The sequence below is a fragment of the Mycetocola sp. Y444 genome (assembly GCF_059445295.1).
The window spans coordinates 847,597-893,804 of the sequence record NZ_JCAIUB010000003.1; the positions used below are offsets into that span (position 1 = coordinate 847,597).

At 64.8% G+C, this 46,208-nt stretch carries 45 protein-coding genes and 4 tRNA genes (1 of these 49 running past the window's edge); 29 read left to right on the forward strand and 20 right to left on the reverse strand.

Features of this window, described 5'->3' with window-relative positions; all coding sequences use genetic code 11:
• Together AC1C2M_RS15485 and AC1C2M_RS15490 are read left to right on the forward strand one after the other, a co-directional pair.
• On the forward strand, positions 1 to 70 hold the final stretch of the coding sequence (locus AC1C2M_RS15485) for a glycosyltransferase (RefSeq protein WP_495437502.1). 1,100 nt of this gene lie to the left of the window's left edge; 70 of the gene's 1,170 nt are visible here — the last part of the coding sequence; the start codon falls outside the window, past its left edge; it ends in the stop codon at positions 68 to 70.
• Entirely contained in the window at positions 67 to 978 is a 912-nt protein-coding gene (locus AC1C2M_RS15490) for a DUF6492 family protein (protein ID WP_495437504.1), read from the forward strand. Before AC1C2M_RS15485 ends, AC1C2M_RS15490 begins: the two co-directional genes overlap by 4 nt.
• A 13-nt stretch (positions 979 to 991) precedes the next feature.
• On the opposite strand, the gene AC1C2M_RS15495 is transcribed toward AC1C2M_RS15490, so the two are convergent.
• The 11 genes from AC1C2M_RS15495 to AC1C2M_RS15545 all read right to left on the reverse strand — a co-directional run bounded on the left by AC1C2M_RS15495 (position 992) and on the right by AC1C2M_RS15545 (position 13,078).
• The gene (locus tag AC1C2M_RS15495; protein WP_495437505.1) at positions 992 to 1,687 is read right to left on the reverse strand and encodes a hypothetical protein; all 696 of its coding nucleotides are present in this window, start codon (positions 1,685 to 1,687) and stop codon (positions 992 to 994) included.
• 113 nt (positions 1,688 to 1,800) lie between these two features.
• On the reverse strand, positions 1,801 to 3,198 hold the full coding sequence (locus AC1C2M_RS15500; protein WP_495437507.1) for an O-antigen ligase family protein: 1,398 nt from the start codon (positions 3,196 to 3,198) through the stop codon (positions 1,801 to 1,803).
• Positions 3,195 to 4,997, reverse strand: a complete 1,803-nt coding sequence (locus AC1C2M_RS15505) for a DUF4082 domain-containing protein (RefSeq protein ID WP_495437508.1) — start codon at positions 4,995 to 4,997, stop codon at positions 3,195 to 3,197. Before AC1C2M_RS15505 ends, AC1C2M_RS15500 begins: the two co-directional genes overlap by 4 nt.
• Before the next feature lie 174 nt (positions 4,998 to 5,171).
• On the reverse strand, positions 5,172 to 6,011 hold the full coding sequence (locus tag AC1C2M_RS15510) for a glycosyltransferase (protein ID WP_495437509.1): 840 nt from the start codon (positions 6,009 to 6,011) through the stop codon (positions 5,172 to 5,174).
• The gene (locus AC1C2M_RS15515; RefSeq protein WP_495437511.1) at positions 6,011 to 6,985 is read right to left on the reverse strand and encodes a glycosyltransferase family 2 protein; all 975 of its coding nucleotides are present in this window, start codon (positions 6,983 to 6,985) and stop codon (positions 6,011 to 6,013) included. The genes AC1C2M_RS15510 and AC1C2M_RS15515 overlap by 1 nt, the downstream gene beginning before the upstream one ends.
• Positions 6,982 to 7,830 carry a WecB/TagA/CpsF family glycosyltransferase gene (locus AC1C2M_RS15520; protein WP_483405945.1) on the reverse strand — a complete coding sequence of 283 codons (849 nt, stop codon included), beginning with the start codon at positions 7,828 to 7,830 and terminating at the stop codon, positions 6,982 to 6,984. The genes AC1C2M_RS15515 and AC1C2M_RS15520 overlap by 4 nt, the downstream gene beginning before the upstream one ends.
• Positions 7,827 to 8,846, reverse strand: a complete 1,020-nt coding sequence (locus AC1C2M_RS15525) for a TolB-like translocation protein (RefSeq protein WP_495437513.1) — start codon at positions 8,844 to 8,846, stop codon at positions 7,827 to 7,829. Before AC1C2M_RS15525 ends, AC1C2M_RS15520 begins: the two co-directional genes overlap by 4 nt.
• Positions 8,843 to 10,120 (reverse strand): MFS transporter, encoded by a 1,278-nt coding sequence (locus tag AC1C2M_RS15530; RefSeq protein WP_495437515.1) that lies wholly within the window; start codon positions 10,118 to 10,120, stop codon positions 8,843 to 8,845. Before AC1C2M_RS15530 ends, AC1C2M_RS15525 begins: the two co-directional genes overlap by 4 nt.
• Positions 10,121 to 10,135: 15 nt before the next feature.
• Positions 10,136 to 10,858 carry a hypothetical protein gene (locus AC1C2M_RS15535; RefSeq protein WP_495437517.1) on the reverse strand — a complete coding sequence of 241 codons (723 nt, stop codon included), beginning with the start codon at positions 10,856 to 10,858 and terminating at the stop codon, positions 10,136 to 10,138.
• Positions 10,855 to 11,559 (reverse strand): acyltransferase, encoded by a 705-nt coding sequence (locus AC1C2M_RS15540; protein ID WP_495437519.1) that lies wholly within the window; start codon positions 11,557 to 11,559, stop codon positions 10,855 to 10,857. The genes AC1C2M_RS15535 and AC1C2M_RS15540 overlap by 4 nt, the downstream gene beginning before the upstream one ends.
• A 1-nt stretch (position 11,560) precedes the next feature.
• The gene (locus tag AC1C2M_RS15545; protein WP_495437521.1) at positions 11,561 to 13,078 is read right to left on the reverse strand and encodes a sugar transferase; all 1,518 of its coding nucleotides are present in this window, start codon (positions 13,076 to 13,078) and stop codon (positions 11,561 to 11,563) included.
• Positions 13,079 to 13,517: 439 nt separating this feature from the next.
• On the opposite strand from AC1C2M_RS15545, the gene AC1C2M_RS15550 reads away from it, so the two are divergent.
• Complete coding sequence (locus AC1C2M_RS15550) at positions 13,518 to 13,949, forward strand: hypothetical protein (RefSeq protein WP_495437523.1); 432 nt, start codon at positions 13,518 to 13,520, stop codon at positions 13,947 to 13,949.
• A gap of 2 nt (positions 13,950 to 13,951) precedes the next feature.
• Positions 13,952 to 14,311, forward strand: a complete 360-nt coding sequence (locus tag AC1C2M_RS15555; RefSeq protein WP_495437525.1) for a PadR family transcriptional regulator — start codon at positions 13,952 to 13,954, stop codon at positions 14,309 to 14,311.
• 209 nt (positions 14,312 to 14,520) lie between these two features.
• Here AC1C2M_RS15555 and AC1C2M_RS15560 read toward each other — a convergent pair.
• The 4 genes from AC1C2M_RS15560 to AC1C2M_RS15575 form a co-directional block, all read right to left on the reverse strand.
• Positions 14,521 to 14,593, reverse strand: a tRNA-Phe gene (locus AC1C2M_RS15560).
• 63 nt (positions 14,594 to 14,656) lie between these two features.
• Positions 14,657 to 14,730: transfer RNA gene (locus AC1C2M_RS15565), tRNA-Asp, on the reverse strand.
• Positions 14,731 to 14,766: 36 nt separating this feature from the next.
• Positions 14,767 to 14,839 (reverse strand) — tRNA-Glu (locus tag AC1C2M_RS15570).
• 170 nt (positions 14,840 to 15,009) lie between these two features.
• A complete protein-coding gene (locus tag AC1C2M_RS15575; protein ID WP_108391867.1) occupies positions 15,010 to 15,504 on the reverse strand; it encodes an inorganic diphosphatase in 495 nt (164 codons plus the stop codon).
• A 44-nt stretch (positions 15,505 to 15,548) separates the two neighbouring features.
• Between AC1C2M_RS15575 and tilS the strand changes: the two genes are divergently transcribed.
• From tilS to cls, 17 genes are all read left to right on the forward strand, one after another.
• Positions 15,549 to 16,565, forward strand: coding sequence for a tRNA lysidine(34) synthetase TilS (gene tilS / locus AC1C2M_RS15580; protein WP_495437527.1), 1,017 nt, complete (start codon positions 15,549 to 15,551; stop codon positions 16,563 to 16,565).
• A 4-nt stretch (positions 16,566 to 16,569) separates the two neighbouring features.
• A complete protein-coding gene (gene hpt, locus AC1C2M_RS15585; RefSeq protein ID WP_483405935.1) occupies positions 16,570 to 17,121 on the forward strand; it encodes a hypoxanthine phosphoribosyltransferase in 552 nt (183 codons plus the stop codon).
• Between the two features lie 141 nt (positions 17,122 to 17,262).
• Positions 17,263 to 19,263, forward strand: a complete 2,001-nt coding sequence (gene ftsH, locus AC1C2M_RS15590) for an ATP-dependent zinc metalloprotease FtsH (RefSeq protein ID WP_483405934.1) — start codon at positions 17,263 to 17,265, stop codon at positions 19,261 to 19,263.
• 5 nt (positions 19,264 to 19,268) lie between these two features.
• The gene (folE, locus tag AC1C2M_RS15595) at positions 19,269 to 19,859 is read left to right on the forward strand and encodes a GTP cyclohydrolase I FolE (protein WP_483405933.1); all 591 of its coding nucleotides are present in this window, start codon (positions 19,269 to 19,271) and stop codon (positions 19,857 to 19,859) included.
• Positions 19,852 to 20,682, forward strand: coding sequence for a dihydropteroate synthase (gene folP / locus AC1C2M_RS15600; RefSeq protein ID WP_483405932.1), 831 nt, complete (start codon positions 19,852 to 19,854; stop codon positions 20,680 to 20,682). Before folE ends, folP begins: the two co-directional genes overlap by 8 nt.
• A 124-nt stretch (positions 20,683 to 20,806) precedes the next feature.
• On the forward strand, positions 20,807 to 21,427 hold the full coding sequence (locus tag AC1C2M_RS15605; RefSeq protein ID WP_495437530.1) for a biotin transporter BioY: 621 nt from the start codon (positions 20,807 to 20,809) through the stop codon (positions 21,425 to 21,427).
• A gap of 96 nt (positions 21,428 to 21,523) precedes the next feature.
• Entirely contained in the window at positions 21,524 to 21,925 is a 402-nt protein-coding gene (gene folB / locus AC1C2M_RS15610) for a dihydroneopterin aldolase (protein ID WP_495437531.1), read from the forward strand.
• On the forward strand, positions 21,922 to 22,470 hold the full coding sequence (gene folK / locus AC1C2M_RS15615) for a 2-amino-4-hydroxy-6-hydroxymethyldihydropteridine diphosphokinase (protein ID WP_495437533.1): 549 nt from the start codon (positions 21,922 to 21,924) through the stop codon (positions 22,468 to 22,470). The genes folB and folK overlap by 4 nt, the downstream gene beginning before the upstream one ends.
• Positions 22,467 to 22,940 carry a DUF3180 domain-containing protein gene (locus AC1C2M_RS15620; RefSeq protein ID WP_495437534.1) on the forward strand — a complete coding sequence of 158 codons (474 nt, stop codon included), beginning with the start codon at positions 22,467 to 22,469 and terminating at the stop codon, positions 22,938 to 22,940. The genes folK and AC1C2M_RS15620 overlap by 4 nt, the downstream gene beginning before the upstream one ends.
• Positions 22,903 to 23,565, forward strand: coding sequence for a PH domain-containing protein (locus AC1C2M_RS15625; RefSeq protein WP_495433718.1), 663 nt, complete (start codon positions 22,903 to 22,905; stop codon positions 23,563 to 23,565). The genes AC1C2M_RS15620 and AC1C2M_RS15625 overlap by 38 nt, the downstream gene beginning before the upstream one ends.
• On the forward strand, positions 23,562 to 25,352 hold the full coding sequence (locus tag AC1C2M_RS15630; RefSeq protein WP_495437535.1) for a PH domain-containing protein: 1,791 nt from the start codon (positions 23,562 to 23,564) through the stop codon (positions 25,350 to 25,352). Before AC1C2M_RS15625 ends, AC1C2M_RS15630 begins: the two co-directional genes overlap by 4 nt.
• The gene (locus AC1C2M_RS15635) at positions 25,349 to 26,077 is read left to right on the forward strand and encodes a Rossmann-like and DUF2520 domain-containing protein (protein ID WP_483405926.1); all 729 of its coding nucleotides are present in this window, start codon (positions 25,349 to 25,351) and stop codon (positions 26,075 to 26,077) included. Before AC1C2M_RS15630 ends, AC1C2M_RS15635 begins: the two co-directional genes overlap by 4 nt.
• A 24-nt stretch (positions 26,078 to 26,101) precedes the next feature.
• Complete coding sequence (gene panC, locus AC1C2M_RS15640; RefSeq protein WP_495437538.1) at positions 26,102 to 26,962, forward strand: pantoate--beta-alanine ligase; 861 nt, start codon at positions 26,102 to 26,104, stop codon at positions 26,960 to 26,962.
• A 57-nt stretch (positions 26,963 to 27,019) separates the two neighbouring features.
• On the forward strand, positions 27,020 to 28,540 hold the full coding sequence (gene lysS / locus AC1C2M_RS15645) for a lysine--tRNA ligase (RefSeq protein WP_108962377.1): 1,521 nt from the start codon (positions 27,020 to 27,022) through the stop codon (positions 28,538 to 28,540).
• Positions 28,540 to 28,680, forward strand: coding sequence for a hypothetical protein (locus AC1C2M_RS15650; RefSeq protein WP_158270264.1), 141 nt, complete (start codon positions 28,540 to 28,542; stop codon positions 28,678 to 28,680). The genes lysS and AC1C2M_RS15650 overlap by 1 nt, the downstream gene beginning before the upstream one ends.
• A gap of 48 nt (positions 28,681 to 28,728) precedes the next feature.
• Positions 28,729 to 28,959 (forward strand): hypothetical protein, encoded by a 231-nt coding sequence (locus tag AC1C2M_RS15655; protein WP_495437540.1) that lies wholly within the window; start codon positions 28,729 to 28,731, stop codon positions 28,957 to 28,959.
• 107 nt (positions 28,960 to 29,066) lie between these two features.
• A complete protein-coding gene (gene cls, locus AC1C2M_RS15660) occupies positions 29,067 to 30,497 on the forward strand; it encodes a cardiolipin synthase (RefSeq protein WP_483406700.1) in 1,431 nt (476 codons plus the stop codon).
• A gap of 3 nt (positions 30,498 to 30,500) precedes the next feature.
• Here cls and AC1C2M_RS15665 read toward each other — a convergent pair whose 3' ends face one another.
• From AC1C2M_RS15665 to AC1C2M_RS15675, 3 genes are all read right to left on the reverse strand, one after another.
• Positions 30,501 to 30,725: a helix-turn-helix domain-containing protein gene (locus tag AC1C2M_RS15665; protein WP_108391849.1), complete on the reverse strand. Its 225-nt coding sequence runs from the start codon at positions 30,723 to 30,725 to the stop codon at positions 30,501 to 30,503.
• Positions 30,725 to 31,339, reverse strand: a complete 615-nt coding sequence (locus AC1C2M_RS15670) for a hypothetical protein (protein ID WP_495437541.1) — start codon at positions 31,337 to 31,339, stop codon at positions 30,725 to 30,727. The genes AC1C2M_RS15665 and AC1C2M_RS15670 overlap by 1 nt, the downstream gene beginning before the upstream one ends.
• Positions 31,340 to 31,493: 154 nt before the next feature.
• A complete protein-coding gene (locus AC1C2M_RS15675; RefSeq protein WP_495437543.1) occupies positions 31,494 to 32,456 on the reverse strand; it encodes a putative endonuclease domain-containing protein in 963 nt (320 codons plus the stop codon).
• 556 nt (positions 32,457 to 33,012) lie between these two features.
• On the opposite strand from AC1C2M_RS15675, the gene AC1C2M_RS15680 reads away from it, so the two are divergent.
• Entirely contained in the window at positions 33,013 to 35,541 is a 2,529-nt protein-coding gene (locus tag AC1C2M_RS15680) for an ATP-dependent Clp protease ATP-binding subunit (RefSeq protein WP_108391845.1), read from the forward strand.
• Positions 35,542 to 35,644: 103 nt separating this feature from the next.
• Here the strand turns inward: AC1C2M_RS15680 and AC1C2M_RS15685 are convergent, their stop codons facing one another.
• Entirely contained in the window at positions 35,645 to 36,571 is a 927-nt protein-coding gene (locus AC1C2M_RS15685) for a Ppx/GppA phosphatase family protein (protein ID WP_483405918.1), read from the reverse strand.
• A 34-nt stretch (positions 36,572 to 36,605) separates the two neighbouring features.
• On the opposite strand from AC1C2M_RS15685, the gene AC1C2M_RS15690 reads away from it, so the two are divergent.
• The 4 genes from AC1C2M_RS15690 to AC1C2M_RS15705 all read left to right on the forward strand — a co-directional run bounded on the left by AC1C2M_RS15690 (position 36,606) and on the right by AC1C2M_RS15705 (position 42,931).
• Positions 36,606 to 37,124, forward strand: coding sequence for an amino-acid N-acetyltransferase (locus AC1C2M_RS15690; RefSeq protein WP_495433728.1), 519 nt, complete (start codon positions 36,606 to 36,608; stop codon positions 37,122 to 37,124).
• Positions 37,125 to 37,336: 212 nt separating this feature from the next.
• Positions 37,337 to 41,806: an ExeM/NucH family extracellular endonuclease gene (locus AC1C2M_RS15695; protein WP_495437545.1), complete on the forward strand. Its 4,470-nt coding sequence runs from the start codon at positions 37,337 to 37,339 to the stop codon at positions 41,804 to 41,806.
• 97 nt (positions 41,807 to 41,903) lie between these two features.
• Entirely contained in the window at positions 41,904 to 42,521 is a 618-nt protein-coding gene (locus AC1C2M_RS15700) for a hypothetical protein (protein ID WP_495433730.1), read from the forward strand.
• Between the two features lie 23 nt (positions 42,522 to 42,544).
• A complete protein-coding gene (locus AC1C2M_RS15705) occupies positions 42,545 to 42,931 on the forward strand; it encodes an SseB family protein (RefSeq protein WP_108391840.1) in 387 nt (128 codons plus the stop codon).
• Between the two features lie 42 nt (positions 42,932 to 42,973).
• On the opposite strand, the gene radA is transcribed toward AC1C2M_RS15705, so the two are convergent.
• Positions 42,974 to 44,326, reverse strand: a complete 1,353-nt coding sequence (radA, locus tag AC1C2M_RS15710) for a DNA repair protein RadA (protein WP_483405914.1) — start codon at positions 44,324 to 44,326, stop codon at positions 42,974 to 42,976.
• Between the two features lie 129 nt (positions 44,327 to 44,455).
• Between radA and AC1C2M_RS15715 the strand changes: the two genes are divergently transcribed.
• From AC1C2M_RS15715 to AC1C2M_RS15725, 3 genes are all read left to right on the forward strand, one after another.
• A tRNA-Ser gene (locus AC1C2M_RS15715) sits at positions 44,456 to 44,546 on the forward strand.
• A 122-nt stretch (positions 44,547 to 44,668) separates the two neighbouring features.
• Positions 44,669 to 45,082 carry a hypothetical protein gene (locus AC1C2M_RS15720; RefSeq protein ID WP_495437546.1) on the forward strand — a complete coding sequence of 138 codons (414 nt, stop codon included), beginning with the start codon at positions 44,669 to 44,671 and terminating at the stop codon, positions 45,080 to 45,082.
• 116 nt (positions 45,083 to 45,198) lie between these two features.
• On the forward strand, positions 45,199 to 46,101 hold the full coding sequence (locus tag AC1C2M_RS15725; protein WP_495437548.1) for a hypothetical protein: 903 nt from the start codon (positions 45,199 to 45,201) through the stop codon (positions 46,099 to 46,101).
• Positions 46,102 to 46,208 lie beyond the last annotated feature (107 nt).

The window sequence follows — 46,208 nt, forward strand, 5'->3', positions numbered from 1 at the left end:
GGACCAACAGGTTTCCCCGTCTCCAAGCGGGGACGGCGGGAACCGTGCCCGAGAGAGGAACCTGTCGTGACCGGGCCGCTTCCCGCTGGTGAGAGCCAGGGCCTGTCACTCAGTGTTGTCACACCGAGCTACCGCCCGGACAAGGAGCTCTGTGTTGATCTCGTCGCCAGTGTGTTACGGAATACCGGCGACACGGTCGTTCATCACGTGATTGTTCCGCAGAAGGACCTCGGGACGTTTCGGGGCCTCGCGAGCCGCCGGACCGTCATCGAGCCAGCAGATGCGTATCTGCCGAGAAACTTCCTCAAGGTGCCTCGGGCGAATATCTGGATCAATTTCCGCCGACCCTATCCGCCTGTGAGAGGGTGGATCACCCAGCAGATTCTCAAACTGGCGGTCGCAGCCTCGATGACGACCGACGTCGTTCTGCTGATCGACTCCGACCTGGTGCTCATCCGTCCGATCACCGGTGAGACCTTTGGCGCCGACGGTACTGTTGCCTTGTTTCGCGTGCCACAGGGTATCGACGGGACCCTGCCACGCCATCGTCTGTGGCATGACGCCGCTCGTCGGCTGCTCGGGCTCTCAGCGACTCCACCTGGCCCGCTCCCCGATTACATCTGCTGTCCTTGTGCATGGAGTCCCACGATCGTGCGGTCCATGCTCCGGCGGATCGAGGCTACTACGGGCCGTCAGTGGCAAACGGCCGTTGCGCGGGAACTCCACTTCTCCGAAATGATCCTCTACGGGGTGTACGTGGATGAGATTTTCGATCGCGACCGCCTGCGTCCGTCGACGGGCGACATGAGGTGTGTCAACCATTACGAAGAGACACCGCTGACCCAGGAAGAGTTGGGTGATTTGCTTGCACGTACCCGACCGTCGGATATAGCGGTCATGATTTCGGCAAAGTCGGGTACCGCGTTGGAGGTTCGGCGCGCTGCGTTGAGAGACTTTGAGGCGCCGGCGGCCGGTTGACAACCAGAAGGGGTCAGTGGTTTTTCGTGGAAGCGACAGGGTGGGAAACACCCGGGCGGGCGCGGTCTGGCTCTGAGGGTTGACGGACGCTCGTCACTTTCCTCGCCCTGTAGGGAATTTGGTTCGGGGAAACAGTGCCGCCCGCACTGCCGCCTGGCCCGCCTGTGCCTGGGCCAGGGGCCGGTGAGCCCGGCGCGGGCCGGCTGCCGCTCATTTCGAGCGAACGGGCGAGAGAAATGGCTCCGAACAGGAGCACGCCGCCGCCGAGTGCTACCAGGATGACCGACCGGAGGCGGCTGGAGAACTGCTCCTCCGCCCGGTCTGGCGACGATATTGCCAGAGCCGTGAAGAGGTAGGTGTCATCCGCCCCATTGACGGTCTGTATCGCGCGTAACTCGCTGACCAGCACGTCGCCCAACGCCCGCGTGGTCGCGACGGCGTCTTCGGGCGCCGTTGAAACCCCCACGATATCGATGACGAACCCGTTTCCATTTGCGCTGCGGGCCACCGTGTAGTCAGGGCTGAGGCCCGCGTCCTCCAGAGACTCCATCATCGACCTGTCGCCTAACCGAGTGATCAGGACGTCCGAGATGAGCGCAGGGTCGGACGAGCGCAGGTATGGATTGTCGGAGTTCAGCTCGGCGAGCTCAGGGTGCTCGAGGAGTTCCGTTTCCGTTGGTACCCGGGGATTGACCATTGCGAAGCTCATGTTGGCTTCGTAGGACCGGGGGCCGAACTGGAATACGTAGCCTGCTGCAAGGAGGGTGAGGAGCAATACCGGGAGGACATACGCTTTGTGTCGCCACACCGTCTTCAAGACACTCATCGGGTCCACAGGGTGCCTCCATCATGTTCTCCGGATCGCGTGGACGTTCCAGCGACGGTCGGCCTCGCCGTTACCAAATCTGAGGAATACTCCTTTTTTACCATGATCCAAATGGCACCGCCTAGACCCACAAACACGGGGTAGAGGAGCGCGAAGACGGGAAATGACAGGGAATCGAAGGTCGCGGAGCACGCGGCGGCGACCATCCCGCCGGCGGCAACGGCCCCGGCGAGGGTGCGAAGCTCGGAACTCTGCGCCCGTCTGGCCGCGGCCAGGGTGGCGAAGGCTGGGATGGTCAGATAGGCGATCAGGCATGCCAGTCCGACAAGCCCCATCGATACCAGGGTGGTCAGATACTGGTTGTCGAGAATCTGCAGAGCGTTTGTCGGCAGGTAAGTCCCAGGGCCGGTGCCGACGAGTGGATGGGCCTCCACCATCTCCGCTACTCGGGGGTAGTTGTTGGTCCTGGTGCTGATTGAGGGGTCGCTTGCGTCTGCGGTGAGGGCGCCGGTGAGCGTGCTGACGAGCCCAGGTACTCCGAGAAAAAGGCCGACGATGGCCGCCGGCGAGAGCACCAGTGCCCACTGCCGTGCGGCCCGGGGCAGGAAGGGGAGAAAGGTCAGGATGCCCACAACCACTCCGAGGACACCTGAGCGGGAGATTGTCGTCGCAACGGCGAAAACAAGCAGGAGGGTTCCTGCCCAATGGACGATCTTCTTGCCCTTCGGATCGTGTAGCCCCCTCCAAATGGAGATCGGGAGAAGCATCGAGCAGACGACGCCCAGTTCGATCGGCGTAAAGGTCGTGCCCGCGACCCTGATCAGGGCACCACGCACTTGGAAGGTCGTGTCACCGCCGTTGTACACGAACCCTGGCATAGCTTGCTGAATCCACTCCACAGGATTGATGTGCAGATAAAACTGGGTCACCGCCACGAGGCAGCAGAACGTTCCGCCGGCGAGAAGAGCTCTGACCACAACGAGTGCGTCGTCGATCGTGCGAACGGTTTCTGTGATGACCAGGATCAGGCCGGCGCTCGCGAAGAGCAACAGGAGCCACCGGTCGGCCGACGCCCGACCGGCGATGGTGCTCTCGCCCGCCCAGCCCGCATAAAGCGCGACATACGACGCGCAGGTGCCCAGGATCAGCAGTGCGAGCCCGATGCGCCCGGGGTGGCGAAAGACGACTGGGTCATGAAGGCCGAACAGCCATGACGCCAACCACAGCGCGAACAGGGTCAGGGCGAGAAGCAGCGGAACTGTACCCGCCGCACCCAACGGCTCGAGGATCATGCTCGCGGGGAAGAAGAAGATGCTGAATGCCGCGAAGCGAAGCAGGAGCGGCGGCGACGTAAGCCGACGCGCTTCTCCTGCGCTCAGTTGAGGCAGACTCACTCGAGGCACCGTGGATCTGCCGGGGCACTGTAAATGTGGACCGCGTTTCCGTCTTCAAAGCCGTCGCTGAATGCGCCGTCGATTGCGGACACAACGCGGTCTTCGCCAATCACCGTTAGGAGGCCAGTACCCACGCAGGCATTCGTGATGGTCACCGTTTGTGCCTCCTGCTGCGTCGATCCGGCGAAGACATACACGCGACCGTCGTGCACCTTGGTCATGTGGTCTACGCCCCCGGCGGAGGTGGTGACGCCGTCAAGGAAGGGTGCATTCAGCACCGGTGCCAGGCTCGCGATCTGGGCGTTTACCGCGGTGACCGTCGGCCGTACCGCTGAGCCACAATCGTCTCGGAGTACATGTTGTGACAGGCAGCTTCCCCCGAAATTGTGATTGAAGTAAACAACGCCACGAGCGCCATGGATGATGCTGCTCCAGACGGCCGCGCGGATTTGGGGCCCGGTGATCGTTGGCGCGTAACTTTCACTAAACGGGTGGCCGACTTCAACAAAAGCCCACACGGGCTTGCTCCCCGTCGGCTCGACCAGCGAACGCACGCGGTCGACAGTCCACCCGTAATTGCTCGCCAGGCGGCATTCGGCCTGGGTCAATGACCGGCCGCCGACCATTTGGCCGCCCTCGGACGGGCCGCAGATATTCGGGTCAGTGAACCAGTAGTTGTCGACCGAAACCACATCCTGATAGTCGTTCACAAATCGAGCTGCTTCGTCGTCTGTCTGCCAAAAAGTCACACCCTTTCCGTAGTTCGTGTAGGCCAGGATGCCCGGACCGATCTGCCTGCGGAGAGTGTCCATGATGGTGTAACCGCACTGTGCGCCAGCCGGAGAGCAGATCGGCCCCTGCCCCGGGTCGTTTCCGGTCCACGCGGCGCTTCCCGGACCGCCCCACATATCCGCTTCATCGGTCGTGAGCCGCCCGGCCGTGCCTGGCATGTCATTGCCCGTAATGGCGTATGGGCCGGTCGGGCCCAGCAAGGACGTGTCTGAATTTGACGTCAGCTCGACATACAGGTTGAGCCCTGCGTCTCGATCACGTTGGACATCGCGACGAGTCAGGATGCTCTCGTACCACACGCCGACCGGGAAGAAGCTCGCGTCGGTCGGCAGGGAGTTGGAGAACTGGTCGAAGTAGTCCGGGCCGCCGTCGACCTGGCGCAGTGTGCCAACGGACGTTGTCGGGTCGCCCGGCTCTGCCGGTGGCGTCACGATCGGTGGCGTCGCTGGTTCGCTCGGTTGGGGCTGTGAAGCGAGCGACGGTGTGAAGCTGACGTCGACGAAGTAGTTGGAGTTTTCCCAGCTGTCCGTGGGAAATGCTGACTCGCCGTACCTGTAGACGCCGGCACCGGCGGGAAGCGCGAGATCTCCCCGGGTCGTCGGAGAGTCGAAATCGCCGATCGTGACCGAATAGTGTCCGCCGGGCGCGTGGTACGAGACCACGTATGGTTCATTGGCTCGGATCTTCACCGGTGACGCCAGGGTCGCGGTTTGCCACCCCGATGTCGACTCGCTCGCAAATGTCGTTTGCGCCAGCAGCACGCCTTCCCCTGTCCACAGCGAGCCGGTGTGCACGCCCGTGTTCAGCGGTGATTTGTAGAATCGGATGCTGTCCACCGAGCCGTCTGTTGTGCTGCTGAATTTCATTCCAAGCTCGACGGGGGCGGTATCGGGGTCAGTCATGGTGCGTGGGGACACGGCCGGATCCAGGGCCGTCTGGCTCGCCGCGTATGCCGCCTGGAAGGAGCCCAGAGCCAGAAGCACGGCGACCACCGATGAGATTGTCACTCGGAATCGGCTGGTGGCGCGGCGCTTTTCGGACTGGCGGGCGCGATGAAGTAAAGACATGATCCGACCTTCTGAATTGGTGCGTGCGAAAGAGATATTCGGGTTCCCTCCACTCGATAGTCCCCCATGCGGGGGGCTTTGTCGACATATTCTCAGGTTGAGAAAGCGTGTACCTCATGGCGACTGTCGACTCGTGCTGTCCCGTTCCCAGGCGCCGGGCGCGCCGCCGCGACCTGACCATGGCGGCGGAAAACGCGAAACCACGGCGAGAAAGGTATAGGCAAGCGCGTCGAGGGCGCTCGCGATCCCGCGGATGCTGAGGACGAGCTCCTTGAGGCTCGTTGACGGAGACGTGCCGCTGAACTCCGAGACCCCCCGCTGGTTGCGGCGCAGGATCGAGAGCAGTGCCGCTGTCGTCCGCGGGGTTCGAACGCGCACGGGGACGGTCGTCACTATGTGTTTCTCTTCCGGCGCGAACAGGCGATCGACGTAGAGGTCGTCCGCGGTCACAGCGGGAAATGACTCGAAACGTTCATGCCCGGACTCGCTGAGCGCGTAGACCCCGGCGCCCCACAACGCGAACCGCGTCGACGGCATCCGTCTGCGCGCTCGATAGTAGGCGCGGACGAGCGCGGATGCTCCGCTGGTGTCGTAACGGTAGATCGGTCGGGCAGCGGGTACCGAACCGGTGAGCGTGCGGAATACCCGCGCGACGGCATCCGGCTCGATTTCGATGTCGGCGTCAAGGTACAGCCGTGGCCATCGGGTGACCCAGGCGTCGCCGGCGTTGAGCGCCGCCGTCTTCGATGGTTCGGAAATTTCGAGAACGTGTACCCCCGTGTGCTTGCGAGCGCGCTCGGCCGTATCGTCGGTGCACCCGTTGCAGATCACACAGATTTCGACGTTGTCGAACTCGGCAATGGGCGCGAGGTGCCGAAGTGTGCGGTCGATCACCGAGGCCTCGTTGTGAGCGGGGATAAGGATCGCGCCAGACGGGAATTCGGTGAGAACCATTACTCGGATGCTCCTGTCGCGCGGGGGAGGGACTGCCACGATTTCCTGCGAATCACAAAGCGCAGCGATCGACGGTGGTCCGGCTGTGAGAAGCGCAGCAGTTCGTGCAGGACGACTGCGAGGCGGTACGCGCCCGCATATCCGGGTCCGTGCCCTTTCTCGACGTACCGGACGCGGTTGACGGTCATGAGTGCCACGAGGTCTGCCGAGGTCCCTGACCCTCCCTGGCTGTGCCGGACGACGGCGTCCGGTTCGAACCAGACCACTTCACCCGCGTCGCGGACTCGCCGGAAGTAGTCGACCTCCTCCGAGTAAAGGAAGAACCGTTCATCCCAGCCACCGACGAGGTTGGCGACGTCGCCCCGGATGAGAAGCGCTGCGCCGGTTGCCCACTCCACCGTGTGAGCCCGGCGATACGGCGCAGGGCCATAGACCATCTCCGAGAGCCAGCCGGGTCGAGTGGCCCACCGGCTGCCGAAGAGGGCGTCACCGATCGCCCGGGACAGTGTCGGTTCCCGGCGCAATGATTCGTAGGTCACGCGGGAGTCCTCGAGAATGCGCGGCACGACGACACCGGCGGCCGAGTACTCGACGCGGGCGAGCAGTGTCCGGATGGCACCGGGCTCAACCTCGAGGTCGGGGTTGAGCACCAGAATCGCTTCCGCGTCTCCCACGTGCTCGCGGGCGGCGTTGATGCCCGCCGCGTATCCGACGTTGCCCGCCGTTCGAAACGCGATCACGTCCGGATGACGCGCCACAATCTCGAGCGTGCCGTCGACGGAATGATTGTCGGCAACGATGACCCTGAGACGCGAGTGCTCTGCTTCGTGGCGCAGGCTCGAAATCAGGCGGTCGATGTCAGCGGCGCTGTTGTAGGTCACTATGACGACGGCGACGTCGGCCCGCGTGCCGGGGCCCGCGAACGTTGCGTCTGCCGTCGAACCGAGCGGAGTCACGCCGTTAGTGAGCGTCATGTCTCACCGCCCGGCGGCGGCACGGCGGTATCCGCTCTCACCGGAAGACCCGGTGCGGCCCCGGATGCCATGATCCTGAGCAGCGCGGTCGGCCCCTCGACGAGATAACGTCGCCCGAGACGGCGTGGTTCGAGTACGAGGCGCCATGCCCATTCGAGTCCCGCCGATGACACCCACTTCGGCGCTCGCCGTACCCGTCCGGCGAGGAAGTCCACAACGGCGCCAAAGGCGAGGAGCACCGTTGCATGCGTCGCGGGGCCGTACTCCGCGATCCACAATTCCTGTCGCGGTTTGCCGAGCCCGACAATGAGAATGTCGGTCTTTGCATCGCTGATTTCCTGACTGATGCGGCCACAGGCATCCGGATCTGACAGCTCTTCACGCGCTGGCGACCAGAATCCGGAGATTTGCAGTGACGGTCGGGTCAATCGGAGGTAGCTGCTCAGCAGCTCCTGCGTTTCGGGCGAGCCGCCGAGAAAGCCCACGGACGCACCGGTTTGCTCGGCGCGGTCAAGGAGCGGAGTTATGAGATCGCTCCCAGCGAGCCGTGGGCAATCCTCGCCGACGAGCTGGCGGGCCCGCACGGCGACCGGTGCGCCGTCGATGAGATTGAGCCATTCCACCGGGGGGTGGGTGGGCGGTCGTGTGGGCGCGATCAGCCTGGTTCCCCATTTGGACCCGGTGCCGAAGTGGTGGATGTGGTCGAGATTGATGGATGCCACGGCGAGCGGCGTCGTTTCGTGGGCCAGTGGACGGGACGCGATGAGGTCGACAGCTTCGTCGAACCCCCTCACATCGACAGGAACTCCACCGAGGGTGATCCGGCGTTCAGGAACGAGCGTCATTTCGTCACCACCGATGGTGACCAGGCGTGCTCGATGAACAGCGACGGCGCCGTCGCTCCCTCGCTGTCGATTGCCCATACGTCGCTGTCGCCGATCGCGTCCTCGCGAGCCAGGCCGTACAGGAGCGTCGAGTCGTCGAGCCACTCCACCTGGTCGTCGACATTTTTTGATTCTGGAAGCACAACTTCCTCCTCGGTTGTCAGGGTCAGTACTGCGATTCCCCAGTGCGGGGCTTCCGGAGTTCCGGAATTCTTCTTGTAAGCGACGCGACTCCCGTCGGGCGAGAGTGACGGGCACTCGGCATTGCTCGCGACCGCCGTGAGTGTGCGCTCGAGCAGGTCTCCGTGCACCAGCCAGGTCTGGCCGCCCGACGCCGCCGTCGCGTAGAAGGTCGTGTCGTCTGCGGCGAAGGTGACGCCCCAGATGTTCCGGTCTGCCGCCGTGAGGCGCTCACCGTCGATGAACAGGGCGAAGTCTTCGAGGTTGCCGTAGCTCTCGCCGCCGACTCGCGAGACGACCGTCTCCGTGGAGAAGCCCACGGTCGCGTAGGAATGTCCCGTCACAAAAGAGGTCGTGGAGACGAGGGAGCCGTCACGAGACAGTCGTGTGCGACTCGGGATGCCGGGAAGCGGCCACGATGCCACCTCCGTGCCGGCGAGGTCGAAGACGGTGGCTGAGAAGGTCGTTGGGATGCCCCGCTCAATGCGCAGGCAGGACAGCACACCGGCAGCGGCATAGACCCGGTCGCAGGCGGTGTCGCTGAGCGCCCGGTCCGCGGACGGAGTCTGAAGCGGGACTGTGGCCACCTTCCCGTAGCCATGGCCCTCTGCGGTGTTCCTGAACACGATCCGTGGCAGAGAGGCATCCGTTCTGAGCGACGTCGTACGTACTTCACTTGGCCCCGCTGCCCGCGCCTGGTACCTGGAGTACGCCGAAGTACCGTAGGCAATCGCTGCGCCGAGGACGAGGGCGGAAATGAGCAGGAGCGAGAGCCATTTGGTCCGTGAGATGGTCATGCCGGCCTCACCGTCCTGAGCGCATCGCGGAGGAGGACGATGGTCACCGGGATGACGACGGCGAGGGCGGTGGCGGCGACGAGCATGGCACCGTCCCGTCCGAGCGAATACCAGAGCAATCCGAAGCCGACGGAAGCGAGGAGCCGGGACAGCGCGACTGCGGTCTGCGCCGCGGCGATGCCGCTGGCGAGGGTGTCGACCGGTGTGGTCTGGGAGGCCAGCGCCGCGAGGATGCCGTCGCTCGCCGCGTAGAACGCCCCGAGCAGGACCAGGCAGGTGATGGTGAGCTGCCAGCCGGTGGCAGGAACCGCGGCGCACACGTAAGCAGCGAGCAAGGCGACGTGGCCGAGGATAAAGACGCGGGCCCGGCCGAATCGGTCAGCGAATCGGCCCAGTGGGATGGCGAGGGCAAGGAACGCGACGTTCGTGCCGACGTAGAGCAGCGGAAAGTACTCGGTGGCGAACCCGCTCTTGCTCTGCAGGACCAGATAGATGAACCCGTCGCCGACGGTGACGAGACCGAGCAGGCCAGCCGTGAGCAGCAGGCGACGAAGCCGTGAGTCGTTGAGGTCACGCCAGCGGAACCGCGCCGCGGGTACAGCCCCGGTCGTGGCGCGCTCCGCCCGCGGGTGCTTGTTCGGCACGAGGATGCCGAGGATGACGACGCCGATAATCGCGAAGGCGAGGGAAACAACGAAAATTGTGCTGTAGCCATCCGGAATGAAAAACAGGATCGCGAAGGCCAGAAGCGGGCCGAGAGCAGCGCCGACCGTGTCGAGCGCGCGATGTACGCCGAACGACCGAGCGAGGGTGCCGGAGTCTGAGGATGCCGTGATGAGGGCATCGCGCGGGGCGGTTCGTACTCCCTTGCCCAGCCGGTCGAGAGCGATAACAGCGCTGAGTGCCGCGAAGCCGCTCGCGAACAGCAGGCCCACCCGGGCGACGGCTGAGATGCCGTAGCCGAAGAAGGCAACCCATTTGGGCTGGTCGCCCCTGTCCGCTGCATACCCGCCGGCGATCCTGACCACGGCGCTGATGCCCTGGTAGAGGCCGTCGATGACGCCGTATGCGACCGTCGACAGTCCGATGACGCCCGTGATGTACAGGGGAAGTATCGCTGACACCGATTCGGTCGAGATGTCGGTGAACATGCTCACTATGCCGAGGGCGATCACCACGGACGAGACCCGCGTTGAAGCGGACTGGGTGGGTCGCCGTGCGGGAGACGACTCGGCCTGTTCTGCCGGTCCGGCGTCGGAGAGTGAAATGTACATTGTTGTGCTCTGTCCCTAGGCCGCAGTGAATGCGCCGAAGACGCTGTACGCGGTGTCGCCGGATGCGGAAGGGGTGACGGTGAGAAGGATCGTGTCCGTGCCCCGGGAGAACAGCAGAGCGCTCGAGCCGTCCGTTGCGGGAGCTATGGAGTCAACAAGATGGTGCGCAGCGAAACCGACGCGGTAGAACTCGAGGACGTCGGCCATGGTCGACGGCGTTGTGCCGACGAGTGTCACCTGGAGCCGGTTTTCGGCGGACGCGACGGAGCTCGACCGCACGGCGGTGTCTTCCTCGACTGGAATGATCGCCGAGGGGAACCCGGCAACGAGGGAGCCGGTGGCGCTCGCCGTTGCGGGCAGCGGAGCCGTGACGAGTCCCGGCAGCGAGGGAGAGACAGGGAGGCCGAGCGGGCTCGTTTGCTCCGGAGCGGGCAGGACTTCGGATGATGTCCGCTCGTTTACCGGTCCGGTTTCGCCGTTCCCACCCGGCTGAGCGGCACCGTTCCCGCCGTTCCCTCCGGACGGGGCGGACGGGTTATCGGTGGCAGCGGAGGGCGGGACGACACCGGTGCCTCCTGCTACGGCATCCGCCCCAGCTGTCGACAATGGCGACGAGGTTCCTGGAACGTTGGCGGCGGGTGCCGTGTCGAGAATGGCGGAGAAGACAACGATCGAAGCGGCGAGGGCCAGCACTGTAACGATCGCGGTCAGTGCGAGACGAGACGCCCGGTCGGTCATCCGCCGGCCTTCGCCCGGGAAGGGACGTCAGCCGATCGGAGACGACCCGCTCCGCCTGTCTGCGGGAGGACCGCCGTGAGCACGCCATTGTGCTCGCGGTATTCATCTCCCGTCGATGGGCACTGGAACAGGCCGTCTCCGATGGATTCGAGGGGCACCCCGGCGCGGCCAACCCAGCCGATCCGGCGAGCGGGCACTCCAACCACCAGGGCGTGGTCCGGAACGTCCTGGGTCACCACCGCTCCGGCGGCGACGAGCGCCCATGCCCCGATGGTCACGGGGGCGATGCAGACGGCACGCGCCCCAATGGACGCGCCGGTGCGCACCGTGACGCCGACGGCATCCCAGTCCTCTGCATCCTTGCGTTTGCCGTCGACGGTGATGGCGCGGGGGAAGACGTCGTTGGTGAAGACGGCTGCCGGACCGACGAAGACGCCGTCTTCGAGAACAGCGGGCTCATAGACGAGGGCATAGTTCTGGATCTTGCAGTTGTCGCCGAGAACCACGCCTGGACCGATGTAGGAGCCGCGGCCGAGGATGCAGCCCGCGCCGATCCTGGCGCGCTCACGTACCTGGGCAAGGTGCCAGACGAGCGTGCCGTCTCCGATGCGTGCCAGGCCGTCGACGTCGGCGGTATCCGCGATGTGGGGTGGCTTCCCCGGGCGATCCGACGCCTCGTGAGTGGCGAATGGAACGGTCATGTCAGTACGCCCCAATCGGCTTCAGCAGTACTTTGAGGGTGCGCCAGACGATCATGAGGTCGCCGGTGAGTGACCAGTTCTCCACGTAGTAGAGATCGAGGCGGACGCTCTCGTCCCAGCTGAGGTCGCTTCGTCCGTTCACCTGCCACATGCCGGTGAGTCCCGGCTTGATGTAAAGGCGCCGGTGCACATGGCTCTCATAGGCCTCGACCTCCCGGGGGAGCGGCGGACGCGGTCCGACGAGGCTCATGTGGCCGAGGAGGACATTCCAGAGTTGTGGCAGCTCGTCGAGCGAGAACTTCCGGAGCACTCGGCCGATTGTGGTGACGCGCGGGTCGTCCTTGAGCTTGAACAGCACACCATTTCCCTCGTTCTGGTCGACGAGCTGTGCGAGGTCGCTCTCAGCGGTGGTCACCATCGAGCGGAACTTCACCATCCGGAAGGTGCGCTGGCCGCGGCCAACCCGTTCCTGGGTGAAGAAGACAGGTCCGCCGTCGTCGAGTTTGATGAGCAGGGCGATGGCAACGAAGACCGGGGTGAGGGCGACGATTCCCGCCGCAGTGGCCGCGACGTCGAATGCCCGCTTGAGGACGTGCTTTCCGCCCTCGAATTGTGGGATTTCGACGTGGATGAGGGGCAGCCCCTCAACCGGGCGGAAGTGAATCCGCGGCCCGGCGACGTCCGTCAATTGCGACGCCAGGACGAGGTCGGTGGCCGTGCCCTCAAGTTGCCAGCCGAGGCTCCGGATGAAGTTCGCTCCGCCTTTGGGCTGACCGGCGATGATGACGGTGTCCGCACCGACATTGCGGGCGACCTGCGCAACATCCGTTGTACCGAGCACGGGAACAGGCTTCTGACCCGTCGTCACGGTGTGAGCATCCGTGTTTGAAACGACAGCGCCGACGACGTTGTACCCGGCACCCGATTTCTGCTGGATCTGGCGGATGACGTAGCCGACATCGTCGAGCTCCCCGACGACGAGGGCACGGCACAGGTAGTGGTCGAGCGTGCGCTGCGAAACCAGCCAGCGCCGCCACAGCCAGTGGGCGCCGAGGAGGCTGACCGTGCCGAGGGGGAGGGCGAGCATGAAATATCCGCGGGCGATGTCGACCTTGAAGACCAGGAAGACGATGGCAAGGAGGCCGAACGCGGTGGCGCTGGCGTTGACGATGCGCTTGTATTCGGTTGCCCCGACACCGATGACCCGCGAGTCATGCACACCGAACGCGACGAGCGCCACAAGCCAGGCGACAACGATCGTGGCGGAGATCAGGATGTACTGGGCGTCCTCGATTCGCGCGCTCGCCGGGATGGCCTCGATTCCGAAACGGAGCAGGAAGGCTACCGTGACGGCGAAGACGATGGTGGCAAAGTCCGTGATGCGTAACCGGACGCGATAATTGCGGGCCCACACTCGCTCGGACTCCTGGCGGAGGGTGTGGTCGCGCGCGTCCGGAGCGGGTCGGGTCGAGATTCGGCTGAACCCGGGGAAGAAGATTCGTGATTTGATTTCGGTCATGGTGTGCCACGTCTGGTCGCTGAAAAGGGATGCCGTCTGAGGGGGCGCTGAGGTGGCTGGGTCAGAGGAGCGGGCCACGTGAAGTGGTGTCACTCCCGATGTTCGGGCGCGCCGGATAACGCTGACGACGCCGGGGCGTCGCGAAGTCCAGCGAGGAAGCCCGCCTTCCCGAAAAGCGAGATTGCCTCATGTTTGGTGCACTATTGACAGTAGCGGCCGCGAGCCGCGCCGGGTCCCCCCAGATAGAGGGGTGAGGAATCCTCAGATACGGATGCCGTGCTGGCCACGCTGCCTGCCGACGACGTCGAGAGCATCATTTCCGGTCGAGAGCATCCCGCGAAACTGGTGCTCTGGGCCGGAAGTGATGCGCTCGCCGGGCGCAGTGAATACTTTTTGGCGAACACTACCGCTGGTAGTGTTCCATTGGTACAGTGCCTTCATGACCACACAAACGATCGCTCCGGCCGCCGTCAACGCCCGTTCTGTACTTCTGCCATACCTGCTCGTCCTGGTTGTCGCAGTGGTGCTCATCCAGGTACTCATCGCCCTGACCGGGGGAGAGATCGGCACCCTCGCCGGGGTCCTCACCGCTGTCGTCGCCCTCGGTATCGGCACGTGGATGTGGCGCAACTACCGCACCCTCGCGAAGATTCGCTTTGGCATCGCAATCGCTCACACCATCGCTTTTCTCGCTGTGACGACGTCGTTCAGCGTTCACGCGGTGATTCGGGCGATCTTCGTCGATTCCCCGGCCACTGAGCTTCTGGCGACCCCCTGGTTTGGCGCGACGCTTGTGATGAGCGCTGCCTGGGGAATCGGGCTGTTTCTTCATCTCACCGGCGCTGTGCTCGGCCGCGGCTGGGAAGACTGAGCGTGACGCACCCCACCGAAGAGCAGGAATGGACGGATGGCCGGGTCGAATCGTGGGTGGAGACCTACAAGAAGTCGATGCTGACGCCGGTGATTCTTCGCGTGGTGGATGACCTTCAGCCGGTGACGATTGCCGCGATAGCGGACCAGGTTGCGTCGCGTACCGGCTGGTCGATTACCGAACGCAGCCTGTACCGGACCCTGAAGCGGCTTCAGGACTCCGGCCTGCTGCACAGTTCGGAGGTTGCGGCACCTCGAACCGGCGCCAAACTCAAGGAACTGTCGCTGACTGCGCTGGGGGCGCAGTTCCTGGCCGGCGTCGAGGCGAACCTCGTCGACATCTCAGGTCGCGGAGAGGCGTAGATCCGCGGACGAGGCCAGCGCAACCTCGCTCTTCAGCGAAAGCATCAGTTGCGGTCGAAAGCATCCGGCGCAACCGGTGTGTTCGACCGGAAGTGATGCGTTCGGCGCGGAGGGCTGCGCCGGGCCGGGGCCGGGGCTGGGGCCGGGGCTGGGGCCTGCACGGTTAAATGAAGAAATCCCCGCAAGTAGAAGCCTTACGAGGATTTCAGTGGCTCCGACGGGCGTCGATCCCGTGACCTCACGATTTTCAGTCGTGCGCTCTACCAACTGAGCTACAGAGCCCAACGGCGTTTCTGCCGCTGGAAGGTGAAAAACCCTTCCTTTCGGAAGGGCTCTTCACTTCAGCGACCCTGACGGGACTTGAACCCGCGACCTCCGCCGTGACAGGGCGGCACGCTAACCAACTGCGCTACAGGGCCTTACTTTTTTACTTGTATTCAGTGTAGTAGTTATTGTGACCCCAACGGGATTCGAACCCGTGCTACCGCCGTGAAAGGGCGGCGTCCTAGGCCACTAAACGATGGGGCCGCGAGCCTTTGAGGGGCTCTGTAACTACCGAGAAGTAAGCATACGGTGCTCACACACGTTTTTGCAAAACGAGCGAGTGCCGTCGGCAAAAACCGCGGAATTCCGGGCCTTCGAACGACAAAACCCCGCATCCGGATCTGGATGCGGGGTTGTGTCGTTCAAACGGATGCCTAGTGGCCGCCTTCTTCGCGGAGCTTCACGAAGCCAGCCTCGACGATCGCTTCAGCTTCTGCAGCGTCGCCCCAGCCCTCGATCTTGACCCACTTGTTGGGCTCGAGGTCCTTGTAGCGAGCGAAGAAGTGCTCGAGTTCCTTGCGGGTCTGCTCCGGAACATCGGTGATGTCCTGGATGTGGGCCCAGCGCGGGTCCTTGTACTGGACGCAGACGACCTTGGCGTCCGAGCCCGCCTCGTCGCTCATGTTGAGCACGCCGACGGGGCGGACCTTGATGCCGACGCCCGGGAAGACCGGGTACTCGAGCAGCACGAGTGCGTCAACGGGGTCACCGTCGAGGCCGAGCGTGTTCTCGAAGTAGCCGTAGTCGACCGGGTAGGTGAATGCGGTGAACAGAACGCGGTCCAGGTAGACGCGACCAGTTTCGTGGTCGACCTCGTACTTGTTGCGGCTGCCCTTGGGGATTTCTACGACGACGTCGTAATCGGCCATAAGTGTGTTCTCCCTTGTGTCAAAGTCTGGAATAACGTTACTTGATGCCCACAAACAGCAATATCCGCCGCGAACCGCTCGATAAAGCGGTTGCCGAGGTGCGCCTCGCCGTGCGCCAGTCGCTCGCCGGAAACGTCCGTGAGGGTGAGGGGGTGCTCGTCGCCCTGAGCGGCGGGCCTGACTCGCTCGCCCTTGCCGCAGCGACGGCTTTCGAAGCGCCAAAACAGGGCATTCGCGCGGGCGCCGTGATCATCGACCACGGTTTGCAGGATGGATCGGCGGATGTTGCGGCGCGCGCGGCGGACCAGGCGCGGGCGCTCGGCCTTGAGCCGGTGATGGTGATCCGGGTGGGCGTCGACGGTCACGGCGGACCAGAGGCAGCGGCCCGCACCGCCCGCTACGCGGCCTTCGAATCCGCTCTCACCGACACCGGAGCATCCGCTCTTCTTCTCGGTCACACCCTCGACGACCAGGCCGAAACCGTTCTGCTCGGGCTGGCGCGCGGCTCCGGCGCGGGAAGTCTCATGGGGATGGCGCCCGTCAGTGGGCACTACCTCCGCCCGCTTCTCGGCGTTCGGCGCGTGGCAACGCACGACGCGTGTGCCGCCGAAGGACTCGAACCGTGGACGGATCCGCACAACAGCGACCCGTCGTACACGCGAGTGCGGGTCCGCCAGGCCGTGCTGCCCGTGCTCGAGAAGGAGCTTGGCCCCGGCATCGCTGAAGCGCTTGCTCGCACAGCCGAGCAGCTTCGGGAGGACACGGAGGCGTTCGACGCGATGATCGACGAGTTCATCGAGGAGATCTGCGAACCCGCTGAGGCCGGCATCGCGGTTTCCGTCTCCGCGCTGGCGGCGAACCCTCCCGCACTCCGGCACCGGATCATCCGGATGGTCGCTTCGAGCGAGTTCGGGCAGTCCCTGTCGCGAAGCCACACGCTCGCGATCGCGGCACTCGTCACCGACTGGAAAGGCCAGGGTCCGATCGATGTTCCCGGCTTCACAGTGACGAGGAACGGTGGCCGGCTCGAATTTTCGGCGCGACAGCCAGCGGTAGGATAAATCCATGGAATCGAGCGATATTGCAGGCGACCTCACGACCATCCTCGTCACCGAACAAGAGATTCACGACAAGCTGGATGAGCTTGCGGCTCAGATCGACTCCGATTACGAAGGCAAGGATCTTCTCCTCGTCGGCGTGCTGAAAGGTGCCGTCATGGTGATGGCAGACCTCTCCCGCGCCATGAAGAAGCACGTGTCGATCGACTGGATGGCCGTTTCGTCGTACGGCGCTGGCACGAAGTCCAGTGGTGTCGTGCAGATCCGTAAGGACCTCGATGCAGACCTCACCGGCCGCCATGTACTGATCGTTGAAGACATCATCGACTCGGGACTGACCCTGTCGTGGCTGCTCGAGAACTTCGCCTCACGCGGCGCCGCCTCGATCGAGGTCTGCGCACTGCTCCGCAAGCCGAAGGCTGCGAAGGTGGAGATCGACTGCAAGTACGTCGGATTCGACATCCCCAACGACTTCGTCGTCGGCTACGGCCTCGACTTCGATGAGCGCTACCGCAACCTGCGCGACGTGGCGATTCTCGCGCCCCACGTCTACTCCTGACCCGCATGTTTCCCCCGGCGTTTCCCCTTGCGGCGAACACAGAGGCGTAGCCCAGCTTTCTGGCGCTAGCCTTGAGGCCACGAGGCGCGTGTTGTCTCGCCGTACCTTCAGAAAGGTGTTGGGCATCCGCTCATCCGCACTATGAATTTCAAGCGCATCTTCAAAGGCCCGCTGCCGTACATCCTGATCGCGGTCATTGTCTTCTTCGTCGGTTCCAGCCTGCTCAACATGAATGGCTACAAAGAGGTGACCACCGAGCACGGGCTTGAACTGCTCGCCGACGGAAAAGTCGCCGAGGCGACGCTGACCGAGGGTGACAACCGCGCGGACCTGACCCTCGAGAAGGCCGACGGCGACAACGGCACAATGGTCCAGTTCTACTACATCAACGCGCGAGCGGCGGATGTCGTCGCTGCCGTTGATGAGGCGGCGCCCTCTGATGGTTACAACGACGAGGTACCGCAGCCCAGCTTCTGGCTGTCGGCGCTCGGACTGCTCCTCCCGCTCCTGTTGATCGGTGTGTTCTTCTGGATCATGCTCTCGAGCATGCAGGGCGGCGGATCGAAGGTCATGCAGTTCGGCAAGTCGAAGGCGAAGCTCGTCTCGAAAGAGTCGCCGAAGGTCACCTTCGACGATGTCGCAGGCAGCGACGAGGCGATCGAAGAGCTCGAGGAGATCAAGGACTTCCTCAAGGAGCCCGCGCGCTTCCAGGCGGTTGGTGCCCGGATCCCCAAGGGTGTGCTGCTCTACGGCCCTCCCGGTACCGGTAAGACCCTGCTGGCCCGCGCCGTCGCTGGCGAGGCCGGTGTTCCGTTCTACTCGATCTCCGGCTCTGACTTCGTCGAGATGTTCGTGGGTGTCGGTGCAAGCCGTGTCCGCGACCTGTTCCAGCAGGCCAAGGAAAACGCGCCAGCGATCATCTTCGTCGACGAGATCGACGCCGTCGGTCGCCACCGTGGCGCCGGAATGGGTGGCGGGCACGACGAGCGCGAACAGACGCTCAACCAGTTGCTCGTCGAGATGGACGGCTTCGACCCCAAAGCGAACGTCATCATGATCGCCGCGACGAACCGACCCGACATCCTCGACCCCGCGCTGCTTCGACCTGGCCGGTTCGACCGCCAGATCGGCGTCGACGCTCCTGACCTCAAGGGCCGCATGAAGATCCTCGAGGTGCACGCCAAGGGCAAGCCGATGTCGGAGAACGTCGACCTCGAGGTCCTCGCCCGCAAGACTCCGGGGTTCACCGGAGCCGACCTCGCGAACGTCCTCAACGAGGCCGCGCTGCTGACCGCTCGCTCGAACGCCCAGATCATCGACAACCGCGCCCTCGACGAGGCCGTCGATCGGGTCATGGCCGGGCCTCAGCGCCGCAGCCGTGTGATGCGCGACCAGGAGAAGCTCATCACCGCGTACCACGAGGGTGGACACGCCCTCGCTGCGGCATCGATGCGCAACACCGACCCCGTGACGAAGGTCACCATCCTTCCCCGCGGCCGCGCCCTCGGTTACACGATGGTCCTCCCGCTCGAAGACAAGTACTCGGTGACCCGAAACGAACTGCTCGACCAGCTCACCTACGCCATGGGCGGCCGTGTCGCCGAGGAGATGGTGTTCCACGACCCGACAACCGGTGCGTCGAACGACATCGAGAAGGCCACGGGAATTGCCCGCAAGATGGTCACCGAATACGGCATGAGCGCCAACGTCGGAGCCATCAAGCTCGGACAGTCGAGCGGTGAGGTCTTCCTCGGTCGCGACATGGGCCACCAGCGCGACTACTCGGAGCAGATCGCTGAAGAGGTCGACTCTGAGGTCCGCGCGCTCATCGAGCAGGCCCACGACGAAGCGTGGCAGGTACTGAACGACAACCGCGACATCCTCGACCGGCTGGCCGCTGAACTCCTCGAGAAGGAGACGCTGGACCACAACCAGCTCGCCGAGATCTTCAAGGACATCAAGAAGCTCCCGCCGCGCCCGCAGTGGCTGTCATCGTCCAAGCGCCCGATCTCTGAGCGTCCTCCGATCGCTGTGCCGATCACGAAGGCTCCCATCGATCCCGGCGCGACAGACGGCGGCGTCCAGAGCGACTCGAGCAACACGCCTCTCCCGCAGTCCGACCCGCGCCCAGCAACGGCGTAGCTCAGATGGCGGGGGTCGATAAGCCGCGCATCGAGGCGGCTGTCATCGAGTTGCTCGCGGCTATCGGCGAAGACGCGGAGCGGCCAGGGCTCGAGCGGACGCCGGCGCGCGTCGCCGACGCCTACTCCGAGTTCTTCGCAGGGGTCGGTGCGGATCCGCTCGACCACCTGCGCGAGTCGGTCCCGGTCGGCGATGACGGCACCGGCGAGGTTGTGCTCCTGCGCGACATCGCCTTCCGCTCGATCTGCGAGCACCACCTGCTCCCGTTCCTCGGCAAGGCGCACGTCGCATACCTGCCCGGGGATCGCGTTGTGGGTCTTGGTCGGCTGCCGCTCGTGGTCGACACCCTCGCGTCGAGGCCCCAGTTGCAGGAGCGCCTGACCGAGCAGATCGCGGATGCTCTCGAGCGCGGTCTTGAGGCACGTGGCGTTCTCGTCGTGCTCGACGCGGTCCACGGTTGCGTTGCTGCGCGCGGGGTGCGGCAGGCGAATTCGTCCACGGTGACCGTCGCAAGCCGCGGTGCACTTGCCGAGCCGGCACGCCGTGCTGAACTGTTTGCCCTGATCGGCCGCGGTACGACGGACCCGCATGCCTGATCGGGCCGAGACGTCCAAGCGGATGCTGGTCATGGGGATCGTCAACGTCACCCCTGATTCGTTCAGCGACGGCGGTCAGTTCCTCGACCACGAGCGTGCGGTCACCCACGCCAGGCGGCTCGTCGCCGACGGTGCCGACATCGTCGACGTCGGCGGGGAGTCCACCCGCCCCGGCGCGGAGCGGATCGGTGTGACCGAAGAGTTGCGCCGCATCCTTCCGGTGGTCCGCTCTCTCGCGGCCGACGGCATCCGGGTCTCTGTCGACACCATGAACGCCGAAACGGCCAGTGCCGCGGTCCAAGCGGGGGCCGAGTTCATCAACGACGTCTCCGGTGGCCTCGCTGATCCCCACATGGTGGCTGTCGCAGCCGACACCGGTGCGCCGTACATTCTCAGCCACTGGCGCGGGCACAGTGCCGACATGAACTCCCGCGCTCACTACGACGACGTGGTCGCTGACGTTCGCGCTGAGCTCGAGACCAGGATCGCTGCCCTTGAGGCCGGGGGAGTAGCGCGGGAGAGCATCATTCTCGACCCTGGTCTCGGTTTCGCGAAGACGGCCGACCAGAACTGGGAGATCCTGTTGCGAATCTCCGAGCTGCAGTCGCTTGGGCTGCCGGTGCTCGTCGGTGCGTCCCGAAAGCGGTTCCTGGGCGATTTGCTTCCGGAAGGCGCGCCGATGGGCGACCGCGACCTGCCAACGGCGGTGGTGAGCGCACTGCTCGCCGACGCGGGGATCTGGGGAGTGCGCGTGCACAGCGTGACCGCGACGGCGATCGCACTGGCTGCGCGGGCGCGCATGTCTTCCGGTTCGGCCGGTTAGAGGAACCCTTCACAGATTCCGGGTCCCCGTTGGGTCGAAACGACAACCCGCGCGAGGCCGATTAGCGGATAGTGTGTTGAACTGTGCCGCGAACGCGGCGCGAACGCTGTGAACTGGAGTTTGAATGACGACGGCAACGATTTCCCACTCTCGACTCACCCTGGCCGATCGCGTCGTGCCGCGGAGCGTCGTCAACAACATCGCACTGATGGTGGCCGGCGTTGCCATCGTGAGCGCTACGGCAATGGTCGAAATCCCGATGTGGCCGGTTCCTGTGTCGGGCCAGACCCTCGGCGTCCTCGTCGTCGGTGCCTCACTCGGAGCGTGGCGCGGAGCCGTCTCGATGGCGATGTACATGGTGTTCGGCCTCGCCGGGCTGCCGATCTTCGCCGGAGCAACCGGCGGCATCGCCGCTCTCGCCAAGCCGTCGTTCGGCTTCATCATCGGGTTCATCGCCGCTGCCGCCTTCGTCGGCTGGCTCGCCGAGCGCAACTGGGACAAGCGTCCCGTGCTCAGCCTCTTCGCGTTCCTCGGCGCGAGCCTCATTCCGTTCCTGTTCGGCATCCCGTACATGGGAATGATCCTCGGTTCGATGGGACTGCCGACGGACATCGGCACGCTTCTCGCCCTCGGCTTCTTCCCGTTCGTCGTCGGCGGTGTCGTGAAGTGGCTCATCGCGGCCTCTGTGCTGCCCCTCGCGTGGAAGCTCGTGCAGCGGGTCGACCGCCGCGGCGAGTCCAGCTAACCGCCCGTGCACCTGGCCCCGTCCTCCTGGGCGGGGCCTTTTTCGTGCACTCCGGGCTCCGGCGCGGAGGCCGATGAGTGCCCGTAGAGTTGTCGGGTGACTACCGGCGACTCCATCACCCTCACGGGCATTCGTGTGCGCGCCCATCACGGCGTCTATGACTTCGAGCGGGAGAACGGCCAGGACTTCGTCATCGACCTCACCGTGGGGATCGATCTTCGTCGTGCCGCACAGAGTGACGATGTCTCGGCGACTATCCACTACGGCGAGCTCGCCGAGCGGGTCGCTGCGGCCGTGGCATCCGACCCCGTCGACCTCATTGAGACCGTCGCAGAGCGGGTCGCGGGGATCGCACTCTCGTACCCCGCAGCAACCGACGTGCGAGTCACGGTTCACAAGCCGGATGCTCCGATCTCTGTTCCGTTCGGCGACGTCGCCGTGACCATCGTGAGGTCAGCGGCCCCGCACCAGGCCCCGACCACGGAGGGCCGCTCATGAGTCCAATCCCGAAGCCGCCGATCCACCCGCCTGTGCGGCGCCACTCCCAGCTCGGCGGGCGCGATACCCCGGTGGTTCTCGCGCTCGGCAGTAATCTCGGCGACCGCGATGCGACACTTCGAGCCGCGCTCAAGCAACTCGAGGCCGCTGGCATCCGGCTTCGCGCGGTGTCGACGTTCGTGGAGTCCGTCGCCGTGAAGCCCGGGGGCCCAGACCGGTCAGCACCCGGTTATCTCAACGCCGTTGCCCTCGTGACCACCGACCTGAGTCCGCGGGAGCTCCTCACGGCGATCCACACGATCGAGCATGACCTTGGGCGAGTCAGGACAGAGCACTGGGGAGATCGGACGCTCGACATCGACATCGTCACGTACGGTTCCCGCATCGTGAACGAACCCGATCTCGTGATCCCACACCCGCGTGCGGCGGAACGAGACTTTGTGCTTGCACCGTGGCTCGAGGTCGAGCCTGACGCAGAGCTGCCGGGCCACGGCAGGGTCGACGCCCTGCTTTCATCGCTTCGGAGCACAGGGGAACCGGCATGACGCGCACGAAGGCAACGCCACTGATCGGACTCGCGGCGCTGGGACTCGCGATTGGTTTCCTCCTCGAGCTCGGCTCGGAGTCGACAGGCGGGTCTCTTCTGATCCCGCCGATCAGCCTTCCCCTGACCCTCGTCGTTGTCGGTGCGATCATCGTCGGCTTCTCACTGCCGATCCGCCGCGCTGTCACCGGCAGGTCGAAAACACCGGTCGATCCGTTCCAGTCCCTTCGGGTCGTCGCGCTCGCACGCGCCTCGTCGAGGGTGGGCGCGCTGCTCACCGGGGTGGCGCTCGGGGCGCTGATCTATTTCACGACCAGACCCGTGATGCCCGGAGTAGGCTCGTTGTGGCTGACGATAGGCTCATGCATTGGGGCCGTGCTACTCGCAGTAGCTGGCCTGATTGCGGAACACCTGTGCACACTGCCGAAGGACGATGACGATGACGCACCCGGAGCACCTCCCGCTCGCTGACGAGGCGAGGAACGCCCGGCACGCGGGCATCGACGGGGTCGATGACGCACCGGCCGCCGCGCAGCCGTTCTCGCCCGTGCACCCACCCGAAGAGCAACCGGTCGAGGTGCCCGAGTACCGTGGCGGACCCGCCGCAGACGCTCCCCGACGGCTCGATCTTGCGAACGTCGAGTGGCACCGCGTCTCGCCCAAGTACATCGTGGTTGACCTGCTCGGGTATGCCATCACCGCCCTGGTGGTCCTCGCCGCTGCCGTCGTGATGCACGTCGTTCTCGACCAGCACTGGGTCTGGTGGGTGGCCGGTCCCCTCCTCGCCATCGACCTCATCTCGGGCGCACTCGCCCCGCGTCGCATCCGTTCGATCGGCTACCAGCTCCGTGACGACGATCTTCTCTTCCGCCGTGGCATCATGTGGCAGCGGCTTGTCGCTGTTCCGTACGGACGGATGCAACTCATCGACATCAACCGCGGTCCGATCGCACGGGCGTTCGGACTCGCCGAACTGAAGTTCGTCACCGCATCGGCCGCAACGGCGATTCTGATTCCCGGGCTCCCCATCGAAGAAGCCGAAAGCCTGCGCGACCACCTGGTGGCGGTAGCGGAGAGCAGACGGACAGGGCTGTGAGCGACGAACGCGGTGCCAGCGGCATCCCCGACCCGTCAATTGCGCCGGGCGGGCAGCCGGAGCCGGTGCAGGAGCCTGTTCTGGCGCAGCAGCCGGCAGCTGTGTCGCACGCGGGCCCGGCTCAGCAGTCCGGTCCGGCGGAGCTGTCGGATGCTGCGCAGCAGTCGGATGCCGTCGGCGCGCGGGCGGCGGCGAGCCAGGCTGTCCGCGAGAATTCCTCGCGCACACTGACCGACGGAGAGTGGCACAGGCTCCACCCGGCAACGCCGCTGCTCAAGGGCGGCATCGCGCTGATCGCGATCGCGGGTTTTGTCATCGCCAACCTCCGGGAACGTCTTGTCGACATCTTCCTTCCCGGCCAGGGCGACGGCCCCGAGGGTGACGGCTCGCGCACCTACGAATATGACCCGCTCACCTACGTCTGGGAACACGGCTACGTGCCCATAGCGCTGGCCGGACTCTTCGTCGTTCTGCTGGTGATCATCGGCGGGTTCTTCCTGTCGTGGCGGATGCACACGTTCCGCGTCACCGACGAGGCGGTCGAGGTGAGGAGCGGCATCCTGTTCCGCACCCACCGGAAGGCGAAACTCGACAGGATCCAGGGCGTCGGAATCAACAGGCCGTTCTTCCCCCGGATCTTCGGGGCGGCAAAGATGGACGTCAGCGTTGCCGGGCAGGATGCGAGCGTCAAGCTCGAGTACCTGTACTCCCGTGACGCGGACGACCTGCGCCGCGACGTTCTCACCCTCGCGAGCGGTGTGAAGCTCGCCGAGGCAGGCGTAGCGCCGAGGCCGACAGTCGGACCGGACGGAGTCGAAGCCTCCACCGACCCGGCGCTCACCCGGCTCGTGACGGAACGTGTCAACGAGTTCCTCGCGCCGGAACTGGACCCCAATGCCGCCCCGCCGGAATCTGTCGTTCGAATTTCCCTCGGCAGGCTGATCGGATCGACGGTCCTGAGCGCAAGCACGGTGTTCCTCGTCGTGCTCGCCGTCGTTCTGATCGTCTCCCTCGTCAACGGACAGATCTGGGCACTCTTCTGGTTCGTGCCCAGCGTCATCGGTTTCCTCAGCTACTACTGGTCGACGGTGATGAAATCCCTCAGGTACAGCATCGCGAAAACACCATCGGGCGTCCGGGTCGGGTTCGGATTGCTCTCGACGAGCAACGACACGCTTCCGCCCGGTCGGATCCACGCCGTCGAAATCTCACAATCGGTGCTCTGGAGACCGTTCGACTGGTGGCAGGTGAAGATCAACAAGGCCGGGCTGTCGGCTGAGGCCGCGATGAGCGGAAAAGGCAACACGACGATCCTGCCCGTTGGAAACCTCACCGACGTCGCCCGGGTTCTCGAGCTGATCCTCGATGACGTGCACGCCGACGCGGCTCTCGCAGAGATGACCGCGGCGTTCCGCGCACCGCACACATCGGGCTTCACCCTCGCGCCCCGTCGCGCCAGGTGGCTCAATCCGTTTGCGTGGCGGCGTACCGGGTATGCGGTGCACGACGGACTGCTCCTGTTCCGGCGGGGAGTGATCTGGCGCAGGCTCGACATCCTCCCGCTCGCCAGGATGCAGAGCATCGCCGTGTCGCAGGGCCCGCTCGAGCGGGCATTCCGGCTCGCATCGGCTCGCGTGCACACCGTCGCCGGCCCGATCACCCCGACGCTGCCCGCCATCGGTTCCGATGAGGCGATCCGGCTGTTCGAGCACGTCTCGAGCAGCGCGGTCCAGGCATCCGCTCGAGACCGCACGCACCGCTGGGCAGAGAACCGGGTGATCGCGTGAGCGCGAGAGCAGGCCGCCTCGGCATCGGCATCATCGGAGCCGGGCATGTTGGCCCGATCCTGGGCGCAGCCCTCGCCGGCGCCGGGCACGCGATCATCGGAATCAGCGCCATCTCCGACGAGAGCAGGGACAGGGCCGAGGCCATCCTGCCGTCGGTTCCGATCCTCGAAATCCCCGACATCGTCGAGCGCAGCGAACTGGTCATTCTTGCCGTGCCGGATGCCGAACTGCCCGCGCTCGTCGAGGGTCTCGCCGCGAGCTCGACCTGGCGGCCAGGCCAGCTCGTCGTGCACACCTCTCCCGGATCGGGCACCGCCGTCCTTGCGCCAGCGCAGGCGCTCGGCGCGATCCCCATTGCCATTCACCCCGCCATGGACTTCACCGGGACGAGCATCGATATCGGCCGGCTCAGCGAAACCTGGTTCGCCGTGACCGCGCCGGCGCCGGTGCAGCCGATCGGCCAGGCCCTCGTCGTCGAGATGGGTGGCGAACCGGTGATCGTCGCTGAGGCGGACAGGGCCGCATACGCCGAGGCGATTGAGATCGCGACGGCATTCTCCAGGTCCATCGTCTCGCAGGCCACCGGCATCCTCTCGGAAATCGGCATCGATCACCCCGGCGGCTTCCTGTCTTCCCTCGTGCGGTCGGCGGTCGACAACGCCCTTCGGGAGACGTCGAGGCCGGAATCCCTCGAGCCGCCGTACTTCGACGGCGACGGCCTGTAGCGGCTCAGCGGGTACCATCGGGGAGTGACCGACAGTATTACCAGCATCCGCACCCGCATCGATGAGGCCCGCAGCGAGGCCGTTGCCCGGGGCATCCGGAAACCCAGAGTCGTTCTCGTTCCCACGATGGGCGCGCTGCACGACGGACACCTGTCGCTGGTCCGTCAGGCGCAGTCGCTCGGCGACATCGTGGTCGTGTCGATCTTCGTGAACCCTCTGCAGTTCGGGCCGAACGAGGACCTCTCGACCTACCCCCGCACCCTCGAGCACGACACGGCGAAGCTCGCCGAGGTCGGTGTTCACCTGGTCTTCGCTCCGACTGCCGCCGAGATGTACCCGGATGGCGACATCGGCACGCGGGTGACCGCCGGCGATGTCGGCACCCTTCTCGAGGGACGCACCCGACCGGGCCACTTCGACGGTGTACTGACCGTGGTCTCCAAGCTGTTCCACATCGTGTCACCGGATGTCGCGGTGTTCGGCGAGAAGGACGGCCAGCAGCTGTTCCTCGTCAAGCGCATGGTGCGGGACCTCAACTTCCCGCTCGAGGTGCACGGCGTCAGCACGGTGCGCGCCCAAGACGGCCTGGCCCTCTCGAGCAGGAACGCTTTCCTCTCCGACAGCGAGCGGCAGGCGGCCCTCGCGCTGTCGCGCGCGCTCGAGGCGGCCGCATCCGCTGGCCAGCAGGGAGTCGGTGCGGTGCTTGCTGCCGCGCACGGGGTGATCGACGGTGAGCCGCTCGCCGAACTCGACTATTTCGCGGTCGTCGACCCGGCCACGTTCTCGCCCGTCGACGAGGGCTATACCGGCCCGGTTCTCGCGCTCATCGCTGCGCGGGTCGGAACCACCAGGCTGATCGACAACAGGACCATCGTCGTTTCCTGATTCCTGCTGCAAGCCGGTGCCCGTAAACTTAACCGACCCCACAAGGAGACGTCCCGAATGACTCACGCCCCAACCGCCGCCGAGGCCACCGAACCGACCGCCGAGGAGATCTTCGAGCAGAAGGCCGTGCGGCTGGCGAAGCGCGAACGCCTCATCGAGAGTGCGACGGATGCCGCTGGCGGGGCTTACCCGGTAAGTGTTCCCGTCACGACGACCATCCCCGAGGTCCGCGCAAAGTTCGGGCACCTCGAAGCCGACGAGACGACGGGGGAGACGGTCGGCATTGCCGGGCGCATCGTCTTCCTTCGCAACACGGGCAAGCTCTGTTTCGCAACGCTCCAGTCCGGCGACGGAAGCCGGATCCAGGCCATGGTGTCGCTCGCTGAAGTCGGCGCTGAGTCGCTCGCCGAATGGAAGGAACTCGTCGACCTCGGCGACCACCTCTTCGTCTCGGGCGAGGTCATCTCCAGCCGCCGCGGCGAGCTCTCCGTCATGGTGCGCGAGTGGACCATCGCGTCGAAGGCGATCCTTCCGCTGCCGAACCTGCACAACGAACTCAGCGAGGAGAGCAGGGTACGCAGCCGCTACCTCGATCTCATCGCCCGCGACCAGGCCCGCCAGAACGTCATCATGCGGTCAAAGACCGTCTCGAGCCTGCGCCACACCTTCACCGAGCGCGGCTTCCTCGAGATCGAGACGCCCATGCTCCAGGTCATGCACGGTGGCGCATCCGCTCGACCGTTCACCACCCACTCGAACGCCTTCGACACCGACCTCTACCTGCGGATCGCGCCGGAGCTCTACCTCAAGCGCGCCGTCGTCGGCGGCATCGACCGGGTCTACGAGATCAACCGCAACTTCCGCAACGAAGGCGCCGACTCGACGCACAGCCCCGAATTCGCGATGCTCGAGGCGTATGAGGCATACGGCGACTACAACTCGATCGCCGACCTGACCCAGACGCTGATTCAGGATGCCGCTCTCGCGGTGTCCGGATCGCACACGGTGACGTGGGCCGACGGTACCGAGTACGACCTCGGTGGCGACTGGGCCCGGATCTCGATGTTCGAGAGCCTCAGCGAGGCCGCCGGAGTGGAGATCACGCCGGAGACGCCGCTCGAGGAACTCAAGGCCCTCGCCGACCGTGAGGGAATCGTCGTTCCCCACCCGATCCACGGCAAGTACGTTGAGGAACTCTGGGAGCACTTCGTCAAGGGCGACCTCGTTGCGCCGACCTTCGTCATGGACTTCCCGGTGGACACCTCCCCGCTCGTTCGCGCACACCGCTCGAAGGCCGGTGTCGTCGAGAAGTGGGACCTGTACATCCGCGGCTTCGAACTGGCAACCGGATACTCCGAGCTCGTCGACCCGGTCGTCCAGCGCGAGCGTTTCGTCGAGCAGGCCCGCCTCGCGGCGGGTGGCGACGTCGAGGCCATGCGTCTTGATGAGGAGTTCCTCCGCGCCCTCGAGCACGGCATGCCCCCGACCGGCGGAATGGGCATGGGAATCGACCGCCTGCTGATGGCGCTCACCGGACTCGGCATCCGGGAGACCATCCTCTTCCCCCTGGTGAAGTGATGAACGACTTCCTGCCGAAAGACGTGACGGACCCCAGAGACCCGAAGAAGCCGTCGGGAAACCGGATCGCTATCTGGGTGATCGTCGGCGGAGTCGGACTGTATCTGCTGCTCAGCGGCATCTGGGGCATCCTCACCTAGCCTGCCCACAGCATCCGTTCACCGTAACCGGGGTATTCTTAGGCTGTCATGGACAATTTCTGGTTAAACGCGTTGTGGTCGCTCGCTCCGACCGTCCTGGTCGGGCTGATTTTCTGGGTCATCATGCGCGCGATCATTCGGTCGGACCGTGACGAGCGGGCCGCATACGCGAAGGTCGAAGCAACGGAACGCGCCCGCCTCGGCCTTCCGGCCCAGGATCCCCACTCCACGGGTGGGTCGCGCGAGGCGGCGAACCGATCCGTCGCCGCTGACGGATAGGCTGGCTGTCACTACCCCAATGACAGGAGCGGTTCGTGGACGTTGCGTCATTCTGGGCCGGCTTCTGGGCCTGGGTTGCCACAGCCTTCACCGGTAACTGGACGCTCATTCTATTCTGGGCCGTCGACTTCATCATCCGGGTGATCGCCGTCATCGTTGTTCCGCGGAACCGGCGGCCGTCGGCCGCGATGGCCTGGCTTCTCGCCATCTTCCTGATTCCGTACGTCGGGGTCATCGCGTTCATCCTGATCGGAAACCCGAAACTCCCGCGGTACCGCCGCAATATTCAGGACGAGATCAACGAGTTCATCAGGATCGCCGCCGAGAATCTCCCCAAGCAGGAGTTGCGACCGAACCCGCCCGCCTGGTTCTCCTCGCTCGTGCAGCTGAACCGCAACCTCGGTGCGCTGCCGCTGCTCGGTGGGAACGAAGCCAGGCTTCTCGCCGACTACAACCACACGCTCGATGCGATGACAGCCGCGGTCGACGCTGCCGCGGTCTCGGTCAACGTGGAGTTTTACATCCTCAGTTGCGACAAGACCACCGAGCCGTTCTTCGAGGCGCTCGAGCGCGCGGTGGCGCGGGGCGTCACCGTGCGGGTGCTGCTCGATCACGTCGCCAACCTCCGCACCAAGGGCTACCTCAAGACGAAGAAGCGCCTCGATGAGATCGGCGCCGACTGGCACCTGATGCTCCCGCTCCAGCCCTGGCGCTGGAAATTCCAGCGCCCTGACCTGCGCAATCACCGCAAGATCCTCGTCGTCGACGGACTCGTCGCGTTTCTCGGGTCGCAGAACGTCATCGATCGCTCGTACAACAAGCGGGGGAACATCCGTCGTGGGCTGCAATGGCAGGAACTTGTTGCTTACGTCGAAGGGCCTGTCGTCGGCGGCATCCAGGCGATCTTCCTCAGCGACTGGTACAGCGAAACCGGCGAGCTGCTCTCGAGCGAGATCGACCTCGTGGACCCTGACAACGAGGACGGCCACCTCGACTGCCAGGTGGTGCCGAGCGGTCCGGGGTTCGACGGTGAGAACAACCTGCGGCTCTTCCTCGGACTGCTCTATTCGGCCCAGAAACGCATTGTGATCACGAGCCCGTATTTCGTGCCGGACGAGGCGATGCTCTACGCCATCACTACCGCGGTGCAGCGCGGCGTTCCTGTCGACCTGTTCGTGTCGGAGGTCGGCGATCAGGCGCTCGTCTACCACGCACAGCGTTCGTACTACGAAGCGCTGCTTCGTGCAGGCGTGCGTATTTATCTGTACCCGGCCCCTTACATCCTTCACGCCAAGCACTTCACCATCGATGACGATGTCGCCGTCATCGGATCGAGCAATATGGACATGCGCTCGTTCGGGCTCAACCTCGAGGTCTCGCTGATGGTCAGGGGCGACACGTTCGTGAGGGACATGCGCGCGGTCGAAGACGAGTACCGGGTGAAGAGCCGGGAGCTCACGCTCGACGAATGGATGAAGCAGCCGCTCCGTTCTACAGTGCTCGACAACCTCGCCCGGTTGACGTCGGCGCTGCAGTAGCGGTCAGGCGCGCACGAGCACGTCGCCGACCTCGCAGCCGAGGACGTCGCAAATCGCCACCAGCGTCGAAAACCTGATCGCCCTCGCCCTGTCGTTCTTCAGCACAGACAGGTTGACGATACTGATGCCGACTCGCTCGCTGAGTTCGGTGAGGGTCATCCCGCGTTCCGCGAGCAGCTCGTCGAGACGGCAGTGGATGCCTGTCGGCTCGTCGTCCGCGCCGCCCACTAGACGAGACCTTCGGTTTCGCGCTGCAGCCGTTCGCCGGCCTTGAACGCGAGGGCGACAGCCGCGAGGGCGATCGCAGCAAAGTAGGGAATGACGTTGCCGGTCGCAACCGCGCCGTCATAGCTGCCCTGGCTGAGGGTTGCGAAAGCGCCGTTCGTCCCCATGGTCGTGAACAGGTTACCCAGTGTGGTGCCGACGATGAGCGTGACTGACACCGTTGTGACGAGGCGGGTGTTGATGCGGGAGAACGCCTTTCCGCTCATGAGATTTCGGCACAGCAGCATAGCGCTGGCCACGATGACGAGGGTCGTTGCCAGGTCGACGAGGACAGCGGCGACCAGCGAAACAATCACAATCACGGGGAGATCCGACACCGTCAGCCACGCTGAGTCGACGCGAACGTCCACCATCGCGCCGTCTGGCCCGAGCGGGAGAGCGGTGACGGTGTCGAAGAACGGGGCGAGAATCTCCACATTGGTGTTCGGCACGATCGACGCGATCCGCACGACGGCGTTCCCCAGCGCGAACACGGCGACCATCACGCCGACCACGATCACCGTCCAGAGATCGACGCGATCGGACCGGGTCGGACGAGCGGTGGTTTCGGTTCCCATGGTGCACTCCATCGATTATCGATAACAACGATTATCGTTAAGCTAGCGACCGGGCGGATGCCTGTCAACCGGTCCGAATCGACGGGAGCGCGTTCCGGTTGCGCGATTACGTCGAATGGCGACGTATTCGACGTAATCGCGCAACTGGAAGGGGTCAGGGCCTCCAGCCGCGAGACATCAGGGCGGCTCGAACGCGAGCCACCAGTTCCTCAGGCCGGCGAAGCAGTGCTGATGTGACCTGGATGACAATCCACCCGGCCGCGCGGAGCGCTTCGATGCGCTCGACGTCCTTCGCGTACCTGGCACCGTGTACCTGCCCCTGGTACTCGATCGCGACACGGTACCGCGGGTAGGACAGGTCGACGCAGGCGAGGAACCCGAGCGGCCCATCCACGTCGATGTTGAGGAGCGGTTCCGGCAAGCCAGCGCGGACAAGAACGACGCGACACAGCGATTCTCGTGGCGACCAGGAGTCTTCTCGAATCAGCCCGAGGGCGTCGCGAAGGTGCGCGGCCCCGACTCGGCGACCCGCACCGAGCGCGGTCTCAAGTTTCGCGCGGGTGGTCAGCGGAGGGCGCCCGACATTCGGGCGAAGAAATCCCTGCCGCCACGTGCGACAGAAATAGTCTCCGATCACGACGAGTTCGTCGACCGACAGAGTGCCGAGCGATGCCCAGACCGAGGCCGGGGTGGCCACGCGTAACCCGTCGTGCACCCTCGTCGTTGTGGTCCGCCGGTCCGCGAGGTGCCCACGAACTCCCCGGCCGCGGGGGACGCTGGAACCTCGGAAGACACCGACGTCGATCAGGGCCGGGATCGACATGGTGATCGGAGCGCCCCAGAGCACCGCGGCGGTGTGGTGGCTGAAGAACTCGACGGGTCGCATGCGAGTCCCGTACGCGCGTGCCAGGGTGCGCACCTCGTCAGAGTGAGCGTCAAATTCGTCGCTCGCTATGGCATCCGTCGCCGAAATCGTGTCGATTCTGGTTCTGACGCCGGTGAAGGGAGTCGCGAGATCGTCGCCCTCGAGTCGCCCGCGGTCGATGCCAAGCGCTCGCGCCTCGGCGAGGCTGAACACCGCTCCCAACTGAGGCGGGAGGGGGCTGGGCCTTCTCATCTCGGGATAGTGGCACGAACGGCACGGGCGCCGCCTGCGTTATCCACAGGGCCGGGGCGGATGCCGGTTGCGTCAGGGTGAGAGATGGGTGCGGGTTGCGGTTGCTGAGTGAGGGGGGCGGGGTGCGGGGTGCTGAGTGATGGGTGCGGGGTGCGAGCGTTCACGGCGCCGGGCTTCTCTGGTTCGCGGGGCGCGTTGCGTTGGTGAGGATGCCTTGGAATTGGGCTGCCAGCTACCGGAGTTTCTCTGGTTCGCGGGCGAAGTTACGTTCTGAAGGTTGCCTTGGGATTGGGCTACCGCCTTTCACGGCGCTGGGTTTCTCTGGTTCGCGGCGCGGGGTTGCGTTGTTGAGGATGCCTTGGATTCTGGCTGCCCGCTGCTGGAGTTTCTCTGGTTCGCGGGCGAAAGTCACGGTTTTGAGGATGCCTGAGTGAGGGCTGCCGCCTTTCGCGCACCTGCGGTGCGCGCAGAGCGAACACAGGAGTTTTCCTCAGCCCCGGAAGTTACTCTTTTTGTACGGCACCCCCAACCCTGCCCGGGTGCCCAAGGAGCGAACATGTTTGAGAGATTTACCGACCGCGCTCGTCGCGTCGTTGTCTTGGCCCAGGAAGAGGCCAAGATGCTCAACCACAACTACATCGGAACCGAGCACATCCTGCTCGGTCTCATCCACGAGGGCGAGGGCGTTGCAGCAAAGGCGCTCGAGTCGCTCGGCATCTCGCTGGATGCCGTTCGTGAACAGGTCCAGGACATCATCGGTCAGGGCCAGCAGCAGCCCACCGGCCACATTCCCTTCACCCCGCGTGCCAAGAAGGTGCTCGAGCTCTCGCTCCGCGAAGCACTCCAGCTCGGCCACAACTACATCGGAACCGAGCACATTCTGCTCGGCCTCATCCGCGAGGGTGAGGGCGTTGCCGCGCAGGTTCTCGTCAAGCTGGGCGCCGACCTCAACCGTGTTCGCCAGCAGGTCATTCAGTTGCTCTCGGGATACCAGGGCAAGGAAGCTGCTCCCGTCGGTGGCAACACCACGGAGACCACGGCGCAGGGTGGCTCGCAGATCCTCGACCAGTTCGGCCGCAACCTGACTCAGGCTGCCCGCGACAACAAGCTCGACCCGGTCATCGGCCGTGAGAAGGAAATCGAGCGGGTCATGCAGATCCTCTCGCGTCGTTCGAAGAACAACCCGGTTCTCATCGGAGAGCCCGGCGTCGGAAAGACCGCTGTCGTCGAGGGCCTCGCCCAGGCGATCGTCAAGGGCGATGTACCCGAGACGCTGAAAGACAAGCAGCTCTACTCGCTCGACCTCGGTTCGCTCATCGCCGGAAGCCGCTACCGCGGTGACTTCGAAGAGCGCCTCAAGAAGGTCACGAAGGAGATCCGCAGCCGCGGTGACATCATCATCTTCATCGACGAGATCCACACCCTCGTCGGCGCGGGTGCCGCTGAGGGCGCAATCGATGCTGCAAGCATCCTGAAGCCTCTCCTCGCTCGTGGTGAGCTGCAGACCGTCGGTGCGACAACGCTCGACGAGTACCGCAAGCACTTCGAGAAGGATGCCGCGCTTGAGCGCCGGTTCCAGCCGATCCAGGTCAACGAACCGTCTCTCCCGCACACGATCAACATTCTCAAGGGACTGCGCGACAGGTACGAAGCGCACCACAAGGTGTCCATCACCGATGGTGCCCTCGTTGCCGCAGCCAACCTCGCCGACCGCTACGTGTCGGACCGGTTCCTGCCCGACAAGGCGATCGACCTGATCGACGAGGCCGGCGCACGCCTGCGTCTCTCGATCCTCTCGAGCCCGCCCGAACTGCGCGAGTTCGACGAGAAGATCTCGGTCGTCCGCGGAGCCAAGGAAACGGCCATCGAAGACCAGGACTTCGAAAAGGCAGCATCGCTGCGTGACGAGGAGAAGAACCTCCTCGGCGAGCGACTCCGCCTCGAGAAGCAGTGGCGTTCGGGCGACGTGAAGACGACGGCGACCGTTGACGAGGGTCTCATCGCCGAAGTTCTCGCGCAGGCCACCGGCATCCCGGTCTTCAAGCTCACCGAAGAAGAGTCGAGCCGACTGGTCTTCATGGAGAAGGCGCTGCACCAGCGCGTCATCGGCCAGGAAGAAGCCATCTCGGCACTGTCGAAGACGATCCGACGCACCCGCGCCGGTCTGAAGGACCCCAAGCGTCCCTCCGGTTCGTTCATCTTCGCCGGCCCGACCGGTGTCGGAAAGACCGAGCTCGCCAAGGCACTCGCTGAGTTCCTGTTCGACGACGAAGACGCCATCATCTCGCTCGACATGAGCGAGTACGGCGAGAAGCACACGGTCTCACGACTGTTCGGTGCTCCTCCCGGATTCGTCGGATTCGAAGAGGGCGGTCAGCTGACCGAGCGCGTTCGTCGCAAGCCGTTCAGCGTCGTGCTCTTCGATGAGATCGAGAAGGCACACCCCGACATCTTCAACTCCCTCCTCCAGATCCTCGAAGAGGGACGGATGACGGATGGCCAGGGCCGCGTTGTCGACTTCAAGAACACCGTCATCATCATGACCACGAACCTCGGTTCGAAGGGCATCGCTGGCGGACCGGTCGGATTCCAGGTCGAGGGCGACACCGTCGCCACCTACCAGATCATGAAGGCCAAGGTCACCGAGGAGCTCAAGAAGCACTTCAAGCCCGAGTTCCTCAACCGCGTGGACGACACCATCGTGTTCCCGCAGCTGTCGAAGCCGGAGCTCCTGCAGATCGTCGACCTGTTCGCGAAGCGACTGAGCGAGCGACTGCTCGACCGCGACATGACGATCGACCTGACCCTCGCAGCGAAGGAACGCCTCATCGAGGTTGGCTTCGACCCCGCTCTCGGAGCACGGCCACTGCGCCGCGCGATGCAGAACGAGGTGGAAGACCGCCTGAGCGAGCGCATCCTCAACGGACAGCTCAACGCCGGAGACCACGTGCACGTGGACTTCGCGGACGGCGAGTTCGTCTTCGACACCAAGCCGCGCGGTGAAACCGTCGGCGCAGGGGTCAACTCGGGTCGCTCGATCGGCACAGGGTCTGCGACCCCCGATCTCGCGATCGGTAACGCCTAAGCACGAGTAGTACGACAAAGGCCCGGAGGAGAAATCCTCCGGGCCTTCGTCGTGCCCGCCGGGAGCTGGTCCCGGCTCAGTTCCTGGTCCTGGTCCCGGATGTTCAGTTCAGGTGGTCGAGGTAGCGCAGCAGCACGCCCTCGCGGGTTGCCCAGGGCGACACGTCGAGCTCGCGCACTCCGAACGTGGCCATGGCTTCGCTGAGCACGATGCCGCCGGCCACGATCTGGAACGTCCGATCGGTGGTGATGCCGGGAAGCTCGGGCCGTGCCGCCGCGGGGATACGGGCGAGGCGCGGCACCCAGTCGTCGAGCTGGCTCCGCCGCAGTCGCGCTCGGTCATCGCCACCGATACCATCGACGACGCTGCCGGCGAGCCGCGCCAATGAACGGATGGTCTTCGACGAACCGACGACGTGTGTCGGTTTTGCCAAACCCTTGAACGCGGTCCGAGCCTCGGAGAGCACCGAGCGCGCGTGTCGCCTGAGTGCGTCCTGCTGGGCCTCGGTCGGCGGGTCGTCGTGGAGAAAACCGACGGTCGTTCGTCCGGCGCCCAGGGGGAGCGAGAGCGCCACGTCAGCTTCCTCGTCTTCACCGAGCGCGATCTCGAGCGAGCCACCGCCGATGTCGAAGAGCAGAATATTCCCGGCCGACCAGCCGTACCAGCGGCGAACGGCGAGGAAGGTGAGCTTCGCCTCTTCTTCACCGCTGAGGATCTGCAGCGTCAGTCCGGTTTCCCGTTCGATCAGTTCGATGACTTCAGGGCCATTCGTCGCCTCGCGAATAGCGGAGGTCGCCATCGGCAGCACCTCGTCCAGGTTGCTCCCCTTGGCGATCCGCGCAGCTTCACCGATTGCGGCGACGAGCGCGACGATGCCCTCCTCGGTGATCGAACCGTCGGTGTCGAGGTAGCGCATGAGGCGGAGAACTGATTTGTGTGATGCCTCCGCGACCGGCCGCGCACCCGGGTGAGCGTCGACAATGAGCAGGTGGACGGTGTTTGAACCGATGTCGAGTACTCCGAGGCGCATATCGAAAACAGTACAGGTCACTAAACTTTCAGACATGACCGAACCAGGAGCATCCGAGTACCTGGTTCGCCGTGCACGCACCTCCGACGTCCCCGCGATTCAGAAGCTCATCGAGCCCCTCGTTGCCGAGCGGATCCTTCTCGGTAAGGAACGAGTGGTGTTCTACGAGGCGGTGCAGGAGTTCCGCGTTGCGACGCTCCCGGACGGCACGCTGATCGGTTGCGGTGCATTGCACGTCATGTGGGAGGACCTCGGCGAGATACGCACTCTTGCCGTCGCCAGGGAGTGGCTCGGCCACGGTGTCGGCAGGGCGATCCTTGAGACGCTCGAGAACGACGCCCGTGAGCTGGGGCTTCGGCGGCTCTTCTGCCTCACCTTCGAGGTGCCCTTCTTTACGAAGAACGGATTCCGTGAGATCGGTGAAGAGATCATCGATCCGGTGATTTACTCCGAAATGGTGCGTTCCACTGACGAGGGCGTTGCCGAGTTTCTCGACCTCGCCCGCGTGAAGCCCAACACCCTCGGCAACAGTCGGATGCTGAAACTGCTCTGACCGCGATGCGGCCGCTCCTGCTCATCCGTTGTAACTCTTGCGGGGGGTTCCGCTGGGCCGCTAGCTTTTACCCACTGTTTACTTTCCCGGTGATCACGCGTTAATTGGGCCGCTCTAACGTGAGTTGGAGTTGGCCGCACTGCTCTGACAACGGCGCAACGAGGCGCTTCGCAGAGACGCGCCAGCACCGTGAAACCACCCCAGGGAGATCAATGTTGCTGTCCAAACGCGGCTGGCGCGCCGCCGCTCTCGCATCGCTGTTGGGGCTCGCCGTAGCTCCGCTTTCGGCTCTCCCGGCAGCCGCCGCCCCCGACGGTTCCGGAGTCGTGATCAACGAGGCGTACCTTTCGGGCGGCAGCGCGGGAGCAGCGTATTCGACGAAGTTCATCGAGCTCCACAACCCGACAGACACGGCCGTCGATCTCACCGGCTGGTCGGTGCAGTACCGATCCGCGACCGGTGCAGCGGCGCCGAGCGGTGTGCTTCCGCTGAGTGGCACCATCGCCGCTGGCGGGTATTACCTCGTCGCGGGCGGAAGCAACGGCGCCAATGGTGCCGCGCTTCCCACCCCTGATGCGTCGAGCGGCAGCATCAACACGGGCGGCGCTGGCGGGACGATCATCCTCGCAAACACCCCGACGGCGGTGAGGCTGCCCGTCGGGAACGTCGCCGGCAACACCGCGGTCGTCGACCTGCTCGGGTACGGCACCTCGAACACGTTCGAGACGGCGGCGGCAACCGCGCCCGCCGGGAACACCGACGTCAAGTCGCTCGGACGCACGGCATTCGCTGATACCGATAGTAACGCCAGCGATTTCACGCTGTCGGCGACGATCACGCCGCAGAGCACCGCGGACGGCACAGACCCGACTGACCCGACCGATCCGACCGATCCGACCGATCCCACCGATCCCACCGACCCGACTGAACCGGAACTGCTCAGCATCGCTGAGGTTCAGGGCACCGGGGACGCGAGCCCGTGGGTCGGCGCAACGGTCACGACGACCGGAGTCGTGACCGCCGCGTACGCGACCGGTGGATTCAACGGCTATTACATCCAGACGCCCGGGTCAGGCGGCGACCTCGCCGGCCACGTGGCATCCGATGGAATCTTCATCTACTCGCCGTCGACCGTCGCCGACGTTTCCGCAGGACAGCACGTGGAAGTGACCGGCGTTGTCGGCGAATACAACGGGCTCAGCCAGCTCTCCGTTGAGGCCGGCGGGCTCACACAGCTCGATCCGGCTACGGCACCGGTGCCCGCAGCCGTGGCATACCCGGGAACCGCCGCCGAGCGCGAAGCATTCGAGGGGATGCTGCTCGCGCCGGCCGGGGACTACACGGTGACCGACGTTTACGACACGAACGGATTCGGAACCATCGGGCTCACCGCTTCGTCGACGCCGCTGGTCAACCCGACGGTCCTCGGTCTGCCCGGGAGTGCAGAGCATGCGGCGGCCCAGGCGCGGTTCGCCACCGAACTCGTTCTTCTCGACGACGGTGCAACGACCAACTTCCTGTCCTCCGCGAATAACGGGGCGAACCGGAACATCCCGCTGCCGTACCTCTCCACCGAATCCCCGGTTCGCGTCGGTGCCGCGGTCACCTTCACGTCGCCCGTCGTGCTCGATTACCGGTTCGACAGCTGGTCGTTCCAGCCGACCGCGCACCTCACCGGGGAGAACGCTGCGACCGTCCAGCCGGTGACCTTCGAGAACACCCGCACCGACGCGCCCGAAGACGTCGGCGGCGACATCACCCTCGGAACGTTCAACGTGCTCAACTACTTTGCGACCACGGGCGCCGACCGCTCCGGGTGCACGTTCTACACCGACCGAGCCGGAAACCCGGTCACCGTGAATAACTCGGATGCCGCTGGCTGCGGCGTTCGCGGAGCGGCCGACGCTGAGAACCTCGAACGCCAGCAGGCCAAGATCGTGTCCGCGATCAACGCGCTCGACGCTGACGTGGTTTCGCTCGAAGAGATCGAGAACTCCGCGTCCATCGGCAAGGACCGTGACTACGCGTTGAGCGTCCTCGTCGACGCTCTCAACGAGGCAGCCGGGAGCGACGTCTGGAACTTCGTGCCGTCGCCCGCCAATGTGCCCGCAGACGAAGACGTGATCCGAACCGCATTCATCTACCAGACGGCAACTGTCGAGACGGTCGGTGAGACTCGTATCCTCCTCGACTCGCCCGCGTTTACCAACGCACGCGAACCCGATGCGCAGGCGTTCAAGCCCGCCGGCGGGGACGATGCCGAAACCTTCCTGGTGATTGCCAACCACTTCAAGTCGAAGAGCGACTCAGGGGCCACCGGTGACAACATCGACACAGGCCAGGGCGCGTACAACGGCGACCGCACCCGCCAGGCCACGGCCCTTGTCGACTTCGCTGACGAGGTATCGGGCGAGCTCGACACGAGCAACGTTTTCCTCGTCGGTGACTTCAACTCATACGCCAGGGAAGACCCGATCGCCGTTATCGAAGCCGCCGGTTACATCAACCAGGGAGCGAAGACCGGTGAGGAGACCTACACTTTCGGCCAGGCGATCGGTTCCCTGGACTATGTCTTCGCGTCACCCGCCGCTAACTCGCTGGTGACGGATGCCGATATCTGGAACATCAATTCAGTGGAGTCGATCGCGCTCGAGTACTCGCGGTACAACTACAACGCGACCAACTTCTACTCGCCAGACCCCTACCGTTCGAGCGACCACGACCCCATGCTCGTCGGCATCGACTTCAGCCCGACGAGCGTGGTGAACCTGCTGAACATCAATGACTTCCACGGCAGGATCGACGCCAACACCGTGAAATTCGCTGGAACGGTTGAGCAACTCAAGGCTCAATTCGACCCGGAGTCAACACTCTTCCTGTCGGCCGGCGACAACATCGGCGCGTCGTTGTTCGCGTCGAGCGCCCTGCAGGACCAGCCGACGATCGATGTGCTCAACGCGCTAGGGCTCGCGGCGGCCGCCGTTGGTAACCACGAGTTCGACCAGGGTTATGACGATCTCGTCGACCGCGTGATGAACGACGGCCAGAACGCGAAATTCCCGTACCTGGGGGCGAACGTTTATAACGCGGGGACCTCGACACCGGCGCTCCAGGAATACGCGCTGTTCGAGGTGGACGGCGTCACCGTCGGGGTCATCGGTGCCGTCACCGAGGAAACCGCGTCGCTCGTCTTGCCCGCCGGCATCGCCGGCCTCGAATTCGGTGACCCCGTCGACGCCGTGAACCGGGTCACCGCTCAGCTTTCCGATGGAGACGAAGCCAACGGAGAGGCCGAGGTTATCGTCGCGGAGTACCACGAGGGTGCGGGGGCAGGCACGCCTGACGGCGCGACCCTCGAGGAGGAGATCGCCGCTGGTGGAGCGTTCGCCGACATCGTGACTGAAACGAGCGCAGATGTCGACGCGATTTTCACCGGTCACACCCACAAGCGATACGCGTGGGACGCTCCCATTCCCGGTGGCGAGGGAACCAGGCCGATCCTGCAAACCGGCAGTTATGGCGAGTTCGTCGGCCAGATCACGCTCCAGGTCGACACGCTCACGGGTGAGGTGGCGAGCTACACAGCGCAGAACGTCGCCCGCGTCACGACAGACGATGCAACGCTGATCGCGCAGTACCCCGCGGTGGCCGTCGTCGACAGGATCGTCCGATCCGCAATTGCCGAGTCGGATGTCATCGGCCGGCAGGTCGTCGGCACCGCGACGGCTCCGATTACGACGGCGTTCAGCAATGGGCTCCGCGATGACCGCTCATCCGAGTCGACGCTCGGCAACTTCGTGGCCGACGCCCTCGTCGATTCGCTCGCGGCGCCGGAGCGAGGCGGGGCTGAAATCGGCGTCGTCAATCCCGGTGGCCTGCGGGCAGACCTCGACGCTGGCGACATCACGTACGCCGAAGCAAACGCTGTGCTCCCGTTCCTGAACAACCTGGGCACGACGTCGCTGACCGGCGCGCAGTTCAAGGTCATGCTGGAACAGCAGTGGCAGCGGACCGCCGACGGCGCTGTGCCGACACGGCCGTATCTCCAGCTTGGGCTGTCGAACAACGTGACGTACACGTTCGATCCCGCGCGCGCTGAGGGTGACCGCATCACGAGTATCACGGTGAACGGCGAACCGATCGATGAGAGCCGCAGTTACCGCATCGGTTCGTTCAGCTTCCTGCTCCAGGGCGGGGACAACTTCCACGTCTTCACCAGCGCGACAGACACGAGGGACTCCGGTCTCGTGGACCGGGACGCCTGGATCTCGTACCTCACGGCGAACAGCCCGGTTTCCCCGAGCTTCGACCGTCGTTCAGTGCAGGTCACCGGCATCCCTGCCGGACCGGTTTCCGCCGGGTCCTCGGTCACCCTGAACCTGTCGAAGCTCGACCTGACCTCGCTTGGCAGCCCGGTCAACACCAGCGTGACCGCCGTGATCAACGGCACGACGGTAGCCACGGCTCCGGTGACGGACGGGGCGGCAACCGTGACCTTCACGGTGCCAGCCGGGACAGGTCCGACAGCGGTGGTGATCACGGCGGCGGAGTCGGGAACAACCGTCACCATCCCTCTCACTGTTGCCCCGACTGAAGTGCCTGCGCAACCCAGTCCAGTCGAGAAGGTCATCGCCGCGATCAAGAAGATCATCAGCTGGCTCGCGCGGTTGCTCGGCTGGTAGAAAAAGCGCTTGACCGCTTCGACGCGCGGGGGGCCGCAATCGCGACCCCCCGCGCGTCCTTGCGTGCGCTCCGGATGCCTCTGGTTATCCTGATTCCATGGCCACCCGGGAGTCACGAGAGAAGCGAAGCGTCTACGTTCGCCGACGGCTGCTTGTTCTGGCCGGTTTGCTCGCCGTCATTGCGATCATCGTGCTTGTGATCTGGAAGCCGGGGTCGACGTCCGGGTTCGAAACCACGCCGAAGGCCACCGCATCAGCGAAACCGAGCGCCACGCCGTCTCCCACAGAAGAGGCGAGCGGCGAAGTGACGGACTGCTCGGAAAAGAACGTGCTCGTCGAGGCCATCACCGACAAGGGGAGTTACGGCGCGAACGAACTTCCCCAGTTGTCGTTGCAGATTACCAACACGGGAAAGAACGCCTGCTCGATCAACGTCGGCACCAGCCAGCAGGTCTTCACCATCACCAGCGGCACCGACGTCTACTGGACTTCGACTGATTGTCAGGTCGAGCCAGCGGATGCTGTCGTTCAGCTGGAGCCGGCCCAGTCTGTCGCGTCGAGCACCCCGATCGCCTGGGACAGGACCCGATCGAGTACGACGACCTGCGACGGGGAGCGACCCCCGGTTCCGTCTGACGGTGTGTCGTACCACCTCTCAACCTCCGTCGCCGGCTTCGAGAGTGCCGAGACCAAGCAGTTCATGATTACCGGCTGACCCGCGCCTGCGAAGATAGAGGCATGCCGAAAAAGAAGCCGGAGTTCCGGTCACAGGTTCTCGCGGAAGCCCTCGAACAGCAGGACATGGCCGCCGTCGCCTTCGCACTCAGGAACGACAGGATGGTCGTCCCCCTTGTGAAGCCTGGCCAGCGCGATAAGCCGACCGACGCCGGTGAGGTGTGGACCTACAAGCAACCGGAAACCGGGCGCCTCGCCCTGCTGATCTTCAGCGATGCGGCCAACAAGCCGGCCGCGCTGCCCCCGTTCGTCGGCCTCCAGGACGGCGCCTGGCTGCACACCTTCCTCCGGACGCACGGACAGGACATCGAAACCGTCTTCTTTGACATTGCCGGGCCGCATCCGATGCAGGCGACGCCCGACGAGATTCTTCGCGTCCTCGCCCTTTAGCGAGCGGTTTTATCGGTCAATCACGCCAGCGTCCGCTGCGGCCTAAAACACTGCGTCGAGTTCACGGTCGAACGGGGTTCCCGCCGACTTCTTTGCAACGTCAAGCGCCTCACGGATGCTGCCGCTGCGGGCATCCACTATCGTCCGATATCCCAGGCGAGTCGCCTCGGATGTGCGCTGCCGCGCAGCGCTGACCGGCCGCACCTCACCCGCGAGGGAAATCTCACCGAACGCGGCGAAGCTATGGGGGACTGCATAGCCGAGTGCAGCGGACGCGAGCGCGATGGCGATTGCGAGATCCGCGCCGGGCTCGTTGAGCCGGACTCCGCCCACCGTCGAGACGTAGATGTCTTTGTCGTGGAGGCGGATTCCTGCCCGCTGGTCGAGCACGGCGAGCAGCATGGCAACGCGGGAAGAATCGACGCCATTGGTCACTCGGCGCGGGTTTGGGGCGCTGGTCTCAAGGACGAGGGCCTGAATCTCGACCGGAAGGGCGCGTTTTCCCTCCATCGACACGGTGACGCAGGTGCCGGATACCGTGATGCCCCTGCTGAGGAAGAGCGTGCTCGGATCGGGTACTTCGGCGATGCCGTCGCCGGTCATCTCGAAGCAGCCCACCTCGTCGGTGGGGCCGAACCGGTTCTTGAGCGCGCGCACGAACCGAAGTGACGTGTGGCGGTCGCCCTCGAACTGGCACACGACGTCTACGAGGTGTTCGAGCAGGCGGGGGCCAGCGATGCTGCCGTCTTTCGTGACGTGGCCGACGAGCAGCACGGGAAGCCCGCGTTCTTTGGCAACCCGGATCAGGGTCTGGGCAACTTCGCGCACCTGGCTCGGCTGCCCGGCGATGCCGTCGGACAGCGAACTCGACACCGTCTGGACCGAGTCGACGATGAGGAGCTCGGGCTTCACCGCGTCGATCTGGCCGAGTACAACGCCGAGGTCGGTCTCGGCGGCGAGGAACAGGTTGTCGCTGAGTGCTCCGGTGCGGCGAGCTCGCAGCTTGACCTGGTTGACCGACTCTTCGGCGCTGACGTAGAGCACACGTGACTTGGCCTTTGCAGCGCGGGCGGCGACCTCGAGCAGGAGTGTGGATTTTCCGACGCCGGGCTCGCCGGAGAGAAGTATTGCGGCTCCGGGCACGATACCGCCGCCGAGCACCCGGTCGAACTCATCGATCCCGGTCGGCCAGTGCGAGACGTCAGCCTCGGTCACCTCGGTGATTGGGCGAGCAGATCGGTCGGCAGAGACGGTTGTGGCCGTGAGGCGTTGTCCGGCGTCGGCTGTTGCGTCGACGACGGTGCCCCACTGCTGGCACTCGCCGCATCGTCCCGCCCACTTCGCTGATTGCCAGCCGCACTCGGTGCATTTGAATGTCGACGTCGGTTTAGCCATGGTCAGAGCTTAACCTCGACATCGGACATCACCGGTGCCCCCGCCCGTGCGGGACAGAACCGCATCGCGGCAGGCAGGAGCAGCGGCCCCGATTCGCGCAGGCATCCAGGATCTACTACACTCGACGGCGGTGACGTGTCCGAGCGGCCGAAGGTGCAACTCTCGAAAAGTTGTGTGCGTCTAAAGCGCACCGTGGGTTCAAATCCCACCGTCACCGCCACCACAAAGGCCCCGAATCCCCTGAAATCAGAGGGTGTCGGGGCCTTTGTCATTTCCTCGAGGGGTTAGTCGTAGACCGTCGCCGTCGGGTCCGCTACTGTCGGCTCAACGCGAAGGAGCCCCATGACCCGTCTAGCGCTGTGGCGTATCGGGGCGGTCTCGACCGTTGTCCTGCTCATGGCAGGGTGCGCGGCCGCCCAGCCGGCCTACGCGGAGCTCGCGGAACCGCAAACGGATGCGGACCTGCTCCCCGGCGTTGGTGACGGCAGCGTTATCCCAGAGTCGGTACGTTTCGTCGGTGAGTATGAGGGGCGGTCTTACTTCCTCGCCGAGTCGACTCCGACATTATTCCGCGACGGGGTCTGCGTGCTCGTTCAGGCACCCGACGTCGAGGGATTCAGTTGCGGAGAAAACGAGGTCATCATTGACTACCCATTGGGGCTGGCCCGCTACGACCGCACGCCCATGCCTGATTCGGCCCTTGAGGATGACTGGGTTCGTATCTCGCCCAACGTGGTTTTGCAGCCCACTCCCTAGCAGGTGCTCACGCTGGCACCTGCGGCGACGTCTGGCAAACCACACAGCGAAGACCAGCCGGCTGGAACTCAAGGAGACAACGGCCCCGCTGCAGTATCCGTCCGTAAAATGGTCGGGTGACTGATACCGCGCCCATCCTTGGCCTCCTGCTCGATGTTGACGGACCGATTGCGAGCCCGGTGAGCCGCAGCATCGCCATTCCGAGCATCGCTGGTGATCTGGTGGAGTTGGCCAATGCCGGTGTCCCCATCGCGTTCAACACCGGCCGCTCGGATGCGTTCATCAGAGAGCAGGTCGTACCTCAACTCCTCGCCCGCGGCTTCGATGCAACAGCCAGGGTGTGGGCGGTGTGCGAGAAGGGCGCGGTGACAACGCGCATCACCCCGGAGGGAATGGGCGAGATCACCGTCGACACCACGCTCGCGATGCCCGATTCGTACAGCGCTGCTATCCGGGACCTCGTCGGGTCACGGTACTCGGAGGTGGTGTACTTCGACGAGACCAAACGCGCCATGGTGTCCGTCGAGCAGCTGACGTCCATATCGGCGGAAGAATATGCCGCGGTTCGCGAGAGTTTTGACGCGGATGCCGCTCACGTCTTCGAGCGCCTCGACCTGGGATACGAGTGGAACACGGAACGGCACCCTGACGCAGATGGTGCGGTTCCCTATCGCATCGACCCGACGATCATCTCGACCGATATCGAGTCAGTGCGCCTCGGCAAGGACCTTGGGGCGCAGAAGTTCCTGGATCTGCTCACCGAGGATGGGGGAGCGGTGCCGCAGGCGTGGCGGACACTCGGCGATTCTCGAACCGATTACGCCATGGCCGACTGGTTGCATGCGCACGGATTCGACGTCGCACACGTTGACGTCCGGCCGGCGGATGGGGTTCCGGACACTCCGTACCCGGTCCGGCACCACCCGACGCTCATTCACGATGAGGCGGGCGCGGTGTATCTCGGTCGCTGGGTCGGGATGCTCCGGGGCGACGAGGACGACGACGCGAAGATTGCCTAGATTGCGGCGCTTTGCCCTCGATGCGCGAACGCGTCAGGAGGCGACACGCCCGGCGTGCACGTGCAATTTGCCGGAGTGACGAAAGCCAACGTAGAGTAACTACTCGT

Bases quoted from the DNA above. Each gene is read 5' to 3' on its own strand.
- AC1C2M_RS15620 (WP_495437534.1), top strand. From the start codon at position 22,467: ATGACGCGCACGAAGGCAACGCCACTGATCGGACTCGCGGCGCTGGGA.
- AC1C2M_RS15605 (WP_495437530.1), top strand. From the start codon at position 20,807: ATGACGACGGCAACGATTTCCCACTCTCGACTCACCCTGGCCGATCGC.
- AC1C2M_RS15530 (WP_495437515.1), bottom strand. From the start codon at position 10,120: ATGTACATTTCACTCTCCGACGCCGGACCGGCAGAACAGGCCGAGTCG.
- AC1C2M_RS15720 (WP_495437546.1), top strand. From the start codon at position 44,669: ATGACCCGTCTAGCGCTGTGGCGTATCGGGGCGGTCTCGACCGTTGTC.
- AC1C2M_RS15650 (WP_158270264.1), top strand. From the start codon at position 28,540: ATGAACGACTTCCTGCCGAAAGACGTGACGGACCCCAGAGACCCGAAG.
- ftsH (WP_483405934.1), top strand. From the start codon at position 17,263: ATGAATTTCAAGCGCATCTTCAAAGGCCCGCTGCCGTACATCCTGATC.
- tilS (WP_495437527.1), top strand. From the start codon at position 15,549: ATGCCCACAAACAGCAATATCCGCCGCGAACCGCTCGATAAAGCGGTT.
- AC1C2M_RS15540 (WP_495437519.1), bottom strand. From the start codon at position 11,559: ATGACCGTTCCATTCGCCACTCACGAGGCGTCGGATCGCCCGGGGAAG.
- AC1C2M_RS15655 (WP_495437540.1), top strand. From the start codon at position 28,729: ATGGACAATTTCTGGTTAAACGCGTTGTGGTCGCTCGCTCCGACCGTC.
- AC1C2M_RS15705 (WP_108391840.1), top strand. From the start codon at position 42,545: ATGCCGAAAAAGAAGCCGGAGTTCCGGTCACAGGTTCTCGCGGAAGCC.
- AC1C2M_RS15545 (WP_495437521.1), bottom strand. From the start codon at position 13,078: ATGACCGAAATCAAATCACGAATCTTCTTCCCCGGGTTCAGCCGAATC.
- AC1C2M_RS15680 (WP_108391845.1), top strand. From the start codon at position 33,013: ATGTTTGAGAGATTTACCGACCGCGCTCGTCGCGTCGTTGTCTTGGCC.
- AC1C2M_RS15675 (WP_495437543.1), bottom strand. From the start codon at position 32,456: ATGAGAAGGCCCAGCCCCCTCCCGCCTCAGTTGGGAGCGGTGTTCAGC.
- AC1C2M_RS15550 (WP_495437523.1), top strand. From the start codon at position 13,518: ATGACCACACAAACGATCGCTCCGGCCGCCGTCAACGCCCGTTCTGTA.
- radA (WP_483405914.1), bottom strand. From the start codon at position 44,326: ATGGCTAAACCGACGTCGACATTCAAATGCACCGAGTGCGGCTGGCAA.
- AC1C2M_RS15685 (WP_483405918.1), bottom strand. From the start codon at position 36,571: ATGCGCCTCGGAGTACTCGACATCGGTTCAAACACCGTCCACCTGCTC.
- AC1C2M_RS15495 (WP_495437505.1), bottom strand. From the start codon at position 1,687: ATGAGCTTCGCAATGGTCAATCCCCGGGTACCAACGGAAACGGAACTC.
- hpt (WP_483405935.1), top strand. From the start codon at position 16,570: ATGGAATCGAGCGATATTGCAGGCGACCTCACGACCATCCTCGTCACC.
- AC1C2M_RS15690 (WP_495433728.1), top strand. From the start codon at position 36,606: ATGACCGAACCAGGAGCATCCGAGTACCTGGTTCGCCGTGCACGCACC.
- AC1C2M_RS15670 (WP_495437541.1), bottom strand. From the start codon at position 31,339: ATGGGAACCGAAACCACCGCTCGTCCGACCCGGTCCGATCGCGTCGAT.
- AC1C2M_RS15625 (WP_495433718.1), top strand. From the start codon at position 22,903: ATGACGATGACGCACCCGGAGCACCTCCCGCTCGCTGACGAGGCGAGG.
- AC1C2M_RS15575 (WP_108391867.1), bottom strand. From the start codon at position 15,504: ATGGCCGATTACGACGTCGTCGTAGAAATCCCCAAGGGCAGCCGCAAC.
- AC1C2M_RS15525 (WP_495437513.1), bottom strand. From the start codon at position 8,846: ATGACCATCTCACGGACCAAATGGCTCTCGCTCCTGCTCATTTCCGCC.
- AC1C2M_RS15520 (WP_483405945.1), bottom strand. From the start codon at position 7,830: ATGACGCTCGTTCCTGAACGCCGGATCACCCTCGGTGGAGTTCCTGTC.
- AC1C2M_RS15695 (WP_495437545.1), top strand. From the start codon at position 37,337: ATGTTGCTGTCCAAACGCGGCTGGCGCGCCGCCGCTCTCGCATCGCTG.
- lysS (WP_108962377.1), top strand. From the start codon at position 27,020: ATGACTCACGCCCCAACCGCCGCCGAGGCCACCGAACCGACCGCCGAG.
- AC1C2M_RS15515 (WP_495437511.1), bottom strand. From the start codon at position 6,985: ATGACGCTCACTAACGGCGTGACTCCGCTCGGTTCGACGGCAGACGCA.
- AC1C2M_RS15510 (WP_495437509.1), bottom strand. From the start codon at position 6,011: ATGGTTCTCACCGAATTCCCGTCTGGCGCGATCCTTATCCCCGCTCAC.
- folK (WP_495437533.1), top strand. From the start codon at position 21,922: ATGAGTCCAATCCCGAAGCCGCCGATCCACCCGCCTGTGCGGCGCCAC.
- AC1C2M_RS15535 (WP_495437517.1), bottom strand. From the start codon at position 10,858: ATGACCGACCGGGCGTCTCGTCTCGCACTGACCGCGATCGTTACAGTG.
- AC1C2M_RS15700 (WP_495433730.1), top strand. From the start codon at position 41,904: ATGGCCACCCGGGAGTCACGAGAGAAGCGAAGCGTCTACGTTCGCCGA.
- folP (WP_483405932.1), top strand. From the start codon at position 19,852: ATGCCTGATCGGGCCGAGACGTCCAAGCGGATGCTGGTCATGGGGATC.
- folE (WP_483405933.1), top strand. From the start codon at position 19,269: ATGGCGGGGGTCGATAAGCCGCGCATCGAGGCGGCTGTCATCGAGTTG.